The sequence below is a fragment of the Paenibacillus sp. sgz302164 genome (assembly GCF_056120505.1).
Genome location: NZ_JBVYOL010000008.1, coordinates 173015 through 230685 on the forward strand (window position 1 = coordinate 173015; position 57671 = coordinate 230685).

Annotated in this window: 45 protein-coding genes and 1 riboswitch (2 of these 46 running past the window's edge); of the genes, 32 read left to right on the forward strand and 13 right to left on the reverse strand. The window is 51.4% G+C overall.

Annotated elements, in window-relative coordinates; translation table 11 throughout:
• The 3 genes from AC0LWT_RS15330 to AC0LWT_RS15340 form a co-directional block, all read left to right on the forward strand.
• A protein-coding gene (locus AC0LWT_RS15330) for a glycoside hydrolase family 3 C-terminal domain-containing protein (protein WP_474682128.1) crosses the window boundary here: on the forward strand, positions 1 to 2210 show its 3' portion. It extends 67 nt beyond the left edge of the window; the window shows 2210 of its 2277 coding nt (coding positions 68-2277); the start codon falls outside the window, past its left edge; it ends in the stop codon at positions 2208 to 2210.
• A gap of 29 nt (positions 2211 to 2239) precedes the next feature.
• Entirely contained in the window at positions 2240 to 3436 is a 1197-nt protein-coding gene (locus AC0LWT_RS15335; protein ID WP_474682129.1) for a cytochrome P450 family protein, read from the forward strand.
• A gap of 302 nt (positions 3437 to 3738) precedes the next feature.
• Positions 3739 to 4509, forward strand: coding sequence for an SDR family NAD(P)-dependent oxidoreductase (locus AC0LWT_RS15340; protein ID WP_474682274.1), 771 nt, complete (start codon positions 3739 to 3741; stop codon positions 4507 to 4509).
• A 73-nt stretch (positions 4510 to 4582) separates the two neighbouring features.
• Here AC0LWT_RS15340 and AC0LWT_RS15345 read toward each other — a convergent pair whose 3' ends face one another.
• Positions 4583 to 5806: a cytochrome P450 gene (locus AC0LWT_RS15345; protein WP_474682130.1), complete on the reverse strand. Its 1224-nt coding sequence runs from the start codon at positions 5804 to 5806 to the stop codon at positions 4583 to 4585.
• Between the two features lie 275 nt (positions 5807 to 6081).
• Here AC0LWT_RS15345 and AC0LWT_RS15350 point away from each other — a divergent pair, with 275 nt between their 5' ends.
• The 5 genes from AC0LWT_RS15350 (at position 6082) to AC0LWT_RS15370 (ending at position 11686) form a co-directional block, all read left to right on the forward strand.
• Complete coding sequence (locus AC0LWT_RS15350) at positions 6082 to 7107, forward strand: LacI family DNA-binding transcriptional regulator (protein WP_474682131.1); 1026 nt, start codon at positions 6082 to 6084, stop codon at positions 7105 to 7107.
• Between the two features lie 411 nt (positions 7108 to 7518).
• Positions 7519 to 8835 (forward strand): ABC transporter substrate-binding protein, encoded by a 1317-nt coding sequence (locus AC0LWT_RS15355; protein WP_474682132.1) that lies wholly within the window; start codon positions 7519 to 7521, stop codon positions 8833 to 8835.
• 11 nt (positions 8836 to 8846) lie between these two features.
• A complete protein-coding gene (locus tag AC0LWT_RS15360) occupies positions 8847 to 9713 on the forward strand; it encodes a carbohydrate ABC transporter permease (protein ID WP_474682133.1) in 867 nt (288 codons plus the stop codon).
• A 17-nt stretch (positions 9714 to 9730) separates the two neighbouring features.
• The gene (locus AC0LWT_RS15365) at positions 9731 to 10552 is read left to right on the forward strand and encodes a carbohydrate ABC transporter permease (protein WP_474682134.1); all 822 of its coding nucleotides are present in this window, start codon (positions 9731 to 9733) and stop codon (positions 10550 to 10552) included.
• A 45-nt stretch (positions 10553 to 10597) separates the two neighbouring features.
• On the forward strand, positions 10598 to 11686 hold the full coding sequence (locus AC0LWT_RS15370; RefSeq protein WP_474682135.1) for a Gfo/Idh/MocA family protein: 1089 nt from the start codon (positions 10598 to 10600) through the stop codon (positions 11684 to 11686).
• 43 nt (positions 11687 to 11729) lie between these two features.
• Here AC0LWT_RS15370 and cntE read toward each other — a convergent pair whose 3' ends face one another.
• On the reverse strand, positions 11730 to 12947 hold the full coding sequence (gene cntE / locus AC0LWT_RS15375) for a staphylopine family metallophore export MFS transporter CntE (protein WP_474682136.1): 1218 nt from the start codon (positions 12945 to 12947) through the stop codon (positions 11730 to 11732).
• 196 nt (positions 12948 to 13143) lie between these two features.
• Here cntE and nikA point away from each other — a divergent pair, with 196 nt between their 5' ends.
• From nikA to AC0LWT_RS15435, 12 genes are all read left to right on the forward strand, one after another.
• A complete protein-coding gene (nikA, locus tag AC0LWT_RS15380; protein ID WP_474682137.1) occupies positions 13144 to 14763 on the forward strand; it encodes a nickel ABC transporter substrate-binding protein in 1620 nt (539 codons plus the stop codon).
• Positions 14764 to 14782: 19 nt separating this feature from the next.
• Positions 14783 to 15727 carry a nickel ABC transporter permease subunit NikB gene (gene nikB, locus AC0LWT_RS15385; RefSeq protein ID WP_474682138.1) on the forward strand — a complete coding sequence of 315 codons (945 nt, stop codon included), beginning with the start codon at positions 14783 to 14785 and terminating at the stop codon, positions 15725 to 15727.
• On the forward strand, positions 15724 to 16566 hold the full coding sequence (gene nikC / locus AC0LWT_RS15390) for a nickel ABC transporter permease subunit NikC (protein WP_474682139.1): 843 nt from the start codon (positions 15724 to 15726) through the stop codon (positions 16564 to 16566). The genes nikB and nikC overlap by 4 nt, the downstream gene beginning before the upstream one ends.
• A gap of 5 nt (positions 16567 to 16571) precedes the next feature.
• Positions 16572 to 17402, forward strand: a complete 831-nt coding sequence (locus AC0LWT_RS15395; protein WP_474682140.1) for an ABC transporter ATP-binding protein — start codon at positions 16572 to 16574, stop codon at positions 17400 to 17402.
• A gap of 48 nt (positions 17403 to 17450) precedes the next feature.
• On the forward strand, positions 17451 to 18260 hold the full coding sequence (gene nikE, locus AC0LWT_RS15400; RefSeq protein ID WP_474682141.1) for a nickel import ATP-binding protein NikE: 810 nt from the start codon (positions 17451 to 17453) through the stop codon (positions 18258 to 18260).
• Positions 18261 to 18424: 164 nt separating this feature from the next.
• The gene (gene nirB / locus AC0LWT_RS15405; protein WP_474682142.1) at positions 18425 to 20860 is read left to right on the forward strand and encodes a nitrite reductase large subunit NirB; all 2436 of its coding nucleotides are present in this window, start codon (positions 18425 to 18427) and stop codon (positions 20858 to 20860) included.
• Positions 20861 to 20873: 13 nt separating this feature from the next.
• Positions 20874 to 21212 (forward strand): nitrite reductase small subunit NirD, encoded by a 339-nt coding sequence (gene nirD / locus AC0LWT_RS15410; protein ID WP_474682143.1) that lies wholly within the window; start codon positions 20874 to 20876, stop codon positions 21210 to 21212.
• Between the two features lie 157 nt (positions 21213 to 21369).
• Positions 21370 to 22410, forward strand: a complete 1041-nt coding sequence (locus AC0LWT_RS15415; protein WP_474682144.1) for a hypothetical protein — start codon at positions 21370 to 21372, stop codon at positions 22408 to 22410.
• On the forward strand, positions 22397 to 24586 hold the full coding sequence (locus AC0LWT_RS15420; RefSeq protein WP_474682145.1) for a molybdopterin oxidoreductase family protein: 2190 nt from the start codon (positions 22397 to 22399) through the stop codon (positions 24584 to 24586). The genes AC0LWT_RS15415 and AC0LWT_RS15420 overlap by 14 nt, the downstream gene beginning before the upstream one ends.
• On the forward strand, positions 24564 to 25127 hold the full coding sequence (locus AC0LWT_RS15425) for a 4Fe-4S dicluster domain-containing protein (RefSeq protein ID WP_474682146.1): 564 nt from the start codon (positions 24564 to 24566) through the stop codon (positions 25125 to 25127). Before AC0LWT_RS15420 ends, AC0LWT_RS15425 begins: the two co-directional genes overlap by 23 nt.
• A 25-nt stretch (positions 25128 to 25152) precedes the next feature.
• Positions 25153 to 25689: a Rieske 2Fe-2S domain-containing protein gene (locus tag AC0LWT_RS15430; RefSeq protein ID WP_474682147.1), complete on the forward strand. Its 537-nt coding sequence runs from the start codon at positions 25153 to 25155 to the stop codon at positions 25687 to 25689.
• Positions 25679 to 25867, forward strand: coding sequence for a hypothetical protein (locus tag AC0LWT_RS15435; RefSeq protein ID WP_474682148.1), 189 nt, complete (start codon positions 25679 to 25681; stop codon positions 25865 to 25867). Before AC0LWT_RS15430 ends, AC0LWT_RS15435 begins: the two co-directional genes overlap by 11 nt.
• 169 nt (positions 25868 to 26036) lie before the next feature.
• On the opposite strand, the gene AC0LWT_RS15440 is transcribed toward AC0LWT_RS15435, so the two are convergent.
• From AC0LWT_RS15440 to hemG, 3 genes are all read right to left on the reverse strand, one after another.
• Entirely contained in the window at positions 26037 to 27770 is a 1734-nt protein-coding gene (locus AC0LWT_RS15440) for a polysaccharide lyase family protein (RefSeq protein WP_474682149.1), read from the reverse strand.
• A 526-nt stretch (positions 27771 to 28296) separates the two neighbouring features.
• Complete coding sequence (locus AC0LWT_RS15445; RefSeq protein ID WP_474682150.1) at positions 28297 to 29610, reverse strand: NarK family nitrate/nitrite MFS transporter; 1314 nt, start codon at positions 29608 to 29610, stop codon at positions 28297 to 28299.
• 91 nt (positions 29611 to 29701) lie between these two features.
• Complete coding sequence (gene hemG / locus AC0LWT_RS15450) at positions 29702 to 31156, reverse strand: protoporphyrinogen oxidase (protein WP_474682151.1); 1455 nt, start codon at positions 31154 to 31156, stop codon at positions 29702 to 29704.
• Between the two features lie 195 nt (positions 31157 to 31351).
• Between hemG and lpdD the strand changes: the two genes are divergently transcribed.
• The gene (gene lpdD, locus AC0LWT_RS15455; RefSeq protein ID WP_474682152.1) at positions 31352 to 31696 is read left to right on the forward strand and encodes a prenylated flavin chaperone LpdD; all 345 of its coding nucleotides are present in this window, start codon (positions 31352 to 31354) and stop codon (positions 31694 to 31696) included.
• Between the two features lie 572 nt (positions 31697 to 32268).
• Here lpdD and hcp read toward each other — a convergent pair.
• Together hcp and AC0LWT_RS15465 are read right to left on the reverse strand one after the other, a co-directional pair.
• Positions 32269 to 33561, reverse strand: coding sequence for a hydroxylamine reductase (gene hcp, locus AC0LWT_RS15460; protein WP_474682153.1), 1293 nt, complete (start codon positions 33559 to 33561; stop codon positions 32269 to 32271).
• Between the two features lie 219 nt (positions 33562 to 33780).
• Complete coding sequence (locus AC0LWT_RS15465) at positions 33781 to 34623, reverse strand: helix-turn-helix transcriptional regulator (RefSeq protein WP_474682154.1); 843 nt, start codon at positions 34621 to 34623, stop codon at positions 33781 to 33783.
• Between the two features lie 120 nt (positions 34624 to 34743).
• Here AC0LWT_RS15465 and AC0LWT_RS15470 point away from each other — a divergent pair, with 120 nt between their 5' ends.
• The 4 genes from AC0LWT_RS15470 (at position 34744) to AC0LWT_RS15485 (ending at position 38419) form a co-directional block, all read left to right on the forward strand.
• Complete coding sequence (locus tag AC0LWT_RS15470; protein WP_474682155.1) at positions 34744 to 35769, forward strand: alpha/beta hydrolase family protein; 1026 nt, start codon at positions 34744 to 34746, stop codon at positions 35767 to 35769.
• Between the two features lie 24 nt (positions 35770 to 35793).
• A complete protein-coding gene (locus AC0LWT_RS15475) occupies positions 35794 to 36726 on the forward strand; it encodes a pectinesterase family protein (protein WP_474682156.1) in 933 nt (310 codons plus the stop codon).
• Positions 36727 to 36789: 63 nt separating this feature from the next.
• A riboswitch (ZMP/ZTP riboswitch) is annotated at positions 36790 to 36867 on the forward strand.
• A 72-nt stretch (positions 36868 to 36939) separates the two neighbouring features.
• Entirely contained in the window at positions 36940 to 37809 is an 870-nt protein-coding gene (locus tag AC0LWT_RS15480) for a bifunctional 5,10-methylenetetrahydrofolate dehydrogenase/5,10-methenyltetrahydrofolate cyclohydrolase (RefSeq protein ID WP_474682157.1), read from the forward strand.
• Complete coding sequence (locus AC0LWT_RS15485; protein WP_474682158.1) at positions 37796 to 38419, forward strand: cyclodeaminase/cyclohydrolase family protein; 624 nt, start codon at positions 37796 to 37798, stop codon at positions 38417 to 38419. Before AC0LWT_RS15480 ends, AC0LWT_RS15485 begins: the two co-directional genes overlap by 14 nt.
• A 123-nt stretch (positions 38420 to 38542) precedes the next feature.
• Here AC0LWT_RS15485 and AC0LWT_RS15490 read toward each other — a convergent pair whose 3' ends face one another.
• Positions 38543 to 39958 (reverse strand): sensor histidine kinase, encoded by a 1416-nt coding sequence (locus AC0LWT_RS15490; protein WP_474682159.1) that lies wholly within the window; start codon positions 39956 to 39958, stop codon positions 38543 to 38545.
• 2082 nt (positions 39959 to 42040) lie between these two features.
• Between AC0LWT_RS15490 and AC0LWT_RS15495 the strand changes: the two genes are divergently transcribed.
• Positions 42041 to 42211 carry a hypothetical protein gene (locus tag AC0LWT_RS15495; RefSeq protein ID WP_474682160.1) on the forward strand — a complete coding sequence of 57 codons (171 nt, stop codon included), beginning with the start codon at positions 42041 to 42043 and terminating at the stop codon, positions 42209 to 42211.
• A 202-nt stretch (positions 42212 to 42413) separates the two neighbouring features.
• Positions 42414 to 42938 carry a stalk domain-containing protein gene (locus AC0LWT_RS15500; protein WP_474682161.1) on the forward strand — a complete coding sequence of 175 codons (525 nt, stop codon included), beginning with the start codon at positions 42414 to 42416 and terminating at the stop codon, positions 42936 to 42938.
• 67 nt (positions 42939 to 43005) lie between these two features.
• Here AC0LWT_RS15500 and AC0LWT_RS15505 read toward each other — a convergent pair whose 3' ends face one another.
• The 4 genes from AC0LWT_RS15505 to AC0LWT_RS15520 form a co-directional block, all read right to left on the reverse strand.
• Complete coding sequence (locus AC0LWT_RS15505; protein ID WP_474682162.1) at positions 43006 to 44088, reverse strand: C39 family peptidase; 1083 nt, start codon at positions 44086 to 44088, stop codon at positions 43006 to 43008.
• A gap of 649 nt (positions 44089 to 44737) precedes the next feature.
• Positions 44738 to 45061, reverse strand: a complete 324-nt coding sequence (locus AC0LWT_RS15510) for a helix-turn-helix domain-containing protein (protein ID WP_474682163.1) — start codon at positions 45059 to 45061, stop codon at positions 44738 to 44740.
• 260 nt (positions 45062 to 45321) lie between these two features.
• Positions 45322 to 46413 (reverse strand): DNA-binding protein, encoded by a 1092-nt coding sequence (locus tag AC0LWT_RS15515; protein WP_474682164.1) that lies wholly within the window; start codon positions 46411 to 46413, stop codon positions 45322 to 45324.
• A 332-nt stretch (positions 46414 to 46745) separates the two neighbouring features.
• Positions 46746 to 47000, reverse strand: coding sequence for a hypothetical protein (locus AC0LWT_RS15520; protein WP_474682165.1), 255 nt, complete (start codon positions 46998 to 47000; stop codon positions 46746 to 46748).
• A gap of 263 nt (positions 47001 to 47263) precedes the next feature.
• Here AC0LWT_RS15520 and AC0LWT_RS15525 point away from each other — a divergent pair, with 263 nt between their 5' ends.
• Entirely contained in the window at positions 47264 to 48646 is a 1383-nt protein-coding gene (locus AC0LWT_RS15525) for an MATE family efflux transporter (RefSeq protein WP_474682166.1), read from the forward strand.
• 428 nt (positions 48647 to 49074) lie between these two features.
• Here AC0LWT_RS15525 and AC0LWT_RS15530 read toward each other — a convergent pair whose 3' ends face one another.
• Positions 49075 to 49485, reverse strand: coding sequence for a hypothetical protein (locus AC0LWT_RS15530; protein ID WP_474682167.1), 411 nt, complete (start codon positions 49483 to 49485; stop codon positions 49075 to 49077).
• A 547-nt stretch (positions 49486 to 50032) separates the two neighbouring features.
• On the opposite strand from AC0LWT_RS15530, the gene AC0LWT_RS15535 reads away from it, so the two are divergent.
• The 4 genes from AC0LWT_RS15535 to AC0LWT_RS15550 form a co-directional block, all read left to right on the forward strand.
• Positions 50033 to 54202: a DUF2252 family protein gene (locus AC0LWT_RS15535; RefSeq protein WP_474682168.1), complete on the forward strand. Its 4170-nt coding sequence runs from the start codon at positions 50033 to 50035 to the stop codon at positions 54200 to 54202.
• A gap of 472 nt (positions 54203 to 54674) precedes the next feature.
• The gene (locus AC0LWT_RS15540; RefSeq protein ID WP_474682169.1) at positions 54675 to 55967 is read left to right on the forward strand and encodes an ABC transporter substrate-binding protein; all 1293 of its coding nucleotides are present in this window, start codon (positions 54675 to 54677) and stop codon (positions 55965 to 55967) included.
• A gap of 109 nt (positions 55968 to 56076) precedes the next feature.
• Positions 56077 to 56943, forward strand: a complete 867-nt coding sequence (locus tag AC0LWT_RS15545) for a helix-turn-helix transcriptional regulator (protein ID WP_474682170.1) — start codon at positions 56077 to 56079, stop codon at positions 56941 to 56943.
• 37 nt (positions 56944 to 56980) lie between these two features.
• On the forward strand, positions 56981 to 57671 hold the 5' portion of the coding sequence (locus tag AC0LWT_RS15550; protein WP_474682171.1) for a carbohydrate ABC transporter permease. It continues 227 nt past the right edge of the window; only the first 691 of its 918 coding nucleotides appear in the window; it begins with the start codon at positions 56981 to 56983; its stop codon lies off the right edge, out of view.

Consider the following 57671-nt stretch of genomic DNA (forward strand, 5'->3'; position numbering starts at 1 on the left):
GCGCATCTTTCTGGAAGACGAAGGCGATTGACCGCCTCGGGATTCCGTCCGTCATGATGGTGGACGGACCGCACGGCCTGCGCAAGCAAAACGGGCAAGAGGATCATCTGGGCTTGCACGAGAGCGTCCCGTCGACCTGCTTTCCGACGGCGGCGGGACTTGCAAGCTCATGGAACCGCGAGCTGATCGGCCGCGTCGGCGAAGCGCTGGGCAAAGAAGGCCAGGCGGAGGACGTCGCTATTTTGCTCGGTCCGGGCGCGAACATCAAACGTTCGCCGCTGTGCGGCCGGAACTTCGAATATTTCTCGGAAGACCCGTTTCTGACGGGAGAACTGGCCGCCGCTCATATCGCGGGCGTGCAAAGCCAGGGTGTGGGGACATCGCTTAAGCATTTTGCCGTGAATAACCAGGAGCATCGGCGGATGACTGTCGATGCCGTAGTGGATGAGCGCACGCTGCGCGAAATTTACCTGACCGGCTTCGAAATTGCCGTCAAAAAAGCACAGCCTTGGACAGTCATGTCTTCATACAACCGCCTGAACGGGACGTACTGCTCCGAGAACGAGAGACTGCTCACGAACATTCTGAAAGAAGAATGGGGGCATGAAGGGTTCGTCGTTTCCGACTGGGGCGGCGTGAATGAGGCGGCGGACAGTGTAGCGGCCGGCATGGAGCTGGAGATGCCGAGCAGCAACGGCGTCGGTCAAGAGAAGATCGTGGCGGCGGTGAAGAGCGGGCAATTGTCCGTGGAGGCGCTCGATAGAGCGGTGGCGCGGCTGTTGAATGTTATTTTCAAAGCCGCAGACAATAAGAAAACCGATGCCGTCTACGACCAAGAGGCTCATCACCGGCTGGCGCGCGAAACCGCCAGGGAGACGATTGTGCTTCTGAAGAATGACGGCAGCCTGCTTCCTCTGTCGAAAGCCGGCAAGATCGCGGTTATCGGCGGTATGGCGGAGCAGGTTCGTTATCAGGGCGGCGGCAGCTCCCATATTAAGCCGACGAAGCTGGATAACATTTACGATGAAATCGGGAAATCGGCCGGCAATGGGGCGGAAATCCGCTATGCGCAAGGCTACGATCCGGACATCGATGATACCGTCGACGCCATACTGGAGGAGGCCAAAAGGTTGGCTGCAGATTGTGACACAGCCGTCCTGGTCGTCGGTCTGCCCGACCGCTACGAATCGGAAGGCTATGACCGGACGCACCTCGATTTGCCGCCGAACCAGGTGCGCCTGATCGAACAAATCGCGTCGGTCCAACCGAATACCGTCGTGGTGCTGAGCAACGGCGCGCCGGTTGTCATGCCTTGGCTCGGCAGGGTCAAAGCTGTGCTGGAGGCGTATTTGGGCGGCCAGGCGGTCGGGGGAGCCGTGGCCGATTTATTGTTCGGTGACGCCAATCCGAGCGGCAAGCTGGCGGAGACGTTCCCCCGGAGCTTGAAGCAGAATCCGTCGCACCCGTATTTCCCCGGCGAAGGCGACCGGGTGGAATACCGCGAGGGGATATTCGTCGGGTACCGGTATTACGAAGCAAAGGATATCGAACCGCTCTTTCCATTCGGCTACGGACTAAGTTACACTACGTTCGCTTATTCCGGCCTTTTGCTGGACAAGAGTGATATCACCGACCAGGAAACCGTTCACGTAAGCGTGAATGTGAAAAATACGGGCAGACGGCCGGGTCAAGAAATCGTTCAGCTGTACGTCCGCTGCGGAGCTTCAAGCGTGATCCGTCCGGAGAAGGAGCTGAAAGGCTTCGCCAAGGTTGCGCTGGAGCCGGGTGAAGAGAAACAGGTTTCGTTCACGCTGGATAAGCGAAGTTTTGCCTATTACAACACCGAACTGGACGATTGGCATGTTGAATCGGGCCAATATGAAGTCTTGATCGGCAGCTCTTCCCGCGATATCGTGCTTAGGTCAACCTTGAACGTACAGTCCACGATTGAGCTCGTGCCGGCGTTCCATCGCAACACAACAATGGGCGAACTTATGGAGAATCCGAAGACGCGCCCCGTCTTGGAACAGATGCAAGGGATGTTCTCTCAATCGACAGAGCCTTCCGACGCCGTTTCCTCGGATATGATGATGGCGGTGATGCGTTACATGCCGCTGCGCGGGCTGCTTCCTTGGTCCGGCGGAGCGATGACGGAGGAAACGCTAGGCCTGCTTTTGGAACAATTTAATGGAGCGGTAAAAAACGGTTAATACAGATCGGATAGAGGAGGGAAACTCTGATGTCGAAAATTGATTTTCTGAATGAACCATTTATTCGCAATCCGTATCCTGCCTACAGCGAAGTTCGCGCTCAAGATCCGGTGTACCGCTTTCTCATGCCGAACGGACATCACGCATGGATTGTCACCCGATACGATGACGCCGTGGAAGTGTTGAATGATGCGCGTTTCGTGACGAATTCTCCATATATGGCGGCCGAAAACGGCGGAGCGGCTGTTCCGCCGCACAAGGAGATTATTTCCCGCAACCTGATAAGCGTGAATCCTTCCGATCATCGCCGCTTGCGGCGTCTGATTCAGAAGGCGTTTACGCCGCAGATGATCGAACGGCTCAGAGGGCGTATCGAGGAGATCGGCAATGAGCTTCTCGATAAGGTGCAGGCCAAGAGGGAAATGAATCTGATCGAAGATTTCGCATTCCCGCTGCCTATTATTGTCATCTGCGAAATGCTGGGCGTGCCGATCGAAGACCAGGATAAATTTCGCGACTGGTCGAACGTGATTATGGAAGGGGTTAACAATTCCCGATTCGAAGAGGAAAGCGATGCCGTGATGCTCGCATTCGTCGAGTACTTGCAGGACTTGATTGCCAAAAGACGCGGCCATCTGCAAAATGATTTGATCAGCGATCTGATTCGCGTCGAGGACGATGGGGATGTTCTGTCCGAGCATGAGATGTATGCGCTCGTATTCGTGCTTATTATTGCCGGTCATGAGACGACGGTGAACTTGATCGGGAACGGCGTGCTTGCTTTATTGGAGCATCCGGAACAGAAGGAGAAGCTGCAAAGCAAGCCTGAGCTTATTCATTCGGCGATCGAAGAAATTTTACGCTTCAACGGGCCCGCCGAGGTCAGCAACATCCGATGGGCGACGGAGGACGTGGAGCTCAGAGGCAAACATATTCGCAAGGGCGAGATGCTGTTTATTTCTTTCGCATCGGCCGACCGCGACGCCGAGCAGTTCCCGGAGCCGGATACCTTCGACATTACCCGGGAGGCGAACAACCATATCGCCTTCGGCAAAGGGATTCATTACTGCCTCGGCGCTCCTCTGGCCCGGTTGGAAGGCGAAATCGCCATCGGCACGCTGCTTCGCCGAATGCCCGGACTGCGTTTGAAGACGGCCGGCGATGAACTGGAATGGCGTCCCGGAATGATTATACGAGGCCTTAAGGAGATTCCTGTCTTGTTCTAACTTTAACGATAACAGCAAGATCATCATACAGGAGGTAGAGTATTATGACGTACAACGCGAACATCAAAATCGGAGAACTGCTGAATCATGAGGAAGCGGTAGCGGTATTAACCAGACATTTGCCTGAGTTTGTCAAGGAGCCTGCCTTTCAAATGGCTTCTTCCTTCACTCTCGATCAACTGGCGGCATTGCCTCAAGTCAACATTCCGGCAGAAGTGCTGCAAGCGCTGAAAGACGACTTGTCGAAGCTCTCCTTTGACCGCCCGTCTTCCGAAGCGGCGCCGAAAACCGAAGTGCCGGCCCTGTCTGCCGCTCCCAACCTTGAAGGCAAGGTTATCATTGTGACCGGAGCCGGGAGCGGGATTGGACGGGCGAGCAGCTTGAAGCTTGCCGCAGGCGGCGCCAAGGTAGTTCTCGTCGATTATAATGAGAACACCGGACTGGAAACGCTTGAGCTCGTCAAACGCATGGGTGGAGAAGGCATCTTCGTACAGGCGGATGTATCCAAAAGTTCGGACGTCCAGAACTATGTGCGAACAACCGTAGATACGTATGGCAAAATCGACGTTCTGTTCAACAATGCCGGTATGCTGCAGAAATTCGGCCGGTTCCAGGATATCTCCGAAGAGGAATTCAGCCGGGTGCTGGATGTCAACCTGAAAGGGGTTTTCCTTGGCATGAAGTACGCTCTTCAGGTCATGGATCAACAAGGGTACGGCAATATTATCAACACGGCTTCGACGACAGCCATACGCGCGGAGCATAGTCTTGCCTCCTACACGGCAAGCAAGCACGGAGTGGCCGGCTTAACCAAAGCCGCCGCCATCGAATACGTGCGGAAAGGAATACGGGTAAATGCAATCTGTCCGGGCGGAGTTGCGACAACTTTGACGGATTCGGTGCCGGCACAGCTTCAAGAAAGCGGATATGTGCCGGAGGAATTCCCGAACATGAGAATCGGGCGTTACGCCAAACCGGAGGAACTGGCAGAGGTTGTCGCTTTCATGGCTTCCGACAGTTCCAGTTATATGACCGGCTCGATCGTAGTCGTCGATGGCGGATTGACGTTATAATTCATAAGCGAACCAGGGGTGCCCAGGTAAGGGGCACCCCTGATTGCTTTTTTGGGAGCTGCCGGCTGTTTGCCTACAAGGCTGGATCTCGCTCGATCCGGATCATGAGCTTTCCCAGATTCTGCGTTCCTTTTACCAAATCGCGCTGCACATCAAACTCGCCCGTTTTGCCGATGTCGGCGAAACTTTGCGCAAATAAGGTCAAGGCGATCTCAGCTTCCATACGCGCCAGTGGCGCTCCCAGGCAAAAATGCGGTCCTTTGCCAAAGGCCAAATGCTTGCTGCTATCCGGCCGGTGGATATCAAATGTCAACGGATCGGGGAAGCGCAAGGGATCGACATTCGCGGCGCCTATCCAGATCAGCACGATATCCCCGGCTTTCATAGGCACGCCCAGCACATCCGTATCCGCGACGACCTGGCGGTCGATAGTTATAGGAAAGCGGTAACGCAGCGCTTCCTCTATGGCATTCGGAATAAGGGAGGGGGTTTCCCGCAGCTCCCGATAAGTCCCTGGCCGATCGTACAAAAAGCTGTAGAAGCAGTTGGCGATAAGATTGGTTGTCGTTTCGTTGCCGGCAGCCAGCAGCCCGAGGCTGAAGACGACAATCTCCTCGTCCGAAAGTCTGTCTCCCTCATATTCGGCAAGGGTTAAATCGGAGATGATATCATTGGCGGGATGCTTGCGCTTTTCCTGAACGATAGGGTGTAAGTACGCGTGGAAGGCCTGCATCGCTTCGTATTTTTGTTTCTGCTGATCCATTTTTTCTTCTTCCGAGTTAGGGATAAAGAGAATATCGGACCATTCTTTGATATAGTGCCGGTCTTGATAAGGAACCCCCAGCAGGTCTGCGATGACCGTAACCGGAAGGGGAATGGCGAATTCGTTAACAATATCGACCTGATCTTTGGTCTCGAAGTTTTGAATCAACTCCTTTACGATCGCTGCGATTCGCGGTTTCCAATCCTGCAGGCTCTTCGGCGTGAACGCTTTGGAGACTAATCCGCGAATATCGCGATGAACGGGAGGGTCGGTTGAGTTAATATTTACGCGCGTATCGATAGGGGGGATCGGGCTGGTGCTGCGGTCTCTTCGGTTGGAAAAAACAGACCAGTCTGACAAGACTCTGTTCACATCATCATAGCGAAACACGTTCCAAACGTTCTGCTTCTCGTCAAAGTAAACGGGATGGGACATCAGCATTTCCTGATACCAGGGGTATGGATCCCACAATTGCTCAGGAGTGCGCAGCTTTGAGACATCATGAATAACAATGGATGGGCTAAAGCTTTTCATCAAATCATTCCTCCTTTAGTGATAAGTGATGAAAGATTGGCGCAGTTAGAGCCTCCTTCGCTTGAATGTCATGACCGCTTGTGATCATGTTTTTACCATATTATAACAGTGAATGATATGCTTTCAAGCCGAAGCTTATATAACGTTATACGATGTTTGAAAATCGTTATTCGCTTTGAATGCCGGTTCGGTCACCGGGTCTCATAAATGGAATTGACATCAAGAATGTTTCATGTAAAATTGAATTTAAACGTTTTCACTGGAGTGTAAGGTAAATGACAATTACGATCAAAGATGTGGCCAGAGAAGCAAATGTCTCGATTGCAACGGTTTCCCGGGTCATTAACGGGAAGGATAAGGTCAAAAAGGAAACGAGAGAAAAGATTCAACGCGCCGTTGAAAAGTTGAACTTCACGCCCGATCAAGCAGCCAGGACGATGATCAATAAAAAAACAAAAACAGTCGGTATGATCATACCGCTGCTTTCCAATGAATATTGGGCCAATTTGGCCGAATTGATTCAAGGAGAACTGCTGAAAAAGGGGTATACCCTCATTATCGGCACAAGTTTTAGCGGACAACATGCTATTGGGCAGATGCTCGGGACGTTTCTTGAGCGTCGGGTGGACGGCTTGATTGTCGGCGGTTTTTTTCATTTGCGCGAAGAGCATCATTTGTTGAAGCAATTCACGGATCAGGGGATTCCTTTAGTTTCGTTTGATTCTTTTTTGCCCGGCGTGACCGCTGTATGCGGCGACCATCTAAAAGGAGCGATGGACGCCATTGAGCATCTCATTGGGCTGGGCCATACTAAAATTGCATATATCGGCGCTGAGTCAAACGGCATCGATCGGGAACTCGGCTGCCGAAATGCGTTAATGCTGAGCCGCATTGCGGTGGATGAAAGCATTATTCTGGGAGGCAGAGGGAGCCTCATTCATCATTTTAGCCAGTACGGATATCAATGCGCCAAACAACTGCTGGAAAGCAAAAAAGATTTTACCGCGCTATTTTGCGGAAACGATTTGATTGCGATCGGGGCAATTAAAGCTATGGAGGAATTCGGCCTGGAAGTCCCCCGGCATGTTGCAGTCGTCGGGTTTGACGATATTAGTATGGCAAGTTTGTACCGGCCGACATTAACTACCGTCAAACAGCCTGTCGACGAGATGGTGGATGCCGCTGTGCAGATGCTGCTGGAACAAATAGAAGGCCCGGAAAAAAACTTTTCAACAAGGAAAGTCACATTTCCTATGCAGGTGATCGTCCGTCAAAGCTGCGGTTCAAAAATTCCATCTTGACAAAGAGAGAGAACTCGAGGTATTCTCTCTTTATAAAATCTAAACGTTTACATTAAATTTTGGATTTTAAGTGTTTGTAATTTGGTTTTTGCAGTTTATTTTTAATCATATTAATGATTTTGTTATTTTTAAAGATTAAATTTTTTCTAAACAATGAAATGAAAACGGTTACTTTCAGCTGGAGGCAGCACAATTAGGGCTGTTATTATCGTGAAAGGAGAACTAAAAGCTTCGAATTTAAAGGGCAAGATGGCACTAAAAATCTAAACGTTTACAATTTGGGTTTGAAGAAAGAGGTTGATTATGGGTTTTAATAATTGGGGAGGTGAGACGAGGATCGCTTTAGGCGCTTTATGTTAAGGATAGCTGAATGGAATCGGTGTGTTTAAAAATCAGAAGGGGTGAACATGCATGATGAAACAAAGCTTGAACATTGCAATGATAGCCGCACTAAGTGTATCGCTTGCCGCTTGCGGCGGTAATAAAGGAACTTCGACAGCGAGTCCGGGCGCGACGGCGCAGCAATCCGGCGGCTCTTCCAAGCCGGTTGAAATCACGTTCTGGGATATGGGCTGGGGGCCGGCGAAGTATGTGGATACAGCCAAGAAGCTGGTCGAGCAATTCAATACCGAACACCCGAATATGAAAGTCAGTTATCAGTCGATTCCCTGGAATGCGAGCTGGTACCAGACGTTTGCCAATGCGATTGCATCGGGGTCTCCGCCGGATATCAGCACGGGAGCGGGCTATCAAGCTTTCCAATTTTCCGATACCGATCAAATTCTCCCGATCGACGACGTGATCGAAGATTTGAAAAAATCCGGCAAGCTGGATGATTTTACTTCGGGCAGCGTGGAAGCGCTTAAATATAACGGCCACTATGTAGCGCTTCCCTGGATGATCGACGTGCGGGTGCCTTTTTACCGCAAAGATCTGTTTGAAAAAGCGGGCATCACCGCTCAGCCGAAAAACTGGGATGAATTAAGAGCCGACCTGAAGAAGCTGACGGGCGACAGCAAATACGGCATGGATGTCGCCGGCAACGATACCCTTGGTATTCATACGTTGATTAATGTGATTTTGAATAATGGCGGCGGCTTGTTCACGGCGGACAAAAAAGTCAATCTGCTGAGCGACCGCAACGTCGAAGCGGTTCAATATTTGGCCGATTTGGTCAAAGACGGCGTCATCAATCCTGCATCCACCGGATTTAACAAAGACAACATCACAAAAGATTTTGCTAACGGAACTACCGCATTTACTTATAATTCCCTGAATTTAAAAGGTTCGGTGCCGGAAATTGGCGACAAAATCGGCGTTATCGAGCCTATTGCCGGGCCTCACGGCGAGAAGCAGGCGCTGGGTTGGGTCAACAACATTATGATCTACAAGCAGAGCAAGCATCCGAACGAAGCCAAGGAGTTCCTGAAATGGTGGTCGGACAACAACAAAGTGTTGTTCACCGAAGGATCGGCAGGATTGCCGGCGCGCAAATCTTTTGCTCAAGATCCGTACTTCCAGAACGATCCGATCCTGAAGGTCATCGCCAACAGCTACCTGCCGATTGTGAAAACAACGGGCAATCTTTACCCCAGCGGCTTCCCGGAGCTGAATCAAATTGAGGGCGACGGCTCGATGACGCAGTTGGTTCAAAAGATTTTAACCGGCAAACCGGTGCAGGATTCGCTCAAAGAAGCGGATCAGAAGCTGCGGGAAATCATGAAATAAGGGGCGGTTTCATGAACAATGAACAAGGAGTTAGATGGCTGCAAGTTCGATTCTTGTTCCCGGCGATTTTATTTATTTTGCTAGTTAACATTTACCCGTTTCTATCCGGAATTATGTACAGCTTCAAGAACGGCTCGCTGCTGAAAGCGGGTACGTTCATCGGGTTTGACAACTACATCAAAATTTTGCAGATGAGCGAATTTTGGCAGGCTTTCGTGTTTAGCGCCTATTTTACCGTATTTTGCGTGCTCGGAAGTTATGTCGTCGGACTCGTCTTGGCGCTGCTGCTGAATATGGACATACCGGGGAGAGGTGTTTTCCGGGTCGCATTGATCGTTCCGTGGGTGCTGTCCTCCGTCGTATCGATGGTCGGCTGGCGCTGGATGATCGGGGACCAGACCGGGATCGTCAATCTATTTCTGAAATCGCTCGGATTTGAGCCGATTCTGTTCTTAAGCACCGAAAAGTGGGCGATTTTCTCCGTCATTATCGTGAAAATTTGGCGCAGCTTCCCTTTCATGATGGTTTCGCTGCTCGCCACTTTGCAGACGATCAACAAAGATTTGTACGAAGCCGCAAGTATCGACGGCGCAGGCAAATGGCGCATGTTTTTCAACATTACGCTGCCCCAGCTCAATACCGTGACGTTCGTCTGCTGGATTCTGATGAGCATTTGGAGCTTTAACGACTTCGATGTGCTGTGGCTGTTGACCGGAGGCGGGCCGCTGAACGCAACGCAAAACTTAATGATTATCAGTTACAAATATGCGTTCGTTAAAGATTCGTTAGGCATCGGCTCCAGCTTGGCCATTTTCAGTTTGATCGTCTTGATGGGTCTTGCATGGCTGCTGATGCGCGTAGAAAAGAAAGGCCAATAAAGGGGGTTGACGTCCGCGTGAATAAAGTGGTTCGCAGCATCGTGTTCCTGTTCCTGCTTGTTGCCGCTCTGCTGGTCAATCTCCCGATCCTTGTCATGATGTTGAATTCGTTCAAGTCCAACACGGAGATTATGGCTTCGCAGCAGTTGTTTCCCCAGCATTTTACGATGGAAAACTATATTTTCGTCAATGAGAAATCCCAATTTTGGAGCCAATTCGGCAACAGTGTGACCGTATCCGGCATCTCGCTGCTGTTCACGATTGTCGTCGGTTCCTTGGCCGGGTATGCGATTTCCAGATTCCAAACGAAGCTGTCGGGCGGTTTTTCCACGGTGCTTCTGCTGCTGCAGATGTTTCCGATCATTTTGGTGCTGCTGCCGCTGTTTCTAACTTTCCGGTCGTTGCATCTGATCAATACGCTGACGGCGCTCGTAATCATCAATACGGCGGCCCAGCTCCCGTTCTCGACATTGATGTTCAAAGGCTTCTTCGACACGATTCCGAAAGAAATCGAGGAGGCCGCCTGGATCGACGGATGCAGCCGGTTAAGCACCTTCACCCGGATTGTCGCGCCGATTTCGGGAGCGGGCATTGCGGCGGTGTCGATTTTCTCCCTGCTGTTCACCTGGAACGATTACTTGATTGCGAGCGTGTTTATTAAAAAAGAGAGCCTCATGACCGTGCCGCTTGGGCTGCAGACGTTCATGCAGCAAAATTCGACGGATTGGGGCGGCCTGACCGCATCCGCTACGCTGTCGGCGCTGCCGGTGCTCATTTTCTTATTTTTCGTGCAGAAATATATGGCTTACGGTTCGGCCGCAGGCTCGGTCAAAGGCTAACGGCCCCTTCAGAACATACAAAAAATAAAAAGGAGAGAAACAGACATGGAACAAAAAATTTTAAATGTTGGGATTATCGGGCTTGGGGAGGTTGCGCAGACGGTTCATCTTCCCGTGCTGGAGGCGCTGCCGCAGAAGTTCCGCATTGCCGCGCTTTGCGATATTTCCCCCAAGCTCGCTAAATATGCCGGCGAAAAATATAGAGTGCAAAGCTTGTACACGGACTCTTCAGAGCTTGTCAAACAAGAAGATCTTGACGTCGTGTTCGTATTAAACAGCGATGAATACCATGCCGAATGCGCCATTGCTGCGGCCGATCATAAGAAGCATGTGCTGATCGAAAAGCCGATGTGCCTCACCGAGGCGGAGGCCGACGCGATCATCGCCGCTCAACAGAGAAACAACGTGAAAATTCTCGTAGGCTATATGAGACGCTATGCGGCATCTTTCGTAGAGGCTGTCAAAGAAATCGGCGGCCTGGACAAAATCCAGTACGCACGGGTTCGCGACATTATCGGGCCGAACAGCTATTTCGTCAAGCAGGCGCACCATGTCGCCGCATTCGATGATTTTCCGCAGGGAGCGGCGGACGATAAAAAAGCGAGGGCGCTGCAGCTCGTCAAGGAAGCTACCGGACTGGAGCCGGAATCCCCTTACTTCGGGTTCTACCGCTTTCTGTGCGGCTTGTCCAGCCATGATCTGTCGGCCATGCGGGAAGCGGTCGGCATGCCGAAAGGCGTCGCAGGAGCGAAGCTGACGAACAACGGCAGCATGTTTCTGAGCGTTATTTTCGACTATGATCAATTTTCCGTCACTTTTGAAACCGGGGTCGACCAGCAGGGCCGCTTCGATGCACATGTGGAAGTGTATGGGGGCAACAAAACGGTGAGAGTCCAATACGATACGCCGTACATCCGCCATCTGCCGACGACGCTGCATGTGCGCGAAACGGAAGGCGAAGCGTACAAGGAATCCGTCATTCGCCCGACTTACACCGATCCGTATACGTTGGAGCTGAACTATTTTTACGATGTCATCACACAAAATTTAACGCCAAAAACGACGCCGGAAGACTATAAAAACGACCTGATTATTTTCAAAATGATCATTGACGCTTTGGTGAAAAACAGCTAAAAGAGGGGCCGATCGGTATGGCCCCAATCATTTGGGAAACTATTTATTGTCGATCTGTTTCGGCCAGTCCCGGTTTGCTGTGGTTCGGTCCGATCATCCTATTCCTGTTGCCGATAACGATTAGAAGAGCGACAACACTTAGCCAGGCACAGCAAGTATACATTTGGGAATAGGAGAACCGCTCTGCGAGCGGCCCCATCATGAGTCCGCCCAGCGAAAAGCCAAGATCGTATGATGAAATGAAAAGGCCGATCAATACATGGCGGGACTGCGCCGGCAGTACGAAAGTGAGATAAGTCAACAGCGTCGGATAAATCAAGGCAACGGCAATACCGTTGCAGATGGCCGACAGGTATAAAAGAAAGCTTGCTGTCTGAAGAATAGCCAGTATTTGCGAACCCGCTGCGGCGGATAACAGCAGCCCGGCTATCAGCCCGGTATTCCAGCGGCCGTCGGACGGAATTTTTTTGCGAAGGGCGAACCGGCAAGCGACAACTACGGCGGCTTGAATCATTAAATAAAGTCCGGCGTCGCCTGTTCCGATGGTTTGCATATAGAGCGGCAAAAAAGTCATAGTTGCGCCATAGGTGATGGAACCGGCGAGCATGACGACGGAGCAAACGAGCAGAGCGCGATTGCTCCACAGTTGGGAAGCCGACTTCACCATATCCGTAAAAGTTAGCGCAGCACCTTTCGCCGGTGAGGCGGGAAGGGGGATGAACGCGCCGCAAAGCCACGTCAGAAGGCCGATCGCAACCAGGGCGATGCCTATTATGGACATCTGATCGTGTTCCCATAAGTATAAAGCCGCGATCGGACCGAATAACTGGGGCAGCATGGTGGACAAGGCATAGAGCGATACCCCCTGAGCCCGGTCCCGGTCCGAAAGCGCTTCTACGATGCCCATTTGCATCGCCATTGAAAAGAAAGCCGTAACGGCTCCTTGCAGCGCCCGAAGCGGAAGATAGCTTTCCGCGCCGAAAACCGTAAACAGTACAAGTCCGCAGGCATGTACAATCAGAAGTACGCGCATGGTCCGCAGCGATCCGAATCTGGCAACGGTCTGGCCGGCCCATGGACGAAGGAACAGGCAGAAAAGCATGTATGCGCCCATCATAACGCCGATTTCCGCCTGTCCGATCCCCTCCTTTTCGCTTTTAAGCGGGAGAATGACGGTAAGAACGGCATTGGCCGTAAAGAAAAGACAAGCAAGTATGTAGATTCGAACAAAACCTGCCGATAACGGACGCAGTGTCCCCATTGATTATTGTCTTCCTTCCCCTTAACGGCTATCAAGCCGTTTGTCTGCAGCTTCTAACAAACAGCCCTTTTTTTGCATTATAGATGATCCCGCTAAAGTAAACCATCTTGACACGAGAAAATTTTTCCTGTAACATACTATCGATAGTGATAATCATTATCACCAATTTACATCGAGAGGGGAACCATTTTTTCATATGTTTGCTTCTAAGAGCAGGACTCTACTTCTTATGATGCTTATATTAACAACTGCGCTTCTTGGCTGCTCCAAACAGAATTCCGCGCCGAACTCCGAAGCGGGAGAGGTCCGGGCCGACAAAACGATATCGGTATCATGGCCAAGAGATATAGGCACGATGAATCCCCATGTGTACAATCCTTCGCAATTAATCGCGCAATCGATGATTTACGAGCCGCTGATCAGCTACAAAGAAGGAGGCAAACTAGAGCCTCAACTGGCGGAGTCGTGGGATATATCGAAGGATGGGAAAGAATATACCTTCAAGCTTCGCAAAAATGTCAAGTTTTCAGACGGAACACCGTTTAATGCCGCTATTGTCAAGAAAAATTTCGATGCGATCGTGAAAAACATTAAAAATCATAACTGGCTCGGTTTTATGAACGTACTCGACAAGACCGAGGCGGCAGATGAATTCACATTCAAAATGACGCTGAAGCAGCCCTACTATCCGACCATTCAGGAGCTGTCGGTCGTTCGCCCGGTGCGTTTTCTCGGCGAAGCCGGTTTTCCGGACGACGGGGATACTTCCAAGGGTGTGAAAAAGCCGGTCGGCACCGGACCATGGATGCTGTCGGACTATAAAAAAGACGAATATGCGGAATTTATCCCCAATCCGAATTACTGGGGAGACAAGCCGAAAATCAATAAATTGGTCATCAAGGTTATTCCTGACGGAGAAACCCGCGTGCTTGCTTTTGAGAAAAAAGAGCTCGACCTGATCTACGGAGAGGGCGCTATCAGCCTGGATGCATTCAAGCAGCTTAAAGCTTCCGGGAAGTATGACACAAGTATTTCCGAACCTATCGCAACAAGAGAGCTGGTTATGAATACAAGCAAGAATATACTTTCGGATTTGCGTGTGCGTCTTGCTCTGCAGCACGGCTTTAACAAGCAGGCGATGGTGGACGGGATTACGGCCGGCTTGGAGGAGAAGGCGGACAATATTTTAGCCAAAAACTTGCCGTATACCAATATCGACGTTAAGCCGTTCGAATACGATGTGGAGAAAGCGAAAGCTTATCTGGAAGAAGCGGGGTGGAAGCTGCCTTCCGGGAAAACTGTCCGCGAGAAAGACGGAAAACCGCTTGAGCTGGAATTGCTGTATGAAAAGTCGGATCAGATCCAAAAGCCGATGGCGGAAACGCTGCAAGCCGAATGGGGAGCCATCGGAGTCAAGCTGAACATTAAGAGCCTGGAGCTCACCGAACAAATAAAGCGCCTGCGGGCGGCGGATTTTGATCTGTACTTCTGGAGCAACTACGGCGCGCCGTATGATCCGCACTCTTTCATTAATATCGCAGCTACAAATGGCTTCGGCATCTCGGAGTCGCTCTCGAGCTTGCCGATGAAAAAAGAGCTGGATCAGCAAATTAGCGAAGCTTTCCTCTCGACCGATGAGAGCAAGCGCCAACAGCTGTACAGTTCTATTTTGAAGACGCTGCAGGAGCAGGCATCATTTCTGCCGATCTCTTATATCAAGAAAACGGCTGTGTATCAAAAAGACGTGAAGGGCTTCGCTTTCCCGGCCAATCGGGATGACAATCCGTTCCTCGGGCTCGACATCGCGAACAAATAAACGGCAGGGAGGTTATGATTTGCGAAGCTATATCGGGAAGCGGCTCCTTGGTGTCATTCCCATTTTTCTCTTTGCCACGCTTCTTTCTTTTGTGCTGATCCATCTTTCACCCGTCGATCCGGCTGAAGTTTATCTCACTGTAGCCCACATTCACCCGACGGAAGAGCTGCTGGCCCAGGTCAGACATGATTTCGGTCTGGACCGGCCGCTGCTTGTTCAATATGCGGATTCCCTTATGAAGATGTGCCGACTTGATTTCGGCACATCTTATGTTACGAAGGAGCCGGTTTGGCAGGAGGTCGCGCACCGGATGCCCGCTACGCTCCAGCTTGCTTTCAGCAGCATTTGTCTGGCCGTGCTGATCAGCGTGCCTATCGGCTTTTTATCGGCCGTTTACAAAAACAGCGTGATCGACCATTTCAGCCGGCTGCTTGCTTTCTTCGGCGCCTCCATCCCGCAGTTTTGGCTCGGGTACTTATTGGTTTTTTTCTTATCCGTCAAGCTGGATTTGCTGCCTGTGCAGGGAAAAGGGACATGGGCGCATCTGATTCTGCCTTCGTTAACGCTGGCTTTGGGACTGGTTGCTATTTATACCCGGCTGCTGCGCAGCAGCATGCTGGAGCAGATGCAGGAGCCGTACGTGTTATACGCCAGAACCAGAGGCATCAAAGAAAAAATCATCATGGGCAAATACGCGCTGAAAATCGCGATTTCGCCGATGATAACGGGTCTGGGCATGAACATAGGCAAACTGCTTTCCGGCACTATTATTGTAGAGGTCGTTTTTTCCTGGCCCGGCTTCGGCCGTTATTTTGTCGACTCGATTTTAAACAGGGATATACCGGTCATTCAATGCTACGTGCTGCTTAGCGCTTGTCTGTTCATCGTATGCAATCTGATTGTGGACATTCTGCAGATGATGATGGACCCGCGAATTTCACAGAAAGGGAGAACCGGCCTATGATTGCAAGTATACGCAACGGCCTTAGAAATCAGAAGACCGCTCTGGTATGCCTGGGTCTCTTGCTTGTTCTCGCTATTGTTACCATTCTGGCTCCATGGATCTCTCCGCATGATCCGGTTCAGGTCAATTTGGCGCTCAAGCTCAAGCCGCCTTCGCTTGACTATCCCTTGGGCACTGACCAATTGGGCCGCTGCATTCTGTCTCGCCTTCTATACGGCGCCCGCATCTCGCTGGGCTTTGCGTCATTGATCTTTATCGCATCGCTGGGAATCGGCCTGTTCATCGGAGCGATCGCCGGCTATAAAGGCGGTTTGGTCGATTATGTGCTGATGCGGTTCTGCGAAGGGGTGATGGCGTTTCCGAATCTCGTGCTCATTCTGGGGCTGGTCGGAATTTTCGGGCCCGGGCTTCCGCAGGTCGTTTTGGCGATGATGCTGGTGCAGTGGGTGTATTACGCGCGAATGTTCCGGGGCATGGTGCTCAGCTTGAAGGAGCGGAATTTCATCACTGCGGCCCAAATAAGCGGGTCCTCGCAATGGAAAATTATAAGACGGCACATTATCCCCAACATACTTCCCCCAATTGTCGTTGTGGGAACGCTCGAAATGGGGTGGGCGATCATGGATATTTCGGCACTCTCCTTCCTGGGGCTTGGCATTCAGCCGCCTGCACCAGAGTGGGGAGCGATGATTCATGAAGGAAAATCGTTTATACGCAGCAATCCGGAATTAATGCTGTACCCGGGGATCATGATTCTGATTGTCGTCGTTTCGTTCAATTTGTTGGGCGAAGCTCTGTCGGATCGGTTTGGTGTCAAGCGACGTTTTGAAAAGGAATGAGATCATTGAAAGCATCGGACCATGTATTGCAGGTAAGCGGCCTGCATGTAAAAATTGCGACGGCGCAAGGGACGCTTCCCCTTGTCCGCAACATTGAATTCGAGCTGCGGCCGGGCCGCGTCCTCGGGCTTGTCGGAGAAAGCGGATGCGGCAAATCGCTTACCAGTTTGTCTGTTTTGCAGCTGCTGGACCGGAAAACAACGATTGTGGAAGGCAGTATTCAATTAAACGGCCGTGAGTTGAACGGGCTCAAAGAGGAAGAGATGCGGCGTATCCGCGGGAGCGAGATTGCTCTTATTATGCAAAATCCGATGAACGCCTTTTCACCCGTGTTTACGATTGGCGACCAATTTGTGCAAACGATCCGCACCCACACCGATTTCAGCAAAAAGCAAGCGTTCGATCTGGCTGTCTCCTCCTTGCAGGACGTGAATTTGCCGGACCCTGCCCTGCTTATGAGGCGGTATCCCTTTCAATTGAGCGGAGGCATGCTGCAGCGTGTTATGATTGCCGTCGCGATGTGCTTGCGGCCATCCGTGCTTATAGCCGACGAGCCGACTACTGCGCTGGATACAGTCAATCAAATGCAGGTGCTGCGCCAATTGGATCGCATCCGCGCGGAATACGGCACGGCCATTCTTTTGATCTCCCACGATCTGGGGGTTATATCGGAAATGGCCGACGAGGTAGTCGTTATGCGGCAAGGACGGATCGTAGAAAAGGCGGACGTGTTCGAACTGTTCGATCACCCGAAGAATGATTATACGAAACTGCTGCTTGATGCCAGACTGACGCTGCCAATCAACGAGAATAACAAGGAGTTTGTCTTGTCATGAATGCGGAAGCGGGGACTTAAGGTCATTGGAAAGGGAAGGGGTGACGAAGTGAGTTTGCTGCAAGTGAAGGACATTACTCATACTTATGCCGAATCCAAGCTGTTCCGGTGGAGCAAGCGGCAGGCGCCGGTTCTTTCCGGCATCTCCCTTGCTATCGAAGAAGGGAATTGTCTGGGGCTTCTTGGAACGAGCGGGGCGGGGAAAAGTACGCTGGGCAAAGTGATTCTGGGGCTGGAAAAGCCGCAGAAGGGGCAGGTTCTGTTTCAAGGAATCGATCTCTATAACACGGACGCAGCTACCCGCAGACGGCTTCGCCGTGATCTTCAAGCGGTGTTTCAAGACTGCTATTCTTCCGTAAATCCGCGGATGACTGCGGAACAAATTATCGGCGAACCGCTTGATAATTATGAAGCCTTATCGCCAAAGGAGTACAAACGAACCATTGGAGAATTGCTCGAAAGAGTCGGGCTAAGCCCGAACGATATGCAGAAACGCCCTCATCAATTTAGCGGAGGCCAACTGCAGAGAATCAATATTGCCAGAGCGATTGCCTTAAAACCGAAGTTGATCGTATTTGACGAAGCGATAAGCAGTTTGGATAAGGTGACTCAATCGCACATACTGGCACTTTTGAGCGATTTAAAGTCGACGTTCGGCCTTTCTTATCTATTTATCACGCATGACGTTAAATCCGCGTTCTTCATTTCCGATGCCATTGCCGTTATGGATAAAGGGGCGCTTGTTGAACACAGCGAGGATAAAGCGCAGCTCTTGCAGTCGCCGCACCCCGGCGTGACGCAATTGTTTCAGTCGGTTCTTTCAGAGCACCCGCGTTATCGATCGCTCTCCAAAATTTAAGAAGCCCGGACAATCAAAGCCTTGATTTGTCAGGGCTTTTTGTTGTTTCTCCGATGTATGTGATAAATTTCACATCGCTCCGGCCGTCCGGTGGTCTATGATTGGTCCATAGAAACGGCTATGTTTTGAAAAGAAAGGGAGTAAATCGCGAGGAGGCAGATACGATGGACGGTGGAACAAATCGGCCGAAACTGGTGCTTGTAGGAAACGGGATGGCAGGCATTAACACGATTGAGCAAATCGTCAAATTAGCGCCGGACATGTATGACATCACGGTCATTGGCAAGGAACCGCACCCCAACTATAACCGGATACAGCTTTCTTACCTGCTGGAGGGAAGCAAAACATTCGACGACATGATTCTTAACGATTACGAGTGGTATGAACAAAACCATATTCAACTGTACACGGGAGTTGAGGTGACGGGAATCAATACGTCGGCCAAATATCTCTATACGAGCGACGGGCATATTAAGCCCTACGACAAGCTCATCCTGGCCACCGGATCGAATCCGGTGATGCTCCCGCTGCCTGGCATTGAAAAGCAAGGGATTGTCGGTTTCCGCGACGTCCAGGATTGCAACAGGATGATGGAAGCGGCGCAAATGTTCAAAAAGGCGGCGGTCATCGGCGGCGGTCTGCTCGGTCTCGAAGCGGCCAAAGGGCTGCTTAAACTGGGCATGCACGTGACGGTCGTTCATTTGTTCGAGGATTTGATGGAGAGACAACTGGATGCCGCGGCGGCGGCCATGCTCAAAGCGGAGCTCGAAGAGCAAGGGCTTCATTTTATGATGAAGAAAAAGACCGCGGAGATTTTGGGCGACGCCCGCATAGAAGGGCTTATGTTCGACGACGGCTCGATACTGGAAGCCGAATTCTTGGTCATGGCCGCGGGAATCGTGCCCAATACGGTGCTGGCCCGTAATGGCGGCATCCAGGTCGGACGGGGCATTGTGGTCGACGATTACATGCGGACAAATGTCGCGGATGTGTACGCTGTCGGCGAATGCAATGAGCATCGCGGCATCTGCTACGGTCTGGTGGCGCCGTTGTTTGAGCAGGGCGCTGTCCTGGCTAAACATTTGTGCGGGGTAGCGGTAGAGCCTTATAACGGATCGACCGTATCGACCAAGCTGAAAATTTCCGGAGTGGACGTATTTTCCGCGGGGGAATTTCAAGACGGTCCCGGACTGGACATCATTCGTTCGCAGGATCATTGGAAGAAAACGTATAAGAAAGTGCTGCTTCAGGACAACCGGATCGTTGGCGGCGTATTGTTCGGCGATGTCAGCCTGTCCGCTCAGCTGTTGAAATGGGTAAAAGACCAGGAGCCTATGACGCAGGACATTCATGCGCTTTTGCTGGGCACTTCGGCTGCTGCCAGCGCGGACCCGCTCGCTTTTGCAGCCGCGATGCCTGCGGACGAGATCGTATGCGGGTGCAACGGGGTTACCAAAGGCATGATCGTGCAGGCTATCGTGGAGCAAGGACTAAGCACGGTGGAGGAAATCAAGGCGTGCACCGGAGCCAGCCGGTCCTGCGGGGGCTGCAAGCCGATGGTGGAAAACATCCTCGCTCTGACGCTGGGGGATGGCTATGAAGGCAGCACCGCCAAGGAAACGATATGTCCTTGCACGACCCATACCCGTGACGAGGTTGTCGCGGCGATCAGGGATAAAGGGCTGACCCACGTCAGAGAAGTGATGAGCGTACTGGACTGGAGCAATCCGGAAGGATGCCCGAAATGCCGCCCTGCGATCAACTATTACATCGGCATGGTATGGCCCGAAGCTTTCGAGGACGAGCGGGATTCGCGATTCGTGAACGAAAGGCTGCATGCCAATATCCAAAAAGACGGCACCTACTCCGTTGTCCCCAGAATGTACGGGGGCGTCACGACGCCGGATCAGCTGCGCAAAATAGCTGAAGTCGCGGACAAATATGCCGTGAAAATGGTCAAGGTGACCGGCGGCCAACGGCTCGATCTGCTGGGCGTGAAGAAAGAGGATCTCCCGCTCGTATGGGGAGAGCTGGATATGCCGTCCGGGTACGCTTACGCCAAGTCGATTCGAACCGTAAAAACATGCGTAGGCTCAACGTTTTGCCGCTTTGGCACCCAGGATTCCCTCGGCATGGGGATTTTGCTGGAGAAAAAATTCGAGCGGCTGTGGATGCCGGCCAAATTCAAAATGGCCGTCAACGGCTGTCCCCGCAATTGTGCCGAGCCGGAAATTAAAGATTTTGGCATTATCGGGAATGACGGCGGTTGGGAGATTTATGTCGGCGGCAACGGCGGTGTGAAATTAAGGGGCGCGGACCTGCTCTGCAAGGTGAAGACGGACGAAGAGCTGATTGAGCTTGCGGGAGCTTTCATTCAATATTACCGGGAAACCGGAAATTACGGGGAGCGCACGTCCGATTGGATCGAACGGATCGGCCTGGATACGGTTGTCCGGGAAATTGTCGAGAACAAGGAAAACCGCCGGAAGCTTGTGGACCGCATCGAACTGGCGCTGGCCGGGCTGCAAGATCCGTGGAAGGAAGTTATCGACGGGGAAGAGCTCAGGCACCAGCTGTACGAACAAATTTTGGCGAAATAAGGGAGGAACCGATATGAAAGCCACATCTGATATAGAGGCTGCCGTCTATCATCCGGTCGGGGAACTGGAGGAGTTCCCCCTGCATCTCGGCAAGGTTGTGCGGATAGGGGATGTTGAAATCGCAGTGTTTCACGTCTCCGGCGGCACTTTGCATGCGCTTGAAAACAAAACCGCCCATAAGAAAGGCGGTCCGCTGGCCGAAGGCATCGTAAGCGGGCAGTACGTCTACTGTCCCTTGCGCGATTGCAAGATCAGTCTCCTCACCGGAGAAGTGCAGCTGCCCGACACGGGACAAGTCAAGACGTATCCCGTTCAGCTCAAGGGGAATACGGTTTATATCGGTATAAGCTAGATAGGATTATTGGAATATCAGGCGGCCGATAGCCTCCGGAACCGTTTGTATAACGGAATCGGAGGTTTTTTGGCGCGAAGTGATATCCCTCACAGTGTCGGCAGAAAGAATGTGTTTTAATGAATTAGGAGTTTACAGCGAAGGAGCATGATAAGACATGGATCGAGCGTTCGCGTCCAAATTTGCCAAATACGTTTTTTTCGTTGTATGTGGACTAATCGTCCTCATGTGGTTCGGTTCGAGATTTTTTACCCATATTGACTTGGCCTTGTACGGTTATATGGTCGGGACGGTCGTATTCGTCTGCGGTTTCTTTTACCGGTTTCTGTCATGGGGGGAGCGGCCGCCTACGAAGGTGATTTTAAAGAAAGGAATCAAACTGTTGTTCCGCAAAAGCACGCCGGCGACGGCGGTGGACCATCTGGCCACGTACCGGTTCGTCTGGAATCGCGGCTGGTACCGCTGGACGCAGCACATTCTTTTGGGTTGGGGCTGCATCATTTCGGCTTTCGTCACGTTTCCCCTGGTGTTCGGCTGGATGTACTTCACGATGGGAGAGAACGGGACGTACACCGTCGTTGGTTTCGGCATCGATATTATGCGCATTAAGGCGGACGGAATTATCGGATACCTTTTTTATAATGCGTTGAATATTACGGCTTTCATGGTCATAGGCGGAGGCTGCATGGCTTTATACCGCAGATTGAAAAACATGCAGGCTGTCGCAGAGCAATCTTTTGTCTATGATTTTCTCCCGCTGTACATGCTGCTGTTCGTCAGTTTGACAGGGCTGACGCTCACTTTCTGCAATATGTTTTTGCACGGGTACGGGCAGCCGGTCGTATCTTTGGTGCATCAATGGTCGGTCATCGTCACGCTCATTTATATTCCGTTCGGCAAGCTGGCGCATATTCCGTTCCGTCCGATGAGCGTCTTCGCCCGAAATTACCGGGAGCATTACGCCGGGCAGGCGATGAAAAGCTGCCGGGTTTGCGGGACTGGCTTTGTGTCCGAGGAGCAATCCGGCGACGTGATCGCCGTGCTGCAGACAAGCGGCATCGAATTCAAGACGGAGGAAGGCTATCACCTGGCCGAGCTTTGCCTGCCCTGCCGCCGCAAATACCGGATGTCCCGGTTTGCCGGCATTCCGACCCATCGGATCAAGTTTAAGGAGGCGAATCAGAATGCCAAAGGATAAGTTTTTTAAACAAATCGCCAATAAAACGCATCCGAACGAAAAGCTGGTGGCAACCCATTGCTCCTACTGCGGGATGCAGTGCGGCATGAACTTGAGAGTCAATACGTCCACAAACAAAATTATCGGCGTCGAGCCCCGCTACGATTGGCCGGTAACGCTCGGCAAAATGTGTCCCAAAGGCGTGACCGCCTACCAGCAGACGAATCATGATGACCGGCTGCTGCTTCCGCTGATTCGCGATGACGCTTCTTTAAAGGGAACGAAAGAAGGCTTCCGCGAAGCGAGCTGGGACGAGGCTTACGATCTGATCGCAAGGCGATTCCGGGAAATGCAGGACCAGTACGGCAAAGATTCGCTTTCCGTATTCAGCGGCGTATCGATGACGAATGAGAAATGCTACTTGACCGGCAAGTTTGCCCGGGTTGGGCTTCAGACGCGCTATATCGACTATAACGGGCGCTTTTGCATGTCGAGCGCAGCGGCGGGTTTCTTGCGCAGCTTTGGCGTGGACCGGGGATCGACGCTGCCGTGGACCGATCTGCATGAAACGGATTGCTTGTTCATTGCGGGAAGCAATACGGCGGAATGCCACCCGACGTCGATGTTCCGCGTCTGGGAAGTGCAGAACCGCGGCGGCTATTTGATCGTAGCGGACCCCCGGGAAACGCCGATCGCCCGGCGCGCGGACGTTCATCTGGATTTGCGCCCGGGGACGGATCTGGCGCTTGCCAATTGCATGATCCATCTGCTTATACGGAATGGCCATGTAGACACTGAATTCGTCAGCAAGCATACGAACGGATTTGAAGAGCTGCAGGCGGTTGTCGAACCGTTCACGCCTGAATATACGAGCGAGATCACGGGAGTCGCTCCCGACAAGTTGATCCGCGCCGCCGACATATACGGCAGGGCGCCCAACGCCGTCGTCATGTTCGCTCGCGGCATCGAACAGCAGCATAAGGGCACCGACAATGTCTCGGCCTACACGAACATGTGTCTGATCACAGGCAAAATCGGCCGGCCCAAATCGGGCGTAGCGACCTTTACGGGACAAGGCAACGGCCAGGGCGGAAGGGAGCACGGCCAAAAAGCCGATGCGCTGCCGGGCTACCGCAAAATTACAAACCCGAAGCATGTGGCAGAGGTTTGCAGCGTCTGGGGAATCAAGCCGGAAGAGATGCCGCAGCCAGGCGTATCGGCTTACGAAATGTTTGAGCTTATGCAAAACAAAACGATTCGGGGGTTGTACCTGCTCTGCTCCAATCCCGCCGTCTCGGCGCCGAACTTGAATTATGTGCGCGAGGCGCTGAAGGGGCTCGATTTTATGGTTTGCGCGGACATGTATTTGTCGGAATCCGCCGAATTCGCCGATGTCGTGCTGCCGTCCGTAACCTGGTCGGAGGACGAGGGGACGGTCACGAACCTGGAAGGGCGTATCATCAAAATAAATAAAGCCCAGGAGCCCGTAGGCGAGTCCAAGCCGGATTGGCTGATCCAGGTCGAGCTTGCGGAACGGCTGGGCAGAGGGCAATATTTCCGCCATCTGAAAACGGCCAGAGACGTCAATGACGAATTCCGCCTCGCCTCCAAAGGCGGGTATGCCGATTATTACGGCGCCACCTGGGAAAAAATCAACGAAAACGACGGCGTCTTCTGGCCTTGCCGCGATGAAGACGACCCGGGCACGCCGCATATGTTTTTGGACCATCAGTTTTATCATCCCGACGGCAAAGCCAAGCTGTGCGCGCTCCCGTACAGGCCGCCGGCGGAGGAGCCGTGCGAGCAGTACCCGCTGCGGCTTACGACAGGCCGGGTTGTGTACCACTACCTGTCGGGCAACCAGACCCGGCGCATTCCGTTCCTGCGGGCCATGTGCCCGGAGCCCTTCGTGGAGGTGCATCCGGAGACGGCCGAGCGGTACGGAATCGTCCACGATGAAGTGGTCCGCTTATACACTCGCCGCGGCGAAGCCTTTTACAAGGTGAAAGTCATCGAGGCGATCCGCAAGGATACCGTGTTCGTTCCGTATCATTTCGGCCACGAGCAGTCGATTAATTTGCTGACGATTCCGGCGCTTGACCCGATGTCGAAAATGCCGGAGTTTAAAGCTTGCGCCGCACAGATTGCCAAGCAGACCGAGAGGGTGAGCATCGATGAAACAGCATCTTTACATTGAAATGGATAACTGCATCGGCTGCCGGAGCTGCCTTGCCGCCTGTACGCAGTGCGGTGGACACGATGAAAGAAACCGCAACTACGTCTACGAGGTAGACCCGTTTGTCAGCCGCCAAACGATCCCGTTAATGTGCCTGCACTGTGTAAATCCGGCCTGCGCCCGAAGCTGTCCGGCCCAGGCCATTCAGATCACGCAAGAGGGGGCCGTCCTGTCGGCATTGGTGGAGAAATGCATCGGCTGTCAAAACTGCACGATTGCCTGCCCGTACGGGATTCCCAAGTTCGATGAAGCGCAGAACCTGATGTATAAATGCGACCTTTGCTACGATCGGACCAAAGAGGGAATACCGCCGATGTGCGCCTCGGTTTGTCCGACCCAAACGCTGCAATGGCTTACCGCAGAGGAGATCGCGGCGAAAAAAGAGCAGCACAGGCTGGGCAATTGGATGGCAAGCCATCAGCCGTTCGATCCCCTTGAAGGGGAGACGAATGTGAAGATCAGTCTTCCGGGCATTTTGCAAGGTAAGGCCAAGCTGTTTTAACTAACTTGTACTGGGGTGAGCCCGTATGGAACAGAACGGCAAACGTGATAATGACCATTTTCCTTTTAATGAGGATAACTATACGCACAATATCAGCAAGGACAACGAAAGAAAGCTCGATCGCCGGAACTTCATGAAAACACTGGCCGGCGCCGCAGGCGTGTTCGCGATATCCACGCTGCCTTGGGGGGCGCTGGCGGCTAAGGAGCTTGCGGGAATGCAAAAGAAAAGCCATCCGCAGCAAAAAATTGCCGATATTCACGCGCTGCAAATCGGGGATGCCGTCGAATTCGCCTATCCGAGCGAGCACGATTCCGCGCTGCTGATCCGCCTCGGCGAGAATGAGTACAAAGCGTATCAAAACGCATGCACTCATTTGAAATGCCCCGTCTTCTGGAGCAAGGAGAAGGAAGAGATGGTATGCCCTTGCCATCACGGGCTGTTTGACGTTCGAACAGGCTCGCCGGTGGCCGGGCCTCCGCGAAGACCGCTGCCGGAAATCCTGCTGAAGCAGGAGCAGGGCGCCATTTATGCGACGGGGGTGAAACGTTATGAAACGTAGCTATCGCGGGATCGTCTTGCTGTGCATCATCCTGTTTCTGAACATCCTCTGCACGCAAAAAGCCGTAAATGCTTACTTTTTCGAGCATTATCTTTCCGTGATTGTCTATGCGGCGGTCAACATCGTTTTATTTCCGCTGGCCGTTTGGATTTATCGCCGGGAGCGTGCGGTTGCCTGATAGAACGATTCAAAAACACGTGAATACAAGCCTCACGGTCAGATAAGTACGTGACTCAGTTTGTGGCTATGCCACGAAAGAGGGACATCCCCTTTGTTGGAAATGGTTGTCGTGATCACAACCATTTCTCATCCAGGGAGGATGTCCCTTTTTCAGTTCCTAATGCGATTCAATCTGTCTCCAATTTGATCGTATCGTACATAATGCCGCCGCCGCTGGTGACGCTTGTCATTTTGAAGGTGATTGTATTGGAGCCTGCCGCAAGCTGTGATGCAGGAAAATCGATTTGAACCATTTTGTATCTTCCGCTTTGCAATGCATCCCGGTAGATGGTTTGATCGTTCAATGCCGAGTAATCCAGCGTTGTTACGGCTGCTCCGTTTACATCCACTTCTACGATCGGAAAGCGGGAGATCGCAGCCATGGCAACGGTGAGATGGGCATTTCCGCTGTACGTTTTAGCCAGATTAAAATTGACATTCCATTGTCCCGCCTGCGTCTGTGCGTAATACCAGTTGGTTGAAGGCGAGCTTGTGCCAATCGTATAGGTCAGGTTGGCCGGCACGTTATTGTAGATACCGAACTGCCTTGGGAAATTGCCCAAGTTGAATTCCCCTGATTTCCGGTCGGCAGTTCCGATCTGCCAAAGCTTATTCGGATAATTAGGCGGCGTCCAGGTAATAGTACCCAAGTTGGCGGCAGTGCCGCTAATTGCAATATTGTCCTTCTGGAGCTGATCCGTCATACTGCCGCCGGTCTGATAGGCATACAGCGAATAGGTGCCTGGCCGCACGTTTGGAATGTTGAACTTGCCGGAGGAATCCGTTTGGGCCCAATACATATAGTTCGTGCCCTGGTACAGAAATTCACCGCCGGGCTGAGCAAGAACAATCGTCGAACCTGCGGCCGAACGCCCATCGGCAACCTTCAACGTGCCGGTAACTGTGGAACGATTTAAAGGGTAATTTTGGTTTGACAGCCAAGAGTAAGGCCAGGACGCTTCCTCGGCAGCGGCTCTTGTTTTTGCGTCGCTGATATCGCCATTATTGACATATACCAACCACGGTCCATACATTTTTCCTGAAGGGATCGTTGTGGAAGTTTTCCCTAAATGAGTTCCTTGCATCATATTAAGCACGGTGCCGTCGCCCGTCGAGCTCTCGACGTGAACCATCAGTTCCTGATTCAGCGGTCCGCCGTTGTCGGCTTCATGGCTTACAGGGATCATCCAGACACCGTAGTTGTTTCCATTCGAAGCTGTTCCATATACACCGTGTATATGATCTTGTGCCATATAGCTTGCCCAATCGTACTTGGAGTAGTACGAGCCGTTTGGCAGCTTCCAGGTTTCGTTCTGAACGAGCGTTCCGTTTTGAATATCGGAGACAGCGGGGAGTGCCCCTTGCCTTTCAGCGTTATAACCGTTGCGGAAGATCGATCCGTCAACGCGATAAACCGTCCGCATTTCTTGGACCGTTCCGACATTCGCGGCAACAAAATAGGAATAAATGCCGCTAACGCCGCTGCGGACGACATAGTGCAGCTCGCCGGAGCCGCCGATATAGGCGATGTCCGCCATGGTGCCGGTATTGCTTACGATTTTGAGTTGGGTCGGGCTGAGACCGCTATTTGTTCCGCTGTTATTGGTATTGTCCCAATAAAAGCCTTTAGCTGTCCCAATCAGCTCCTGGCTGCCATAGACAAGTGAGTATCCCTTGCCCGTGTTGTTAAACTTGACGGTCAAATATTCATTGGATATCGTGGCAGTCATTGCGGTTGTATCAGCAGTCAAAGTCACTCCGCCGGCCATATGTGCGACGGGCATTTGAATTAAAGAAAGCGTTAAACAGAATAATGCTGCAAACATTACAAAAGGTTTCATCATGTTGGCCATCAGCTTCATCTTTTCAACTCCTATTCTTAACACTGAGAATAATTCATCATGTCCTTCTCTTGCAACATTTACAGTGACAAGGGCGAGGCTCCTGTCTTCCGTCTAAAGGGTGGGGGAGCGGCAGCACCTCCTGCATGATGGGTTGGTAATCGGTCTTTCGGATAATCACCTGCTTCGCTATAGGATTGATAACGAAATGTAAGCGCTATCGTTTCGGATGATACCATTTCATTTTATTTCAAACAATTGGATTTTTTTGATTTATTGGACTCAAATTGACTTGATTATTATGCAAAAAAGTGCAAACGACTTTCATAAGCCCTGTCCCGGAATCGTTAGCTTATCGTAAAAGAAAGAGCTTCGGAACGGCGCCATTCGCGCGATTCCGAAGCTCTTTTCGTTGTTTTGCGGCAGGCAGGGCCGCTGTGGAGGAACTGTTGGCAATAAAAGATAAAGCGTGCAAAAATGTGCATTCGCATCCGAAGTCTGTTCGCGAGTTTCTTGCTCCTGCGAGCCGCTCCCGCAAGCAGCCGTCTCACGCCTTTTTCGTTTTGGATATGACGAACGAGGTGACTTCGGCTTTTTTGCTTTGATAGAAATGCCAGTTCAAAATAATCGAAATGATGTAGAACGCGATGAAAAAATAGAACGCTGCAACTGGGCTGCCTGTCGTATTCGTAGCCCATCCGAAAAGCTTCGGTATAAAGAAAGAGCCATATGCCGCGAAAGCTGCCGTGAAACCTAATACGGGAGCGGCTTCTTTTGGCGGGAAGATGAAAGGAATCATTTGGAACGTAGATCCGGAACCGGTGCCCGCCGCCAGGAACAGGAGGAGGAATGATGCCAAAAATCCGCCGAACTGATGCGCATCAATATAGTAAATAACTCCGATCGCTCCGATCCCCATCAATACGAGCACAACAGCCGTAACGTTGGAACCGCCGAGCTTATCCGCCAGCCATCCGCCTACAGGCCGGGCTGCCGCTGCGACGAAAGCTCCAAGGAATGCCAGCGACACATGCTCGGGGAACTGGGCTTTCAGCAGCAGCGGAAACGCAGCGGAATATCCGATAAATGAGCCGAAGGTGGCCACGTAGAGCCAGGTCATAATCCAGGTGTGCTTGCGCTTGACGATGACGAATTGTTCGGATACCGATTGCTTGGTTCCGGGCAAATTGTTCATGCCGAAAAATGCGATGACGGTCATGATCAGAATAGGCACGACCCAAATAAAGGCGGCATTTTGCAGCCAGACATGCTGCCCGTTCTTAAGCAACTGGCCTTCTCCGCCGACCAATGCGAAAGTTCCGGTTGTAATAATCAGAGGCGTCACGAACTGCACGACGGATACGCCCATATTGCCGAGACCACCATTGATGCCGAGGGCTGTGCCTTTTTCCTTTTTAGGATAAAAGAAGCTGATGTTGGACAAAGACGAGGAAAAATTTCCGCCGCCCAGGCCGCAAAGCGCTGCCAAAAGGAGCATGACCGAATAAGGCGTGTCCGGGTTCTGCACGGCCATTCCGATGCCAACGGCAGGGATAGCGAGAATGCCCGTGGACAGCACGGTCCAGTTGCGTCCGCCAAACGTTCCGACCGCAAAGGTGTACACAAAGCGTAAAGTTGCGCCTACCAGTCCGGGAATAGCAGCCAGCGTGAACAGTTGGTCCTGTGTAAAATGAAATCCGATGTCGTTCAACCGGACAGCGACAACAGACCAGATCTGCCATACGATAAAGGCCAGCATGAGAGAAGGAACGGAAATCCACAAATTTCGGGTAGCGTGCCGCTTGCCTTCGCTTTTCCAAAATTGCGGGTCTTCAGGATTCCAAACTTGAATTTTAGCCATAAACATCCTACCTCCTTCATATGTGGCTTCATTGTAGCAAAGCGGACGGACCGCCCACTGTAACAAAAATCATAGTATAAAGCCGCACATTTTAAGAATTTGTGAGCAGTTGTTGAAACAATCGTTCGGCCGCTTGCCGGCCCTGCGCAATGCAGTCCGGAATTCCGACGCCGCGATACGATCTCCCGGCCACGACCAGATGCGGAAATTGCTCCTGAAGCTGCCGCTCGATATGTTGGAGCCGATCCATATGGCCTACCGAATATTGGGACATGGCCCCGGTATGTCTTGTAATTTCCGTGAACAGGGGCGCTGCCGCCAGTCCGAGGATGGCGCCTAATTCTTTCTTCACTCGTTTTTCCAGCTCGGAGTCGTCCAATTCCTCATGAGACTGATCCCCCCAATGGCCTGTATACGCCCGGATCAGCACTTTCCCGGGCGGGGCGGTGTGGGTCCATTTCGACGAAGTCCAGGTGCAGGCCGTGATGAGCAGCCCCTCTTGCCTGGGAACGACAAACCCCGATCCCTGCAGAGACCGATCGAGCGCAGCTTGATCGAAAGCCATAACGATGTTGGCAACGGACGTGCTGGGGATTTGCCCCAACCGTTCCGTCAGCGGCTGCGGCGCGCCTTGAATGAGTCTGGCCGCTTGCTCGGCCGGCGCAGCCAGGACGATGCCGTCGACTTTCAGCGCCGAATGGCCGGAAAATACAATTTTATAGTTTTCCTGCTGGCGCAAGATGCTCTGAACGGGACTGTTCATGCTGATGAAGGTTCCGCTTTTCGTCAGGACGGCCGCCAGCCGGTCGACCAGCGTGCGTAGTCCGCTTTTGTAGGTCAGGAACATGCTGCTGCGAAGATGGGGAGGCAGCTGGCTAACGGCAGCGTCCGGAGCCGGTGACGGCTTTTTGCTGCGGGAGGAAAGCATGCCGAGAATGAGGCTGCGGTGTTCTTTTTCCATATGAAGCAGCTGCGGAAAAGTTGCGGCGGTGCTCAGCATGTGCAAATCTCCCGCATAGATGCCGCCCAAAATAGGTCCGACCAATCGGTCGGCGACCTCCGCGCCCAGCCTTCGTTCAATCAAGCTCCCGATGGATTCGTCACCGGGGGTGCTTTTTCTGGGCAAAAGAAAATCCAATGACGCCCGGACTTTGCCGGGAAAAGAAAGCAAACGGGTGCCTATGAACGGCTTCACTCGCGTGGGGATGCCCATGGACAAGCCTGCAGGCACGGGGTGAAGCTTTCCTTTCAGGCAGATAAAGCTTTTGGAAGCGGTCGGGGCCAGTCCGGTCAAGTCGCCGGTCAAGCCGAGTTCATCGGACAAATGCAGCACGGCAGTCTTGCGGGACAAAAAGGCATCCGGGCCTTGTTCGATAATAAAGCCGTCCCGATGCAGCGTTTGAATGACGCCGCCGAGCCTGTCGCTTTTTTCCAGGAGCGTGATTTGAACCGGCTGCCCCGAAGATTCGAACTGTTTGTGCAGCTCGTAGGCTGCGGTCAGCCCCGTAATGCCCCCGCCGATTACCGCTATATGTTTGATTTTCATGGCCGCCACTCCTGACTCATTTTTCCCATAATGTATCATGGGCCGAAATCGCCGGATATGAAATAGATCACTTTCAGCACTTTTGGACGCGGCAAAAACTGCATCGTGATCTTCATCACATGCAGTTGGCCGGGCATTTTCGTATAATGAAGCGGTTTTGTAATGGAGAATCAGGAATGGAGGCGTTTGGGCGGCATGAAAAGTGAACCCGTACCCTATAACATCCATATTCATACGTATTCACTGGGAAAAGACAAAGTATTTCTGATCGGCGGCGGCCAGGCTCATATCGGGGCTGTGGCGGTCGCGTATCCCGACGGGCATCGGATCTGCGAAGAAGCCGTCACACTGCCGGGACATAGAGAAAAACCGCTAGCGGCAGAGCTCGCAAGGCTGGCAGCCTCACAGCTCAATCAGGCCGTAACGGTTATTATGGGCATCCATATCGATCAAGCGACGAAGCAGGACATCGACGAGATCGTCCGATGCGTACGCGAAGCCATGGCGGAGGAGCTTAAGCGAGCGCAGGAGGTATTTTAGTTGCTATTTTTCTTTTTGTGTCTTCGAGTAAAAATGAACAAAATAGCGGTTGTGAATAATATAATCGCTAACAACCATCCTATCGTCGGTGCGTAATTCGTTATATTTTTGCCGCCAACCGTAAATAACAATGAAACGGAAGCCAATATACAAAGGGGCACAATGATTCTATTCACTCGGTTCCACTCCTTTTGGAAAATGATTCACATTACAGCGCAACCAATGTAACGATGTATGCTGAGCAGATGATCCTAATTGGCCAACATTTTCGTTATTTATAAATGGGTTCTGTAAATATATACCACTATTTGTCAACGCAATCAACGGTTAGTCGAAAAGGAACAGAAAACCCGTTAATGTCCATTAATAAAAGGGACGAGTCATCAGCTGTGAAATAGGCATCAAAAAGCTTGATGCAGGAAAACGAACGCATATGAAAAGGCTACCCGCTTGGGTAGCCCGATTCTGTTATGCGCCGGTAGACCCGGCTCTTTACCCTGTTATCGATCAAGCGACGCCGCAGGACATCGACGAGATCGTCCGATGCGTACGCAAAGCCATGGCGGAGGAGCTTAAGCGAGTGCAAGCATCGCTGCCATGTCCTCTTGAGCATTTCCGATCAGTTTAAGTCCGAAGGTTTGCACCAGTACGTCCAGAACGCCCGGGGTAATGAATTCCGGCGGTTTGGGACCGATGCGAATATCTTGGATGCCGAGGCTGAACAAGCCGAGCAGGATGGCGACGGCTTTTTGCTCGAACCAGGAGAGGACGATGCTGACCGGCAAATCGTTGACGCTGCAGCCGAAAGCGTCGGCCAAAGCGAGCGCGATTTTGACGGTGGAGCCGGAATTGTTGCACTGCCCAAGGTCGATATACCGCGGGATGCCGGTATCGGCGACAGTTCCGTATTCCACGTCGTTGAAGCGGAATTTGCCGCAGGACGTCGTGAGAATGACGGTATCGTTAGGAAGCGATGTAGCGAGCTCGCGGTAATACTCGCCGCCAGGGCCGGGCGCATCGCAGCCGGCGATGACGAAGAAACGTTTTATTTTGCCTGCTTTGACGGCTTGAATGATTTCGGGAGCGAGCCCGATCACCGTTTCGTGATGGTATCCGGTCGTAAGCTGCTGCTCGGAATCAATGCTGACGGCGGGCAGCGACAAAGCTTTGTCGATCAGAGGGGTGAAATCATCGCCGATGATTTTGGTGACACCCTCCAGACCGGCAATATCGTAGGAGAAAAAGCGGTCGGCATACGTGCCTTTTATAGGCATGACACAGTTCGTCGTCGCCAGGATGGCTCCCGGGAATTTTTCGAAAAGCCGCCGCTGGTCATACCACGCTTTGCCGATATTTCCTTTCAGATGCGCGTATTGCTTCAATTTCGGGTAGCCGTGGGCCGGGAGCATTTCGGAATGCGTGTAGATGTTGATTCCTTTGCCCTCGGTCTGTTTGAGCAGTTCCTCCAGCGCATAAAGGTTGTGCCCGGTTACGACGATCGCATGGCCCTCGATTTTGTTCTGGGACACCGTGACGGGCTGGGGAATTCCAAAATGCGTCGTATGCGCGCGATCCAGAACGTCCATGATCCTTACGGCCGCGGAACCGACTTTCATCGCCATGTCGATATGCTCCTGGAGGTTGAAATTGGAGTTGGTCAAAGTCATGTAGAGCGCTTCATGTGTGATGCGGTCTACCTCGGGGTCGCTGTAGCCCAATTGGCGTGCGTGCGTGGCATAAGCGGCGATACCTTTTAACGCAAAAATCATCGTGTCCTGCAGGCTGGCGATATTTTCATCTTTTCCGCAGACGCCGACTACTTTGCAGCCGCCTGTCGGGGTTTGCTCGCATTGGTAACAAAACATAGATGAATCCCTCCGTTTCATTGTCCGGTTTTCATACACAGATTAACAGGTCTGCGGAAAAAGGTATGTGATCGCAATCACAGACAGTTAAAATGCTCACGCTCAGCCGAAACAAACACGAAGGACAAGTATATTCAATTTTAGCCAAAATAGACAAGAGCATGCAAGAAATCTGGCAATTGCATGCTCTATAATAGGGACATTCACCGGGGATGGCCGTTATTTCCCCGCAAGCTCGCGGTAGCGCAGGGGCGGCATGCCCGCAATGGATTTGAACGTTTTGTTAAAATGGGAAATGTGCTCAAACCCGACCTGCTCCGCGATCGTCTGGACTTTGCTCCGGGTCGTCTGCAGCAGCTTTTGCGCTTCGCGGATGCGCACAACCCGGACGTATTCGCTAAAATGGAAGCCCGTCAGTTTCAGAAAAATGCGGCTTAAATAGGCGGGGCTAATATAAAATTGTTTTGCGGCAAGCTCCAGGGTAATCGGCTCTTTGTAATGGGTATTGATGTAGGAGGCGATCTCCGTCACCTTCTGGTGCATCGGATGGCCGCCGCCCGGAGGCTCGCTGCCTGACCCGCAGGAGCGGTGAATCCGGATCAGCAGCTCGGTCAGCAGCTGCCGCACACAGGAAACGTAAAGCGCCGGCCGCTCCCTGCATTCGGTCAACATTTGCTGGAGCAAGCGCTCGACGGCCTGCTGCTCTTTGAGCGGCAAGCGGATTAAAGCGGACTCGCAAAAAGGCGGCAGTTCGAGCAGCGGAGGTTCGGTCGGAGCTATGAAATCGGGCGCGAATTCGATCAGCACCCGCTCGAATTTTTCGACGCTTGAGCTTGACGTAGCGTGAAGGTCGTTCGGCACGACAACGATCAAGTCCCCTTTTTGCACGGTGTACACTTTGCCGTTTATAAAATAGACGCGCTGGCCGTCCAACAAGTAATATAATTCGTAAAACGGATGAGCATGAGGGCGGGGCATGGCGAAATAGCCTTTGCGCTGCAGCTGCTGAATGGCAAAGGATGAATCGCCGATATGGTATTTCGGTTCGGTCCGGCTGCTCATGGAAGTCCCTCTCTTTGCAGGAAGCGTATATGCAAATTTTAGCATATTTTGAAAGCGGAAGGCGCGAAATCGAAAAGCGGAAGGCCGAATCCGGCCTTGGATAAAGGAGATGGCTGCGGAATGTGGAGCCCTGACGATTTTTTGGCAAAGCTTTATGCCCAAACGGTGGAAAACAGCCTGGACCGCGCCGCCGGGACTATGCCCGACGGGGCCGGGCGCGAGGAGCTCAGGCGCCGGCTCGCCGATGCGCTGGGGGCCTGGCCCGAGCGCAGGCCGGCGCTGGAGCCCGAATTGCTCGACACGTTCGAGCATGAAGGACTTACCGTCGAGAAGCTCGCTTACTCGACGTACGAAGGGCTGCGGATACCGGCGTATGCGCTGTATCCGTCAGGCGGGGGCGGCAAGCTGCCGGCGGTGCTTGCCTGCCACGGACACGGCCCGGGCCATCGGGCCGCGCTCGGCATGAATCCCGACGGCAGCTTCGCTGACGATCCCGGGATTCACAACAAATTCGCCGTCCGGCTGGCCCGCCGGGGGCTGTTCGTGCTCGTCCCCGAAATCATCGGCTTCGGGGACCGGAGATTGCAGGCCGGCGTGGAGGCCGATCCGTCGGCCAAAGATTCCAGCTGCCTGCCGATTGCGCTGCAGCTGCTCATGTGCGGGATGACCATCGCCGGATTCCGCACATACGAAGCGACGCGCGCGCTTGACTATTTGGCCGCGCGCGGGGAAGTCGATCCGGAGCGGATCGGGGTCATCGGTTTTTCCGGCGGCGGCCTGGTCGCATCTTTGACCGCTGCTTTGGATGAGCGCATCCGCGCCGCCGTAATTTGCGGATATGCAAATACGTACCTGGGGAGCATTTTGGACCGGCCGCACTGCATCGACAACTATATTCCCGGCATCCTGCGGATTGCCGAGCAGCCGGAATTGCTCGGGTTGATCGCTCCGAGGCCTTTGTTTATCGAGTCCGGGGATCAGGACCGGGTATTTCCGGTTGGAACGACGGAAGAAGCCATCGTGCGGCTGACCCGGATTTACCGCAGTCTCGGAGCGGAGGACCGGCTCGCTGCCGACATATTCCCGGGCAAGCATGAAATTTCCGGAAGAACATCATTCGACTGGCTGAAGGCGCAGCTTTCCTGAGCGGAGAGGAGACGAACCTTTTTTATGAGACATATCACGGTTTCGCAAGACGGCAGCGGGGATTTCACCGGCATTCAGGAGGCGATAGACGCCGTCCGCGTGCTTCCTCTGGAGCCTGTCACGATCTACGTCAAAAATGGAACTTATCGCGAAAAATTGCTCATTCCCGACAATAAACCGGACATCGCACTGATCGGCGAGAGCCGCGAAGGGACGATTATCGCTTACGGCGATTACGCCAGGATGACGGGGCCGGACGGCAAAGAAATAGGAACGTTCCGCACCGCCGTTTTGAAGGTGGAGGCCGACGATTTTCGCATGGAAAATTTGACGGTGCAAAACACCGCGGGCTATGGCCTGGAAATCGCGCAGGCCGTTGCTTTGTACGCTTCCGGCGACCGTCAGGTTTACCGCAGCGTCAGGCTGCTCGGCAATCAGGACACTTTGTATACGAGCCGGGGGCGGCATTATTTTGCCGGTTGCTATATCGAAGGGCATGTCGACTTTATTTTCGGATCGGCGGCGGCATGCTTCGAATCGTGTGAAATCCGCAGTTTGCGCGGAGGCTATATCACAGCAGCTTCGACTCCGCGAGGCGCGGAATTCGGCTACGTCTTTTTGAACTGCCGTCTGACCGGGGCGCAGGAGGAGGAGTCGGTCTACCTCGGCAGGCCCTGGAGAGCGTGGGCGCATACCGCGTTTATCAACACCTGGATGGGGCCGCACATCTATTCGGCGGGTTGGGACAATTGGGACAATCCCGGCAATGAAAGCACGGCCCGCTATACGGAGTACGGCAGCACGGGCCCCGGTGCGCGCGATGCCGCCGTCCGCGCCGGCTGGGCGAGGGTTTTAACGGAAGCGGAAGCGCTGCGGCTTGATGCCAAAACCGTTCTGGCCGGCCATGACGGCTGGGACCCGACGGAGAGCGGAGAGGGCGCTGCAAGGCGGGCGTGAAACATTCTCGCCCGGCCGTCTATGCGGAACGCGAATCTATGTGATAAACTGTACGCAGCAGTAATCGTCATGTGTGACTGGCGTAACGTGGGCAACCACGAGGGAGCACATGGCTTATAGCCGTACGCCTGGGCAAAGTATTTGGTAAGCAAGCATGCGACCAAGTACTTTTTTTGCATTTTCATCCGATTATGGAGAGGGGAACGAACGTAAATGGGTTTGCTGCTTAAATCGAAGCCGTTAGCCGATCAAATCTCGCACTCTATCGCCGCCGAAGTCGGCAAATGGAAGGAGCGGGGCGTTCAACCGGCGATAGCCGCCATTTTGGTGCAGGGCGATCCGGCTTCCGCGTACTACGCCAAAGCAAAGGAAAAGCTGGCTGCCAAACTCGGGGTTGCCTTTCATTTGATGGAATTTGAGGCGCAAGTGAGCGAACAGCGCCTTCTTGAGGAGATCGAGCGGTTAAACGGGGACCCGGCCGTGCACGGAATCATGCTCGAGCTCCCCGTTCCCGGGCACATCCGCGTGCAAAAGCTGTCCGATGCTATCGCTCCGGCCAAAGATGTCGACGGCATATCTTCGGCGAACAAATTGGCGTGCATGACGGGAGAAAGCGGGTTGTACCCGGCGACGCCCCAGTCGTGCATCCGCATTTTGAAACATTACGGATACCGGCTTCAGGGGGCGCATGTCGTTCTGATCGGGCGGGGAGAAACGGTAGGGCGGCCGCTGATGCAGCAGCTGCTGCGCGAAAATGCCACCGTAACCGTCTGTCATTCCTATACCGCGAATTTATCCGGCCATATCGCTCAAGCCGACATTTTGATTACGGCCGCAGGCAAAGCAGGCCTGGTGACCCCGGGCATGGTGCATGACGAATTGGTCGTCATCGATGCGGGAATCAATGAAACGGAGGCTGGAATTGCAGGCGACGCCAGCCCCGGCATTTGGGAAGCGGTGAAAGCCGCGACACCGGTTCCGGGCGGAGTAGGCACGCTGACGACCGTCATTTTGTTCGAAAATTTATTAAAAGCAATGGAACTGCAGTCCATCGGGCGGGGGGATGCAAATGAAAGTTTTTGACCGGAAGATTCGCCAATTTCTGGAGGAAGCGGGCTCAAGCTCGCCTGTGCCGGGCGGAGGCAGCGTTGCGGCGCTGTCCGCGGCTTTGGGCGCTTCCATGGGGTCCATGGTAGCCAATCTTACGGCAGGACCCAAATATGAAGCGGTCCGGGAATCGATGACGGCGGCCGTGGAGCGGATGAAATCGGCGATAGCCGAGTTCGAAACGCTGCTGGAACAAGACATGGACGCATTTCACGGATTCATGGCGGCACTCGCGCTGCCCAAAGGGACCGGCGCCGAGAAGGAAGCACGCTCGCTTGCCGTGCAGGATGCCGCCGCTCAGGCCGCCGCCGTACCGCTCGCTCTTTTGAGTCGGAGTTATGACGTGATGGTTGCTTTGGACGAAATCATTCATCTGGCTAACAAAAATGTCATATCCGACCTCGGCATTGCCCTCATTATGCTGGAAGCGGCCATTCAATCCGCCTGGATTACGGTAGAAATCAATCTGGGCAGCATGCAAACCGGGCTTGCGCAGCTTTACCGCGCCGAGGGCCTGGAACTGCTGGACAAAGCCGGGCAGTTGAAGCTGAACGCTTTGCGGAAAGTAAGGGAAAGAATGAGTTAGGCAAGCCAGGCGGCCGTATGGCAGAGAAAAGAGTTACCCTTGAGCGGGATGAAGCGCCCGGGGGTAACTCTTTGTGTTATGTCAGGTCAAGGAGGAAGTCGCCGATGCTGCTTGATTTCTGATTCATGCAGAAATAGCCTCCTCGTTTGGTATCGTAATGACGAATTTCGTTCCGAGCCCTTTTTGCGTGGTGACCTCCAATTGTCCGCCCGCATGTAAGATTCTGCTCCTCATTTGTTCGATTCCCAGTCCCGATGAATCGATCTCCTTCCGACGCACTTTGTTGTCTTCAAACCCCACGCCGTCATCCTCATAGATCAAATAAAAGCTATTGTGCGCTTCCGTTATCAGAAAAGTGACTTTGGAAGCCTGGGAATGCTTTTTCGCATTGTTGAGCAGCTCCTGAGCAATTCGAAAAATATGTCGTTTCGTCGGCAAATCTTTGGCTTCAATGGCAGCAGCCTGCTCAGCAATGAATTCAAGTTGAAAAGGAGCGGTAAAAGCTTCCTTCTTCATGTACATCGTCAGCGTTTGAATCAAACCAATCTCTTTAAGCAAATGGGGATTTAACTCAAAACAGCTTTGGCGCAAACTGGCATTGATCAATTCCACGAAATTAATCATATTGTCGAGCTGTTCCCGATCTTCTTCGGGCGTAGTATACTTTTCCGACAGGATGGTTAACTTTCTTTTCAGAAAGAAAAGGTCCTGCATCGTCGTATCATGAAGATCGGCAGCAATCCGAATCCGTTCCTCCTCCTGCAATTCGAACATGATCTTGCGGAACCATTGAATGTCTTGCGCCGTGTCCTCTTGGGGAAGTTGGGAAGCCAATTGCTGCAGCCTCGCGGTCAGCTTGCGGACCAAGTGAACATTTTCCAGGCTAACTTCCAAATAAGATGTAATCAGGCGCAGCCATTGGATTTCTTCCTTTCCGAGCAGCGTATTCGCCTTTTTGCGTGTCATTACCAAATAACTCGTATATTCTTCATGGTCATTCATCTCAATGCAAGTATAAAGCGGATGATCGAGCAGGGATGACGAATCGAGCAGCTGCCGAATTTCCGCAGTATTCATATCACCTTCGCTAATGATTTCGGTATCGTCCTTATACCGGAACACAATGGCTCCCCCCATCACCTGAAGCGTGTCCACAATATCGACAAGTATGCTATCTTTCAATTCGCGGAAACTGGAAATGGTGCCAAGGTTTTTGGAAATCTTCTTCAAAGCTGTTTGCAAGACGTATTTTCTCGGGAACAAAAATGGTTCAAACCGCGTTGTCCAATATTCCGCCGCGTAGAGCACCCATGTAACAAGGATCAGCGAACCTATGAAAACGAACAGAATTTGCTTTTCATCCACAACATGGCTGAATAAGAAAGCGTATGACCCCGTAAACAAGCTGACTGGAACGATAGCCAGCAGGCCCGCGAACAAAATCCGCCGAATAATACGGCCAAAATCATACAACTGGTCGGAAGCAATTAAGTATGCAAAAGAGATGGGAAAAAGTAAAATAATCCAACTTGTGTACACAGCATTTACAACTCGATACCCCATTATTATTTTTGGAAGAAAGGAGAAACAGATGACAGGTAAAAATGAAACCATCCATGAAAGCCATACACTCTTGATAATGCTGGACATATAGGACGGTTGTTTGCGGAGTTTAACATATAGGATCGTTAATAAATACATATTGAATAAAAACCCGATTATGAAAGTAATTAAGGTAAACGAGTCTTGGTTACGTTGGATTGCGTAAGCCATCGGAGGATAGAAGTACAAGAGTCTTGCACCGAAGCAAATGACGGTAAATGCATACATGAATTTTAAAGTCCGCTTCGGTAAGTCAATACCGCCTTTTTCCTTGAAGAAGACTATTAAAAAATGATAAAACACTATCGGGAGCAAGGTCATCAAGTTGGTGATTGTAAATTTTCCAATGGCATCCCCTCGAATAGATGCGCCTAGACTCATATAAATGATTGCCATGGTTAGAAAAAGGGTTGAAAGCAGCCTAGCCGATGGAGATTGGCGTTTTTTTATTAAAAGCACAACTGCCATAAAGAGGCACACGGATTCCTCGATGATTGGAATAATATCATAAGAGGTAGCGCTATTGGTGTTTATTTCGATTGCGTGCTCACGCCCGTCTCTGAGAATCAACAGCTTGTGAGCTTGCTCAACCGTTCGCCATTTATAAACAGAGGGAGATTCGTCAGGAAATTTGCCGTCTACTTGTTTGACTATATCCCCGATCTGTAAGTCAAGCTTAGCACTCGTACCCTCAGGAGACAATTCCTTGATTACCCATTGGTGCTGCGGGGTTAGCTCAAGATAAATTCCGTTAAAAGGGTAATGGAACATAATGAAGGAGAACCACATTTGTAAGGCGACGAAAATCGACACGATCAGCCCAAATAAATACTTTTTTTTCATAATAATCATCCTCCATACTTCATTTATTTGTTATTATTATGTGTGCAGTACAATTGTCCCGGGAGGGGGTGATATCTATGCTTACAATCCAGCTAAACCCCAATTTGTGCCGAGTCGTACATATGTTGAAAAGCGTTGAGATGCACGGAAATGATGGTATTTCTATTGCTGAATTATCCTTGTCGAAAGAAGAGTCTTCCGCATTGATAAGCATCTTTAATCATTCTGTATTAAGTAAGGGGAAAAAAACATCGGAACCTCGTTGCGATTGGGTTTAACTCCCTCAAGCAATATTTTACCAAATATAAGAAGGATTGCAATTAGCCGCGGCTAAACATGCAATTCTTTTTATGTTGTCACTCTTGCGTCGATCACAACGCAAAACGACAACCGGAAGCATCCCCTCGGGGATATGAAAAAGAGCCTCAGTCACAAATACTGGAGGCTCTTTTCATTGATATTGTGTTTTTTCTGGAACGCGGAGTGGCGCGCCGATGGCGGTCGCATTCGGGGGTACTTGACGAATCATACCGTCCGGTAACGGGCGGGTCGTCGGTATTCGTGCAGTTGGAAGACCAGCACACGGCAGCGGGGAGCATGTGCGGGAAGCTTGCCGAATAATTCCGACTGAAGAAACCGTGCCGACGTTATACGTGCAACGGTCGGGCGACTGTTCTGCAGTTCATGCTCCCGGATGCGATTCGCGCTCGGACGGCGCGTCGGTGATGGCGGTTGCCGTGCCGCTACGCTGCAGCTCTCGCTTCTAGTTCTCCCGGTGCAATCCACGCGCGGGCGGCGTGCTGGTGACGGCTGTTCGGAGATAATAAAGCTTAGACTGAATATTAAGGTCTTAGACTGCTGGTTCTTCCGGATGAAGCCCGGCTTTACGATCGGCACGACGGCAACGACAGCCGGCCGTGCAGTCTAATGCTTTATTTTTTTGTACAATATCATCCGAATGTCCCTCGCTTGTTCAGCCCTGAGCCGGTGATCTGCGGCTTGTATGTGTCCAGGAACACGCTGCTGACGTGGATCGGCGTTTCACTTGCCTTCGGCAGTATCTGCAGGCATGTCCACCAAGCTCCAATCAGCCCTCACATCGGCTGAACGCAAACAGCGAACGCTTGATGGCCGAGCGGGGTAATTCCCGAAGCAGTTGTTGGCAAGCGGCTCTGATTGGAGAATAGCAACGGCGCACCAAGCGTGTCGGAACTGCTTCCGGAAAGCGTACAACAGTTGCTCGCCGTTTCAGGTCGGCACGGCCCCGACAATCAGCCGAAAGAAACGGCCGTCAATCAAGCGATCCATCGATTGGGTGCGCGGTATTCCGCCGCAGATGGAACCTAGCTCAGCATGCCGATCTCCTGCCACGCACCAGCAGGCAGAAGGGAGGCAACCATTCATGGTCACCTCCCCATATGACTCAACAGAGCACCTCACAGATGTCTTATTGGATCATTGGCACATAAAAATTCCTTTATGATTTGTAACAAAAAGGAGAAATTAACTGTCTATATAAGCATCACATAAATGAAGGGATTGTTAATAAATGAAAAAAACTCTTTTTTGTTTTATTTTGGCGTCATTCTTATCGCTTACCACGGTTTCTTTTGCTGCAACAAACACATTAGAAGTTCTTACACTTCCGATAAAGTATGTGATTGATAAAGCAGATATTCAAATGGATGAGGAATATACTTCTTTTTACTATAATGGGCATATATATGCTCCTGTTCGTTTTATAGCAGATGGTTTAGCGGCAAAAATTGATTACTTTCCAGAGACAAATACGGTTACGCTTCAATCCGCACCTACTACAGGAGTTGGTCGTCCAAATGTCTCCCCTGATCAAGCAAAAATTATTGCCTATGAGAAGTACCATCTGAAACACGTTGAGGAAGAGACTAGTATAAGAATTCTAAACGATTTAGAAAGAAAACAAATTCCCGAAGAGGCAAAAAAGGGAGCTCCCGTATACTATTTTGTAAAAGGGTTGAATGATTTAAATGAAGAGACCACAATATGTGTTTGGTCGGTTGATAAGAATGTTAACTTTATATATTCAGATAATTAGAAACAGATAAAACAAAACGAGGAGCACCTATAAAATTAAAGGTGCTCCTCATTTTTATTGCAACTATTTATAGTGGTTTTTGTCGATTAACAGTCCATACTGTAGAGCCGAACGAGTAAATTGTATCGTAAAGACTATACTCATCATAAATAATAGCATTCGTTTTGCCATCACTAAGGACCTGATACCCAATACCTACAACAGCATGTTCACCATAGCTGGGGTCCTTTATTAAAGAAATAATAGCAGGTCTAGAATTATCTATTTCTGCTTTATAATTAGCAAAAATTCCTCCTATCGCTGTTCCGTCCAACGAATATCCATGGTCATTCCAATATCTTTGAGAACCATATGTAATATTACCATAAGAAGTTTCTCCAGCACTATTGGTACTCATTCTATAATTCATACCACGAGCAACATCAACATCAAGCATTTGAGTATTGCCAGTTTTCGTCAAATTATAATAGCCACCTTGTTCAGCCCAATATATTGCGATTTCGGCAGCAGCAATGGGTACGCAACCAAGGGTCGCTTTCCATGTTAGAGTGTTAGGGACATTTTTAATTCTTTTACCTGAAGTAACTGTGCCCGCAGCTATTGCTGATTGTGCTGATAAAGATTCTAATGATTGTAACTGTTTGGCGGATTCAGTAAATCCCTCTTTGGTGAATGCACCTTTAGACTTAAGATCCTTCCGATTTACTTTCTTCTTATCCCTCCTAAGATCAGTGAAATTATCATTATCTACCTTACTAAAATAAGCTGAAGGGCCAACATAAATGGACTTATCAGCATCGATATTTTTGAATGGATGGCTTCCACCGGTAGAAGCTTGAAGAAGTCCCTTATGCAATGTAATAGCACTTTCAATAATATAACCATGATCATCTTTACCGTCTGTTACTGAAAACAAATAGGCAGTAACTTCACCATCGAAGTCATAAAGTTGTCTTTCCTCTCCTAATTGTAGTTTCTCTAAGGGTTGCCAATCAGGATAGAAGCTTTTAGATTCATCAAGAAATGATTGTGCGTCCTTTTTGGCCTCATTCAATGGAACTAGATTCTCCTCATTTTTCGCAAATGCAGCAGGAGCAACAACGGAAGTAATCATAGAACTAATTACTAAAGATAAAAACATTTTTTTCATCCTAATACCAACCTCTAATATAATGTAAAAATATAGGTAATAACACTGAATATAGTATTTATATACCATATTTACCCTGTTTATAATATACATTATTATCCATTTCAAAGTCAATATAAGCCAAAAAAGTAGAAATTCGGAGTTTTTTTGGCCATTCGGAAACCGCAGCGGATCAGTGTATCCCGGATGCCCTGGCGCCGGAGTGAAGGTTTGTTTCAGATATGGCCAGCCGGTGGCTGCGCTTCGATCAGCTCCTACGGCTGCGCAAGGGGTTGGCGGATCTGGATGTACCCTGCATTTTTGTGTGCAAAGCATTGCTTCATATGTCGGATTTTGCTCCTGGATGAGAGGAACTGTAGTGGATAGGTTCAGATAGGTGCAGATCGATTCAGGTTGGCACGGATCGTGCAACTTCCTGGCCAGTAACTAACGCGGCATGCCTACAGCTGCTGCCGCCAGCGTGTGCCGATCTCAGCGCCCGGCCGGGACGAAGAAAACAGGAGCATGAACTGCTGCAATTACTCGGAACTGGTCGGGGTAACAAATCGGAAATCGTACGCTAAGGAAATAAACCCATCAAAATCGCCACTTTTCCTTGCGGGGATACGAAAAAGAGCCACAGTCAAAAATATTGGAGGCTCTTTTTCGCTTATTTGAATAGTTGCTGCAAAACAATGACCGCCCTTTTCAACTCCTCGTCACTTTTTCCCTTCAGGATATTTACAGCTTCTAAAAACCTTTTATTGTTGGGGAGCCCGTGGTATTCTAACAGCTCTCTAAAATCCACGCTGAGTGCTTCGGCAATTTTCTCTAATGTCAAAATCGTGATGTTTTGCTGACCACGTTCTACCAACCCAATGTACGAATGCTGCGTATCCACCAATTCAGCCAGTTGTTCCTGGGTTATACCCTTTTCCTTGCGAATCAATCTGATTTTTGCTCCAACGGATTTTAACACAGAACTATCATCCACATTATTCACGCCCCTATTCTTGCAGCATAGAGTATAAAAGATTAAAAGGAAAGAAAAAGAAAAAAGAAGAAGCTGATAAAAAATAGCCAATCAAATCCACTCAACTATAAGAGTGAATTTGATTGGCTATGATTAAGTCGTCCTCTGTCGATCGGTAATCCTTTCAGCCACCGGAACCGTCATGTACAAGATGCTGATATATTGGAGGGTTCTTTGAAACTTCTTTGTTATTCGATTTTTCCGCGTGAGCGGATACAGTATTAGTTATTCCTATTCCTATTACTAGAATCAGCAGCAACTTCTTCATTGTGAATCCCTCCCATGATTTGTGAGAATTTTTCTTCCTGCTCTTTGGATGCATGGTGTCTGTGCATCCAAAACAATGAGGCACAATTTTTAAAATCAACATCATTGTTATGAGAAACAGCATAAGAGAGACAAAGAAGGATTAAGTCTATTCCTACGCTGACATAACCTTTTCTACAAAAATAAATAGCTTTTTGATAGTTAAATTGTATGTAATGATTTTTCCAAACAGGATTTTCGGAGTCTTTATATTGGTCAATTTCTTCCGAAAATCTATCCAAAATGTGGTCAATATCATAATGGTGTAAGTTAGCTGCTTCAGCAATTGTTCTCATGCCTGTGATCAATATGGAAGAAGAATTTGAGGCAATGAACTCTGCATATTCGTTGCATACGTCTTTGCCAAGAAGTAAATCGATCGAATAAGTGTTTCCTTTCGCAAAAACACTAAACTTTTCGACTTCTTTTCTTCCTTCATCATCTAAAATTTCGAACCAGCTTAAATCGGCGTATGATTGTACATACTTTTTAGCTTCTTCATATTTCCCGGTTAAACTTAGAGACAGCCCTTTTAATAGAAAACCTTGCCCGTAATAAACGACTAACGGTCTTTCTGTTTCCAATGTTTTTGATCCGTTCATTCCTGTTAGCATGCTGTAGACATACATTGCGCATGTTCTTAATTCATCTGCATATTGGCCGACCTCACTCCATTTTTGCAAAGAGTAGCAGGTTTGCGATATTTTCAGGAATGCGTCTAATTGTATATGATCTGGCAAATTTTTTATGAAAGGATTGAATCGTTGAATTGCTTTCCAATCTTCTTCAGAACCATTTCCCAGGGACGCAAGAAAGATTCGATATTGGGCAATGCTCACTTTTTCTGACAATCGAATCTGTTCATGATCGCAGAAATATTTATAATAATGAATAGACTCTTTTCTTCTGCCTTGTTTAAATAACGTTTCGGCCAGGTCAAATAAGATAGATGGAGTTTCAGTGTCATCCAAATAGGAGTCAAGGTCACCTTTTGCATCCTCCAGCATAGAAAAATCCCCTTTGCATTAATTACTATCATTTCAAATTTAAACCATAATACAAAAGGAATTTACCATATATTTCTAGGATGGTCAATAAAGAATTATCCGATGATTAGTTCAATGTTCAATTCGCTCATTTTGCCGAATAGGCTGTGGAATAATTGAACACCGTTCATTACCAAGAAGTTTAATTCATGAATATTCACTTATACATTTTTTCGGATGATAGCCTGACCGAGGGCCTGGAACTGCTGGACAAAGCCGGGCGGCCATATGGCAGAGAAAAAGAGTTACCCTTGAGCGGGATGAAGCGCCCGGGGGTAACTCTTTGTGTTATGTCATTTCAAGGAGGAAATCGTCGCGCCGAATATGATGACTCCGAAAATGATGTACAGCACGATGCCAATCGCCAACCAGATCAGGCTGGCTTTTGCATAATTGGCTTTCGTCTGATTCGTTCCGCTGCTAAACGCCCATACGAACAGCATGATGATGTTAACGACCGGAATGGCCAGCAGCAGGATGGTCAGCATCCACTCTTTCACGCTAATGACGGGGTTCGGTTGCTCGATCGGGTTTGGAAATTCCAACATGCTCAGCTCCTTTAACTTGTCTGTAGTATTCATCGCACAAAATAGGTTGATGGCCGACCGACTGCATCAGGCTTCAACCCCAGTGATAAATGTATTAGGAATTGTAGGAGGTTATGACAAAATAAGCCGGAACGCAGCTTTGTACGCAGGCGTCGGCCTTCTTTTGAGGTTGGAATATTGATAATTTGAGTTGCGAAAATGGAACATGGCTCACAGCGGAAGAACTATAATTTGAGCAGACTATATAACGGTGGTGGAGAAGCGTGACTGTAGGGAAAAACAAATTTACACTGTGGGTTCTCGCCTGGCCCATTTTTATCGAATTGATGCTGCAACTGCTGCTTGGAACGGTGGATACGTTGATGGTCAGCCGGATTTCCGACGATGCGGTCGCGGTGGTCGGTCTGGCGAACCAGCTGTTTCAAGCTTTGACGACGTTATTTATGACCGTTGCCAGCGGAGCGGGAATCGTCATCGCCCAAAAGCTGGGAGCGCGCAAAAACGAAGACGCGCGGACGGTCGCGATCATGGCCGTGATGGTCAGTGCGGCGATCGGCCTTGTGCTGAGCGTTGTGCTGTACCTCGAAGCGCGACCTTTGGCGAAGCTGTTCCAATTGGAGGAACGGCTGCTTCCCATGGCGGACACATATATTTCAATCGTCGGCGGGGGAATGGTTTTGACGGCGTTGATGGCCTCGCTCAGCACGGTCATCAGGAACACGGGCAATACCAAGGGGCCGATGATTACGGCGCTGGGCATGAACGTGATTCACGTTTTTTTCAATTACGGCTTCATATTCGGAGCTTACGGATTCCCGCAGTTGGGTTTAACCGGGGTTGCTATTTCTACACTTGTTAGCCGTCTGTTGGCGACTTTCCTGCTCCTGTTTATGTTCGTCCCGGCGTTTGAACGCAGAATCCAGCTCAGGGACTGGCTGCTCTTTCACCGCAAGCTGTTCGGTGAAGTGCTGCGGATCGGCTGGCCGCTCGGCGTGAACATGTCCTCTTACGTATTCACGCAATTGGCGATGTATACGTTCCTGGCGATGATGGGGGCAAAAGAGCTTGCCGCCAGAACCTATATGAATACGTTGGAATCCACCTGCTCGATGCTCGGATACGCGATTGCGCTGGCGATGCAGATTCAGATTGCGCACCTGTACGGCGCGGGGAGAACCCGCGAGGCTTATCGAAGCTCATATCGGGGACTCTGGATCGGGCTGGCGCTCGTGAGCTTCAACTCGGTGATCTTGCTGATCGTCGGAAAGCCGTTTCTCGGTCTTTTTACGGCCGATCCCGAAATTTTGGCCCTCGGTCTTTCCTGCATCGCGCTGAATCTGATTTTGCAGCCGGGCAAAATGCTGAATATGGGCATGGGCAGCGCCCTGAATGCGGTAGGCGACACCCGGTACAGCATGTTCGTATCGCTGGGCTCCATGTGGCTCGTCGCAGCAGGCCTTTCCTATGTGCTGGGCATCAGCTTGGGCTGGGGCCTGGCGGGCATTTATGCGGCGATGATCTGCGACGAGTATTTGCGCGGCGCTCTCGTTTTGCGAAGGTGGCGCAGGCAAAAATATTTGCGCCAGGCGGAGCGGCAGCACGCCGCCGTCCAGGCGCAGGCGGCCGGCGCAGCAGCGCAAGGCTAGCGGCGGTGGCGGGTGCGGCTGGCGGAGCCCTCGGCGCGACGTGGGCGCAAGGCTGGCGGGCCGGTGGCGGGCGCAGGCCCGGCGGGGAGCGGGTGGCGGAGCCCTCGGCGCGGCGTGGGCCCAAGGCTGGCGAGCGGGTGGCGGGCACAGGCCCGGTAGGGAGCGGGTGGCGGAGCCCTCGGCGCGGCGTGGGCGCAAGGCTGGCGGGCCGACGACGGGCGCAGGCCCGGTAGGGAGCGGGTGGCGGAGCCCTCGGCGCGGCGTGGGCCCAATGCTGGCGGGCCGGTGGCGGGCACAGGCCCGGTAGGGAGCGGCGGGGATGAGCCCGTCGGAAGACTCGCTCGCCGGAACTGGCGGAGCTGCTTGGCAATGAGCCATGCCGCTAGGCAGCACCCATAAAGATGAAAATAATGCATCGCTAGTTATTTTCAGGGTAGAGCAGCTTTTTGATCCTTCGAACGCTCGCTCGCCGCGACAAATCCCAGGCTGTCCGGAACCTCTACACGCCAGAACTGGCCGCACAAACCTGGTTGCTCGAAGAAAACCTGCAAAAGTGCAGCTTTTTCTCGATGGATGCGCCGGCTACGGCATATTCCTGCAAAAGTGCAGGCTTTTCGCCGCGAACATGGACTCAGATGCATTTTCAGCGAAAATTCCTGCACAATCGCAGGCTTTTCGCCAAAATGAACTACTTTTACAGAAAAAGCCTGCACTTTCGCAGGTTTTTTCCCTGCCAGCCGTCTTACCCCCAGTCTCAGCACCGCAAACCGTGCAGGAGAGACGAGGGGGACGAGCTGGGGAAGAGCGGCTGGGTCCCTCCGGTTCCTCAGCCCTGCCATGCTCGGAAATTCCCGCACAATCGCAGATTTTACAGGCGTCGGAGGCGTCTGGGGGCGCGAAGATTGTGCTGTTGCGGAGCTTTTCGGCGGTGTCCCAAACGTCGCAGCATATGTGGTCGGCCGACCGCTGTCTTGCAGCGCAGCACCGCGTGTAGGGAGCTGCAAGCGCTGCCGTCATGCAGCGCAACACCGCGTGTAGGGAGCTGCAAGCGCTGCCGTCATGCAGCACAGCACCGCGTGTAGGGAGCTGCAAGCACTGTTGTCTTGCAGCGCAGCACCGCCCGCAGCTTCCTTGCGCGCGGTGCCGTCAGCGCTCCCCGGAGGCGCGTTCGTTTCCCTCAGTCCTCGCCTTTCCTCGCAATGAAGCGACTCTCCCCCGACTGATATACCGCTCTCCGATCGGAGGCAAGTTCAACGAAGCGTCCCTCCTTTTTTCGTCCCATTATTTTAATTTAATATGCATCTTACATATGCCGAACACTCAGATAACAATTCAACATTAGAGTAATGGTATTTGAATAATTTGCAAACATGGGGGGAATGCGGCGTGTTCAGTAAGAGGAGGATTAAAAAAGCGTTAGTATGGACGATGACGGCTGCACTGGCTTGCGGCGGCAGTCTCGGTTATTTGGATCCCGGCAAGGGAACGGGTTTGGGGATCGGACAAGCTATGGCTGCAGGTGTGGCGCAAAATGCGAATCATGTGGTGATCAGCCAGATTTATGCGGGGGGCACGGACAATCCGACGAAAGGCGACTCCACATTTACGAACGATTACATAGAGCTTTATAACCCGACAGATAGCGATGTATCGCTCGCAGGATGGTCTATTCAATATGTTCCTTACAACTATACGGCTGGAAACAGCTGGAATGTGGTGGCGCTCGGCGCAGATGCGGGCAAGCCTACAAGCATCAAGGCACACGGATATTATTTGATCAAAGGCAATCACGGCAATTTCGTTTTCGGGGCAGGATCTGTGCCGATTGACGACGCTTTTGCCGATACCGTAGCAGGCAGCGCCTTCCCTCACCTGAGCAAGGACGGCGGCGTGGTCGCTTTGGTGCAGAGCAGCACGGCGCCGATCACGACGGCGAATCCGAGCGGGGCGAGCACGGTGGATTTTGTAGGCTACGGCACATCGTCCAAAACGCCAAAAGCTTTTGAAGGGGCCGCCTATGCGTTGGACGGCTCCTATAAGAAAGCGATCGTCCGCAAAGGGGTCAATCCGGAAACCGGGACTGTTGTCGCGCCTGCGGGATCGGCGAGCACCGGTTTTGGCAACGGCTCGGACACCGATAATAACGATCTGGCCGTAGGAACCAATACCGGCGATTTCCAACAGTTGGACAACGGCAATTTTTCTCCTCGCAACAGCATTGTGCGGGAACCGCGGATTAAAGGTTCGGCTGCCGTCTCCAACGCCGTCTATATGAATGACGATAATATGACGATCAATCCGGCCAAAAACCAGTTCAAAATTTCGCTGACCATCGGCGCTGTCCGCAGCGGAGCACTGGCGGAAGGCGCGGATTTCACGATTGCCGGACTTCCTTCCGGAAGCTTTACGACAACAGCGGCAGGTTCGACCGCGGATAACTCCATCACCTTCACGGTGAACGGGACCGCTGGAGCGGCCATCACGGCAGATGCCAATCTGCAAGTCACCGTCAAAGGCTCCGCTCTGGCCCAACCGGACGCTTATCCCGATTCCTTGGCTATTGGCGGGATCAAGCTCGTATACGCTTCTTCCGTTCCAAAACCGGCGGGAACTCCCGTTACAGGGGCGGACAAAGTGGTTATGACGAGCGCGACGGCGATCGGACAAGCTTCGTTTGGCATCCAATTGCAGGACACAGCTCATATTCGGACCAACACCGGGATAGTTCCTTTGGCTGAAAATACGGACTTCACCGTGACCGGGCTCCCGAGCGGGCTGACCGTTAGCGCTGCGGCGGACACCGCTCAAAACCGCATCATGTTCACCGTTGCCAATCCGCATGCCGTTTCCGTTTTGGAAGATACCAAGCTGTCCGTTGTCATCAAAGGGAACGCCGTTCAGGAAGCTGGAGCTATTGATTCGGATGCGATCGCAGGCATAGCGCTGCAGCGTTACCGGACGGCAGTCGATACTAGCGCAAGCCGCAAAGCTTATGTCGAGCAGCAAATCGTAGCCGACAACAGCTTTTTCCAGGATCCGGTTACGAAAATATACAAGTACAGCAGCAAGGCGCTTGGGCACGATCCGTTCACGTTTTTTAGAGGTACGAACGCCGTGTTCCTGCAGGATTTCGGCAAGGCGGCCCTGCCGGTGCCTGCGGGTCTTACCCAATTTGCCAATGTAAAAACGTACAGCCAAGGCGATGCGCACATACAGAATGTCGGCATTTTTAACGATAAGACGGGTACCGCCGTTTTTGACCTGAATGATGTGGACAGCGCGCACGTCGATACTTTTTACAATGATTTGGTACGTTTTGTAACCAGTCTGTACGTCATTAAATACGATGCCGACAGCACCGGAATCAGCACGATGACCGACGAAGAGATCCGGCCTGTCGCCCAATTGTTCCTTAACACATACAAAGATACTTTGCTGCAAGTAAGCGGCAACGATACGGAAACGACAACCAAGCTTACGGCTGGTCAACTTCAAACTTATACGGCGGCTGTTATGAATAAAATCGTTGGTACCAACGGTTATTTGGCAGCCCGGAAGAAACAGGCCAATAAATGGCGCGATGACATCCTCTCGGATACATCCAAATATCAGACGGCGACGGATGCGGAAAAAGCTGTGATTGAAGCGGGCTGGGGCAGCTATAAGCAAAGTTTGCGCAGCGCTTTTCCTTCTCTGACGGATGAACAGTTTGACAGCTATTTCACGATTAAGTCCGATTCCAATTCTTCCAAACTTATCGTTCGCCGCATTAATCAAGGTCTGGGCAGCATTGGCGTTATGCGGTATAACGTGCTGATTGAGGGGCCTTCTTCCAGCGGCGATGACGATATTGTGCTGGATGTGAAGGAACAGCGCCAACCGGCGAGCTTGTCGATGCAAGCCTACAAGGCGATGTCGATAGATACGGATGCTCACCTGGGCGTGCTGGCGGGCGTGGACAAGCAGTACCTGGTTCGGGAAATTTCTCCGTACAAAGGCGACTATACGAAGAAAACTTTTGCGAACGCAAATGAGTTCAGCCAATACGTGATCGATTCGGCCAAAGCATACGCTTATGCGCATGCGCGGTCCGACCGTGACTCGGCTATCGGCGGGTTGACGAACAGTTTTGACGATGAATTTGCGGCGGGCATTGCAGGGCAGTGGGATACGCTCTCCAAGCTCATTCTCAATGCAGGCGAAGATTATGCTCACCAGGCCGTGGCAGACTACAATCTGGTCAAAGACGACATGGCTTCGGGCAAAATGATCGACATTGCTGCACTCAGCGGGCTTTCGCTCAGCGGTGTGACGTTGAGCCCGGCATTTTCCGGCGGGACTTTCACGTATACGGCTTCCGTGGCTGCGGACGTGACGAGCACGACGGTTACCGCTGTGGCGGCTGATCCGGCGGCTGTAATTTCAGCGGCTGATTTGGGCGTCAAGGCGCTGACGGTCGGGTCTAACACGATAACGGTTCATGTAACCGCCCAAGACGGAAAAACGACGACAACCTATTCCGTTGCTGTGACCAGAGCGTCATCGGGAGGCGGCAGCGGCAGCAGCAGCACCGGCGGTGGTAGCGGCAGCAGCGCTCCAGCGAGCTCGGGAACGATTCAAGCGGCGGACGGAGGAACTTTGACGCTGAACGGCGTCAAAATCGAAGTGCCGTCAGGAGCGGTAAGCAGCAATATTCAAGTTAGTGTCGATAAAATCGCCGACACTTCCAAATTGCCCGCAGATAAGGCGTTGACATTGGTCAGCGACGTGTATGAGATTAAAAAAGACAAGGACGGCGACTTCAGCAAGCCCGTCATGATCACGCTGCCTTACGACCGGACAAAAGCAGACCTGGATAAGTTCACGTTGGCCTTGTACGGGTTGAACGAACAGTCCGGAAAATGGGAAAAACTGGACGGTTCCAAGGTGGACCAAACCGGAGCAACGGTGTCGGGAACGGTGCGGCATTTTGCCAAATTCGCTGTACAGGCATCTGCAAAAACAGAGACTGTCAAACCTCCGGCAAACGAGGCGAATCTCGGCGATTTGAAAGGTCACTGGGCAGAAGCAAGCGTGCGGGAGTTGGTGAAGCTCGGCGCCATTAGCGGATACCCGGACAATACGTTTAAACCGAACGGCAGCATCACAAGAGCGGAATTCGTGACGATCATCGTTCAAGCGCTCCAGCTTAAATCGCAGGGCGGCAGCAGCTTTGCCGATACGGCTAGCCATTGGGCGAAAAATGCGATCGGTACAGCCGCAGCGCTCGGAGTGGTCTCAGGGTATAGCGAGCAGTCGTTCGGTCCCGACGATCTGATCACCCGCGAGCAGATGGCGGCAATCGTCATTCGCGCGGCGAAAATTCAATCCGCGGGCACCGGCTTGACATTTTCCGACAGCGGCGAAGTTTCGGATTGGGCTCGCGCCGCTCTGGGAACAGCGGTTGACAAGGGTCTCTTGAACGGTTACGAAGACGGCACCGTGAAGCCCAAAGCGAACACGACGCGCGCCGAAGCGGCGGCATTCATTTTAAGAGCGCTCCAACTGAAAAAATAAACTCGCACCGGTTCGACCGCCACGTTTGTTGTGGCGGTCTTTTTTTGGTATACGTGGGGTACAGGAAAGCTTAATGACAGGATGAAAACCGGTCTGGCAACCGCTGCCACTTGCGCATCGTGGAAATCAGCACGAAATTTCATACAGAAATTGTACTGATTTCGTAAAATCGAAAAATAAGTATGAAAAATCGAACAGAATCGTGCCTACAGCGGAAAAAATGGCTTTTGTATGCGAAAAATCGAACAGAAAAGCGCAAAAGGGACTGCATTAGGCCGTCTCATGGCAAGCAGTTACAGCATCCGCCCGGTGCAGTCCGATTGGAGATCGTGGCTGTACTGCTTGCAGCTTTGTAACGGCCGCGCAAACAGCAATATCCGTTAAATAGCAAGCAATAATCGATATTAAGCAAATCGTTTTCTATGGTATGATAATCATGAAAGCGCTGACAATCAGAAAAGGGAGTGTCAAAATGAAGAGAACTTTAAAATCGATTATGCTGCTACTGCTTGCAGCAGTGTTTATTTTCAGCTTGGCGGCATGTTCCGGAGGAAGTCCGAAGTCGGGCGGTCAAGACGCCGCCGCGGCAAAGGACGTGACCCTCGATTATCTGTGGTTTACCGACGGAATCGAAGGCGATGTGATGAAAGGAATTGTCGCCGATTATCAGAAGCAAAATCCTCATGTGAAGATCAATCTGGTTGAGGTTGCCTTTAAAGATTTGCAGACGAAGCTGAAAACGATGATCTCCGGCGGCAAACCGCCCGCATTAGCCCGCATGACCGATACCGGCGCTTTCGCCAATCAGGCGCTGGATTTGACTCCATACGTCGGCAGCGGGGACAGCTTTACTTCACAGTTTATCGATTCCATCAAACCTTATTATGTGGTGGACAATAAAATTATTGCCGCTCCGATGGATGTTACGGCCAACGGCATGATTTACAACAAAACGTTGTTCCAAAAAGCCGGCGTGAAGGTGCCTTCCTCCCCGGATCAGGTATGGACCTGGGACGAGTTCGCCGCAGCCGTTAAGCAGGTCATGGATAAAGGCGGAGCCAAGTACGGCCTTGTCTGGGACTTTTCGCCCCACAGATGGTCTACCCTGCTGTATCAGTTCGGCGGCAATATGATCAGCGCGGACGGCAAAAAAGCGGCTATCAACAGCCCGGAAGGCGTGCAAGCGCTGGAATACTTCGCCAAGCTTCATAAAGACGGCATCATTCCGCAATCCGTCTGGTTAGGTTCGGAAAATCCGAACAACCTGTTCCGCTCGGGCACGGTAGCCGTTCATATGGCAGGCAACTGGATGCTCAGCAACTATAAAGACATTAACAACTTTGAGTGGGGCGTCACTTACATGCCTAAGCAAAAAATCCGTTCTTCCGTTCCGGGCGGCAAATACGTCATGGCATTCAAAGGATCGGGAGTAGAGAAAGAGGCCGCCGAGTTTATCAAATATTTGTCATCCAAGGAAGTCAATTCGAAGTACACCAAAGATTCGCTCTTTATGAGCCCGCGCAAGGACAGCGCCAAGCTGGACTACTCTTTCGGCAAGGAAATGTTCGAAGTGTTCGCGAACGAATTGGCCAATACGACTCCGCTTGCGGCTAACGACTGGTCCAGACAAGAGATTGTGCCCAAATTCAGCACCGATTTGAAAAATAACATCGTTGACACGATTTCCGGCAAAACAACGGCCAAAGACGCGCTGGATAAAACCGCTAAACTGATCGACAAAGCCATTAGCGAGCAGGGAAAATAAAGCAGCAGCCATATGTTCATACAGTGGGGCTACCTGGGGGTAGCTCCTCCCTTTTAGGGGGAAATGCTGATTCACAACAAAATCATTGGACCGGAGGTGGCAGCAATCCATGGCACATCACGCCCATTTTCCCACCAATAAGGCATTGAAGCAGGAGCGTATATACATTCGCCACCATGTCACGGAGTGGCAGAACAGTTGGCCGCTTCATACGCATGACGGCTATGAAATTTATTTTTTCCTTCAAGGCAACGCCCATTTCATTATCGGGAACGAGGTTTATCAGCTTCAGCCCGGCGATATGCTGCTAATTAGCGGCGACGTGCTCCATCGTCCGAATCCTTCGAAGGATACTCCGTATATCAGGAGCTATATTAATTTTACGGCGGACTACATTCAGGAATTGGCCGGGGACGATTTGCAGGCGAAGCTTTTGAATTTGTTCGCTCACCCGAACGGCTTGCTGATCCGGTGGGACGAACGCGGCGTGGAAGAAGTGGACGGCCTCTTTTCGATGATTTTGAGCGAGAGGGAGAGGGAAGCGATCGGGCATCAATTTATGATGCAGAGCCTGATGGTGCAGCTTTTGCTCAAAATTTACCGCAAATCGAAAGACGTATACTCGCTCCTCACGGCCCCGGCGCAATCGCAGAAAGAGACGAATGTGCGGCGGATTTTAATGTATCTTAACCAGAATTACAAAAAGACCGTCACTTTGGAAGACCTAGCCGGAGCGATGCATCTGAACAAGTATTATATGTGCCACTGTTTTAAAGAAGTGACGGGGATCTCCATCAACAACTACATCACGCGCAAGCGGATTGACGAGGCAAAGAAGCGGCTGCGATTATCGGATGAACCGGTCGGGATTATGTCGGAGTTTCTCGGTTTCAACAATCCCATCCATTTCAGCCGTATGTTCAAGCAGTATGCGGGCGTATCCCCGCAGACGTACCGCAAGACGCACCAAGACTAATTCAACATCAAGCCGATTAGGGAAAGGAGAGGATAGGGTGTCTCCGGCATTGACCAAGCAAAGGAACAATCCGCGCTCCTCGTGGAAAAAGGAAAAGTTGAAAAGGCTGCTTGCCCCGTATTTTTTCATTTTGCCCAATTTCGTTATTTTCTTAACGTTTATTGTGATTCCGGCTATCGTAGGCCTTATTTATTCCTTTCATAAGTATGACGGATTAAATGAAATGAAATTTTTGGGCTTTGAAAATTACGCGGAGGTTCTTGCCGACAGCGAATTTTGGGCGGCGCTTGGCCGCACCGGGCTTTATGCGGCGATTGTCGTTCCCGGAATCTATGTCGCAGCCCTTGGGATTGCCGTGCTTCTTATTCGCAAAGTAAAGATGATGGGATTTTTTCGCGCAAGCATTTATTGGCCGACGATGATTTCGTTTATTATTGTCGGTTTGACGTGGAAATGGATTTTTGGAGATTCGTTCGGGATTTTGAATTACCTGCTGACTGCAATGGGATTCGACCCGGTATCGTGGCTGACTTCTCCGCTGTATGCGAATTTGTCGGTCATCATCGCCACATTATGGTCCAGGGTCGGGTTTTTCATGGTTATTTTTATTGCCGGACTTCAAGCGATTCCCGTGGATATGTATGAGGCCGCCAACCTGGATGGAGCTTCCAGATGGAGAGTATTCCGGAATATTACTTTGCCGCTGCTCAAGCCGACGAGCGTACTTG

What these genes read in the sequence shown, in the direction of transcription:
- AC0LWT_RS15335 (WP_474682129.1), top strand. Translation starts at nt 2,240, where the DNA reads ATGTCGAAAATTGATTTTCTGAATGAACCATTTATTCGCAATCCGTAT.
- AC0LWT_RS15345 (WP_474682130.1), bottom strand. Translation starts at nt 5,806, where the DNA reads ATGAAAAGCTTTAGCCCATCCATTGTTATTCATGATGTCTCAAAGCTG.
- AC0LWT_RS15350 (WP_474682131.1), top strand. Translation starts at nt 6,082, where the DNA reads ATGACAATTACGATCAAAGATGTGGCCAGAGAAGCAAATGTCTCGATT.
- AC0LWT_RS15355 (WP_474682132.1), top strand. Translation starts at nt 7,519, where the DNA reads ATGATGAAACAAAGCTTGAACATTGCAATGATAGCCGCACTAAGTGTA.
- AC0LWT_RS15360 (WP_474682133.1), top strand. Translation starts at nt 8,847, where the DNA reads ATGAACAATGAACAAGGAGTTAGATGGCTGCAAGTTCGATTCTTGTTC.
- AC0LWT_RS15370 (WP_474682135.1), top strand. Translation starts at nt 10,598, where the DNA reads ATGGAACAAAAAATTTTAAATGTTGGGATTATCGGGCTTGGGGAGGTT.
- cntE (WP_474682136.1), bottom strand. Translation starts at nt 12,947, where the DNA reads ATGGGGACACTGCGTCCGTTATCGGCAGGTTTTGTTCGAATCTACATA.
- nikA (WP_474682137.1), top strand. Translation starts at nt 13,144, where the DNA reads ATGTTTGCTTCTAAGAGCAGGACTCTACTTCTTATGATGCTTATATTA.
- nikC (WP_474682139.1), top strand. Translation starts at nt 15,724, where the DNA reads ATGATTGCAAGTATACGCAACGGCCTTAGAAATCAGAAGACCGCTCTG.
- nirB (WP_474682142.1), top strand. Translation starts at nt 18,425, where the DNA reads ATGGACGGTGGAACAAATCGGCCGAAACTGGTGCTTGTAGGAAACGGG.
- nirD (WP_474682143.1), top strand. Translation starts at nt 20,874, where the DNA reads ATGAAAGCCACATCTGATATAGAGGCTGCCGTCTATCATCCGGTCGGG.
- AC0LWT_RS15415 (WP_474682144.1), top strand. Translation starts at nt 21,370, where the DNA reads ATGGATCGAGCGTTCGCGTCCAAATTTGCCAAATACGTTTTTTTCGTT.
- AC0LWT_RS15420 (WP_474682145.1), top strand. Translation starts at nt 22,397, where the DNA reads ATGCCAAAGGATAAGTTTTTTAAACAAATCGCCAATAAAACGCATCCG.
- AC0LWT_RS15425 (WP_474682146.1), top strand. Translation starts at nt 24,564, where the DNA reads ATGAAACAGCATCTTTACATTGAAATGGATAACTGCATCGGCTGCCGG.
- AC0LWT_RS15430 (WP_474682147.1), top strand. Translation starts at nt 25,153, where the DNA reads ATGGAACAGAACGGCAAACGTGATAATGACCATTTTCCTTTTAATGAG.
- AC0LWT_RS15435 (WP_474682148.1), top strand. Translation starts at nt 25,679, where the DNA reads ATGAAACGTAGCTATCGCGGGATCGTCTTGCTGTGCATCATCCTGTTT.
- AC0LWT_RS15440 (WP_474682149.1), bottom strand. Translation starts at nt 27,770, where the DNA reads ATGAAGCTGATGGCCAACATGATGAAACCTTTTGTAATGTTTGCAGCA.
- AC0LWT_RS15445 (WP_474682150.1), bottom strand. Translation starts at nt 29,610, where the DNA reads ATGGCTAAAATTCAAGTTTGGAATCCTGAAGACCCGCAATTTTGGAAA.
- hemG (WP_474682151.1), bottom strand. Translation starts at nt 31,156, where the DNA reads ATGAAAATCAAACATATAGCGGTAATCGGCGGGGGCATTACGGGGCTG.
- lpdD (WP_474682152.1), top strand. Translation starts at nt 31,352, where the DNA reads ATGAAAAGTGAACCCGTACCCTATAACATCCATATTCATACGTATTCA.
- hcp (WP_474682153.1), bottom strand. Translation starts at nt 33,561, where the DNA reads ATGTTTTGTTACCAATGCGAGCAAACCCCGACAGGCGGCTGCAAAGTA.
- AC0LWT_RS15465 (WP_474682154.1), bottom strand. Translation starts at nt 34,623, where the DNA reads ATGAGCAGCCGGACCGAACCGAAATACCATATCGGCGATTCATCCTTT.
- AC0LWT_RS15470 (WP_474682155.1), top strand. Translation starts at nt 34,744, where the DNA reads ATGTGGAGCCCTGACGATTTTTTGGCAAAGCTTTATGCCCAAACGGTG.
- AC0LWT_RS15475 (WP_474682156.1), top strand. Translation starts at nt 35,794, where the DNA reads ATGAGACATATCACGGTTTCGCAAGACGGCAGCGGGGATTTCACCGGC.
- AC0LWT_RS15480 (WP_474682157.1), top strand. Translation starts at nt 36,940, where the DNA reads ATGGGTTTGCTGCTTAAATCGAAGCCGTTAGCCGATCAAATCTCGCAC.
- AC0LWT_RS15485 (WP_474682158.1), top strand. Translation starts at nt 37,796, where the DNA reads ATGAAAGTTTTTGACCGGAAGATTCGCCAATTTCTGGAGGAAGCGGGC.
- AC0LWT_RS15500 (WP_474682161.1), top strand. Translation starts at nt 42,414, where the DNA reads ATGAAAAAAACTCTTTTTTGTTTTATTTTGGCGTCATTCTTATCGCTT.
- AC0LWT_RS15505 (WP_474682162.1), bottom strand. Translation starts at nt 44,088, where the DNA reads ATGAAAAAAATGTTTTTATCTTTAGTAATTAGTTCTATGATTACTTCC.
- AC0LWT_RS15515 (WP_474682164.1), bottom strand. Translation starts at nt 46,413, where the DNA reads ATGCTGGAGGATGCAAAAGGTGACCTTGACTCCTATTTGGATGACACT.
- AC0LWT_RS15520 (WP_474682165.1), bottom strand. Translation starts at nt 47,000, where the DNA reads ATGTTGGAATTTCCAAACCCGATCGAGCAACCGAACCCCGTCATTAGC.
- AC0LWT_RS15530 (WP_474682167.1), bottom strand. Translation starts at nt 49,485, where the DNA reads ATGGCAGGGCTGAGGAACCGGAGGGACCCAGCCGCTCTTCCCCAGCTC.
- AC0LWT_RS15540 (WP_474682169.1), top strand. Translation starts at nt 54,675, where the DNA reads ATGAAGAGAACTTTAAAATCGATTATGCTGCTACTGCTTGCAGCAGTG.
- AC0LWT_RS15545 (WP_474682170.1), top strand. Translation starts at nt 56,077, where the DNA reads ATGGCACATCACGCCCATTTTCCCACCAATAAGGCATTGAAGCAGGAG.